Origin of the sequence: Paenibacillus sp. TAB_01 (genome assembly GCF_043945595.1) — a bacterium.
GTDB lineage: Bacteria > Bacillota > Bacilli > Paenibacillales > NBRC-103111 > Paenibacillus_S.
On sequence record NZ_JBIFNP010000001.1, the window covers coordinates 3,434,716 to 3,492,386 of the forward strand.

General features: G+C 53.4%; 49 protein-coding genes and 7 pseudogenes (1 of these 56 running past the window's edge). 14 read left to right on the top strand and 42 right to left on the bottom strand.

The features are described from left to right. Positions 1–76: 76 nt before the first annotated feature. The 5 genes from ACHHV8_RS16535 to ACHHV8_RS16555 form a co-directional block, all read right to left on the bottom strand. Positions 77–784 (bottom strand): DUF7002 family protein, encoded by a 708-nt coding sequence (locus ACHHV8_RS16535; RefSeq protein ID WP_395159728.1) that lies wholly within the window; start codon positions 782–784, stop codon positions 77–79. A 336-nt stretch (positions 785–1,120) separates the two neighbouring features. Beyond that, a complete protein-coding gene (locus ACHHV8_RS16540) occupies positions 1,121–2,509 on the bottom strand; it encodes a M23 family metallopeptidase (protein WP_395159730.1) in 1,389 nt (462 codons plus the stop codon). Between the two features lie 21 nt (positions 2,510–2,530). Next, positions 2,531–3,349, bottom strand: coding sequence for an AIM24 family protein (locus ACHHV8_RS16545; RefSeq protein ID WP_395159732.1), 819 nt, complete (start codon positions 3,347–3,349; stop codon positions 2,531–2,533). Positions 3,350–3,631: 282 nt separating this feature from the next. Then, entirely contained in the window at positions 3,632–4,168 is a 537-nt protein-coding gene (locus tag ACHHV8_RS16550) for a glycoside hydrolase 5 family protein (protein WP_395159734.1), read from the bottom strand. 212 nt (positions 4,169–4,380) lie between these two features. Beyond that, a complete protein-coding gene (locus tag ACHHV8_RS16555; protein ID WP_395159736.1) occupies positions 4,381–4,899 on the bottom strand; it encodes a CcdC protein domain-containing protein in 519 nt (172 codons plus the stop codon). 206 nt (positions 4,900–5,105) lie between these two features. On the opposite strand from ACHHV8_RS16555, the gene ACHHV8_RS16560 reads away from it, so the two are divergent. The 3 genes from ACHHV8_RS16560 to ACHHV8_RS16570 are packed head-to-tail and all read left to right on the top strand — an operon-like array spanning position 5,106 to position 6,955. Further along, positions 5,106–5,948: a sensor histidine kinase gene (locus ACHHV8_RS16560; RefSeq protein ID WP_395159738.1), complete on the top strand. Its 843-nt coding sequence runs from the start codon at positions 5,106–5,108 to the stop codon at positions 5,946–5,948. Then, complete coding sequence (locus tag ACHHV8_RS16565; RefSeq protein WP_395159740.1) at positions 5,878–6,306, top strand: sensor histidine kinase; 429 nt, start codon at positions 5,878–5,880, stop codon at positions 6,304–6,306. Before ACHHV8_RS16560 ends, ACHHV8_RS16565 begins: the two co-directional genes overlap by 71 nt. After that, positions 6,284–6,955: a response regulator gene (locus tag ACHHV8_RS16570; RefSeq protein ID WP_395159742.1), complete on the top strand. Its 672-nt coding sequence runs from the start codon at positions 6,284–6,286 to the stop codon at positions 6,953–6,955. The genes ACHHV8_RS16565 and ACHHV8_RS16570 overlap by 23 nt, the downstream gene beginning before the upstream one ends. Here ACHHV8_RS16570 and ACHHV8_RS16575 read toward each other — a convergent pair. The 9 genes from ACHHV8_RS16575 to ACHHV8_RS16615 all read right to left on the bottom strand — a co-directional run bounded on the left by ACHHV8_RS16575 (position 6,952) and on the right by ACHHV8_RS16615 (position 17,274). Then, positions 6,952–7,266 (bottom strand): metal-sulfur cluster assembly factor, encoded by a 315-nt coding sequence (locus tag ACHHV8_RS16575; RefSeq protein ID WP_395159744.1) that lies wholly within the window; start codon positions 7,264–7,266, stop codon positions 6,952–6,954. The genes ACHHV8_RS16570 and ACHHV8_RS16575 overlap by 4 nt on opposite strands. A 44-nt stretch (positions 7,267–7,310) precedes the next feature. Continuing rightward, positions 7,311–8,579 carry an erythromycin esterase family protein gene (locus ACHHV8_RS16580; RefSeq protein ID WP_395159746.1) on the bottom strand — a complete coding sequence of 423 codons (1,269 nt, stop codon included), beginning with the start codon at positions 8,577–8,579 and terminating at the stop codon, positions 7,311–7,313. 65 nt (positions 8,580–8,644) lie between these two features. Beyond that, a complete protein-coding gene (locus tag ACHHV8_RS16585; protein ID WP_395159748.1) occupies positions 8,645–10,318 on the bottom strand; it encodes a ribonuclease J in 1,674 nt (557 codons plus the stop codon). 599 nt (positions 10,319–10,917) lie between these two features. After that, on the bottom strand, positions 10,918–12,396 hold the full coding sequence (locus tag ACHHV8_RS16590) for a sulfatase family protein (protein WP_395159750.1): 1,479 nt from the start codon (positions 12,394–12,396) through the stop codon (positions 10,918–10,920). Positions 12,397–12,422: 26 nt separating this feature from the next. Continuing rightward, complete coding sequence (locus ACHHV8_RS16595; protein ID WP_395159752.1) at positions 12,423–13,253, bottom strand: carbohydrate ABC transporter permease; 831 nt, start codon at positions 13,251–13,253, stop codon at positions 12,423–12,425. 173 nt (positions 13,254–13,426) lie between these two features. Further along, complete coding sequence (locus tag ACHHV8_RS16600) at positions 13,427–14,242, bottom strand: carbohydrate ABC transporter permease (protein ID WP_395159754.1); 816 nt, start codon at positions 14,240–14,242, stop codon at positions 13,427–13,429. Between the two features lie 40 nt (positions 14,243–14,282). Further along, the gene (locus ACHHV8_RS16605; protein WP_395159756.1) at positions 14,283–15,782 is read right to left on the bottom strand and encodes an ABC transporter substrate-binding protein; all 1,500 of its coding nucleotides are present in this window, start codon (positions 15,780–15,782) and stop codon (positions 14,283–14,285) included. Positions 15,783–15,887: 105 nt separating this feature from the next. Beyond that, positions 15,888–16,196 (bottom strand): helix-turn-helix transcriptional regulator, encoded by a 309-nt coding sequence (locus ACHHV8_RS16610; RefSeq protein WP_395159758.1) that lies wholly within the window; start codon positions 16,194–16,196, stop codon positions 15,888–15,890. Next, entirely contained in the window at positions 16,084–17,274 is a 1,191-nt protein-coding gene (locus ACHHV8_RS16615; RefSeq protein WP_395159760.1) for a response regulator, read from the bottom strand. Before ACHHV8_RS16615 ends, ACHHV8_RS16610 begins: the two co-directional genes overlap by 113 nt. A 181-nt stretch (positions 17,275–17,455) precedes the next feature. On the opposite strand from ACHHV8_RS16615, the gene ACHHV8_RS16620 reads away from it, so the two are divergent. Further along, positions 17,456–18,268: a cache domain-containing protein gene (locus ACHHV8_RS16620; protein ID WP_395159762.1), complete on the top strand. Its 813-nt coding sequence runs from the start codon at positions 17,456–17,458 to the stop codon at positions 18,266–18,268. Positions 18,269–18,271: 3 nt separating this feature from the next. Further along, complete coding sequence (locus ACHHV8_RS16625; protein ID WP_395159764.1) at positions 18,272–19,228, top strand: sensor histidine kinase; 957 nt, start codon at positions 18,272–18,274, stop codon at positions 19,226–19,228. Positions 19,229–19,273: 45 nt separating this feature from the next. Here the strand turns inward: ACHHV8_RS16625 and ACHHV8_RS16630 are convergent, their stop codons facing one another. Continuing rightward, on the bottom strand, positions 19,274–19,750 hold the full coding sequence (locus ACHHV8_RS16630; protein WP_395159766.1) for an MOSC domain-containing protein: 477 nt from the start codon (positions 19,748–19,750) through the stop codon (positions 19,274–19,276). After that, a complete protein-coding gene (locus ACHHV8_RS16635; RefSeq protein WP_395159768.1) occupies positions 19,650–19,988 on the bottom strand; it encodes an MOSC N-terminal beta barrel domain-containing protein in 339 nt (112 codons plus the stop codon). The genes ACHHV8_RS16630 and ACHHV8_RS16635 overlap by 101 nt, the downstream gene beginning before the upstream one ends. Positions 19,989–20,211: 223 nt before the next feature. On the opposite strand from ACHHV8_RS16635, the gene ACHHV8_RS16640 reads away from it, so the two are divergent. From ACHHV8_RS16640 to ACHHV8_RS16650, 3 genes are read left to right on the top strand one after another with little or no spacing between them, the layout of a single operon-like run. Beyond that, positions 20,212–21,174, top strand: coding sequence for an ABC transporter ATP-binding protein (locus ACHHV8_RS16640; protein WP_395159770.1), 963 nt, complete (start codon positions 20,212–20,214; stop codon positions 21,172–21,174). A gap of 12 nt (positions 21,175–21,186) precedes the next feature. Then, positions 21,187–21,993 carry an ABC transporter permease gene (locus ACHHV8_RS16645; protein ID WP_395159772.1) on the top strand — a complete coding sequence of 269 codons (807 nt, stop codon included), beginning with the start codon at positions 21,187–21,189 and terminating at the stop codon, positions 21,991–21,993. A gap of 4 nt (positions 21,994–21,997) precedes the next feature. Further along, positions 21,998–22,780: an ABC transporter permease gene (locus tag ACHHV8_RS16650; protein ID WP_395159774.1), complete on the top strand. Its 783-nt coding sequence runs from the start codon at positions 21,998–22,000 to the stop codon at positions 22,778–22,780. A 59-nt stretch (positions 22,781–22,839) separates the two neighbouring features. Here the strand turns inward: ACHHV8_RS16650 and ACHHV8_RS16655 are convergent, their stop codons facing one another. Then, positions 22,840–23,613 carry a phytanoyl-CoA dioxygenase family protein gene (locus ACHHV8_RS16655; protein WP_395159776.1) on the bottom strand — a complete coding sequence of 258 codons (774 nt, stop codon included), beginning with the start codon at positions 23,611–23,613 and terminating at the stop codon, positions 22,840–22,842. Between the two features lie 159 nt (positions 23,614–23,772). Here ACHHV8_RS16655 and ACHHV8_RS16660 point away from each other — a divergent pair, with 159 nt between their 5' ends. Beyond that, entirely contained in the window at positions 23,773–24,684 is a 912-nt protein-coding gene (locus ACHHV8_RS16660) for an AraC family transcriptional regulator (RefSeq protein ID WP_395159778.1), read from the top strand. A 26-nt stretch (positions 24,685–24,710) separates the two neighbouring features. Here the strand turns inward: ACHHV8_RS16660 and ACHHV8_RS16665 are convergent, their stop codons facing one another. The 3 genes from ACHHV8_RS16665 to ACHHV8_RS16675 form a co-directional block, all read right to left on the bottom strand. Next, positions 24,711–25,214 carry a CBO0543 family protein gene (locus tag ACHHV8_RS16665; RefSeq protein ID WP_395159780.1) on the bottom strand — a complete coding sequence of 168 codons (504 nt, stop codon included), beginning with the start codon at positions 25,212–25,214 and terminating at the stop codon, positions 24,711–24,713. 265 nt (positions 25,215–25,479) lie between these two features. Then, positions 25,480–26,451: an aldo/keto reductase gene (locus ACHHV8_RS16670; protein ID WP_395159782.1), complete on the bottom strand. Its 972-nt coding sequence runs from the start codon at positions 26,449–26,451 to the stop codon at positions 25,480–25,482. A gap of 72 nt (positions 26,452–26,523) precedes the next feature. Further along, entirely contained in the window at positions 26,524–27,456 is a 933-nt protein-coding gene (locus ACHHV8_RS16675) for an aldo/keto reductase (protein WP_395159784.1), read from the bottom strand. Between the two features lie 257 nt (positions 27,457–27,713). Between ACHHV8_RS16675 and ACHHV8_RS16680 the strand changes: the two genes are divergently transcribed. Further along, positions 27,714–28,220: an SRPBCC domain-containing protein gene (locus ACHHV8_RS16680; RefSeq protein WP_395159786.1), complete on the top strand. Its 507-nt coding sequence runs from the start codon at positions 27,714–27,716 to the stop codon at positions 28,218–28,220. A 167-nt stretch (positions 28,221–28,387) separates the two neighbouring features. Here the strand turns inward: ACHHV8_RS16680 and ACHHV8_RS16685 are convergent, their stop codons facing one another. The 4 genes and pseudogenes from ACHHV8_RS16685 to aroA form a co-directional block, all read right to left on the bottom strand. Then, positions 28,388–29,140: a cupin domain-containing protein gene (locus tag ACHHV8_RS16685; protein ID WP_395159788.1), complete on the bottom strand. Its 753-nt coding sequence runs from the start codon at positions 29,138–29,140 to the stop codon at positions 28,388–28,390. A 136-nt stretch (positions 29,141–29,276) separates the two neighbouring features. After that, positions 29,277–29,663, bottom strand: a pseudogene (locus ACHHV8_RS16690) (CBO0543 family protein); the annotation flags it as partial. Positions 29,664–30,126: 463 nt separating this feature from the next. Continuing rightward, entirely contained in the window at positions 30,127–30,480 is a 354-nt protein-coding gene (locus ACHHV8_RS16695) for a VOC family protein (protein ID WP_395159790.1), read from the bottom strand. Positions 30,481–30,593: 113 nt separating this feature from the next. Then, positions 30,594–31,970 (bottom strand): 3-phosphoshikimate 1-carboxyvinyltransferase, encoded by a 1,377-nt coding sequence (aroA, locus tag ACHHV8_RS16700; RefSeq protein WP_395159792.1) that lies wholly within the window; start codon positions 31,968–31,970, stop codon positions 30,594–30,596. A 110-nt stretch (positions 31,971–32,080) separates the two neighbouring features. Here aroA and ACHHV8_RS16705 point away from each other — a divergent pair, with 110 nt between their 5' ends. Further along, positions 32,081–32,971, top strand: coding sequence for a LysR family transcriptional regulator (locus ACHHV8_RS16705; RefSeq protein WP_395159794.1), 891 nt, complete (start codon positions 32,081–32,083; stop codon positions 32,969–32,971). Between the two features lie 111 nt (positions 32,972–33,082). On the opposite strand, the pseudogene ACHHV8_RS16710 reads toward ACHHV8_RS16705, so the two are convergent. Further along, a pseudogene (locus ACHHV8_RS16710) lies at positions 33,083–34,776 on the bottom strand (M3 family oligoendopeptidase). Between the two features lie 187 nt (positions 34,777–34,963). Here ACHHV8_RS16710 and ACHHV8_RS16715 point away from each other — a divergent pair. Beyond that, positions 34,964–35,321: pseudogene (locus tag ACHHV8_RS16715) on the top strand (group I truncated hemoglobin). Positions 35,322–35,444: 123 nt separating this feature from the next. Here ACHHV8_RS16715 and ACHHV8_RS16720 read toward each other — a convergent pair. Then, a pseudogene (locus ACHHV8_RS16720) lies at positions 35,445–36,897 on the bottom strand (FAD/NAD(P)-binding protein). A 381-nt stretch (positions 36,898–37,278) separates the two neighbouring features. Beyond that, positions 37,279–38,725: pseudogene (locus tag ACHHV8_RS16725) on the bottom strand (aminotransferase-like domain-containing protein). 114 nt (positions 38,726–38,839) lie between these two features. Between ACHHV8_RS16725 and ACHHV8_RS16730 the strand changes: the two are divergent. Further along, positions 38,840–39,775: a DMT family transporter gene (locus ACHHV8_RS16730; RefSeq protein WP_395159796.1), complete on the top strand. Its 936-nt coding sequence runs from the start codon at positions 38,840–38,842 to the stop codon at positions 39,773–39,775. Positions 39,776–39,977: 202 nt separating this feature from the next. On the opposite strand, the pseudogene ACHHV8_RS16740 reads toward ACHHV8_RS16730, so the two are convergent. Both ACHHV8_RS16740 and ACHHV8_RS16745 read right to left on the bottom strand, forming a co-directional pair. Continuing rightward, positions 39,978–41,025 (bottom strand): annotated as a pseudogene (locus ACHHV8_RS16740) (Rieske 2Fe-2S domain-containing protein). 250 nt (positions 41,026–41,275) lie between these two features. Further along, on the bottom strand, positions 41,276–41,671 hold the full coding sequence (locus tag ACHHV8_RS16745) for a cupredoxin domain-containing protein (protein WP_395159802.1): 396 nt from the start codon (positions 41,669–41,671) through the stop codon (positions 41,276–41,278). 238 nt (positions 41,672–41,909) lie between these two features. Between ACHHV8_RS16745 and ACHHV8_RS16750 the strand changes: the two genes are divergently transcribed. Continuing rightward, positions 41,910–42,092 carry a hypothetical protein gene (locus tag ACHHV8_RS16750; RefSeq protein WP_395159804.1) on the top strand — a complete coding sequence of 61 codons (183 nt, stop codon included), beginning with the start codon at positions 41,910–41,912 and terminating at the stop codon, positions 42,090–42,092. Between the two features lie 151 nt (positions 42,093–42,243). On the opposite strand, the gene ACHHV8_RS16755 is transcribed toward ACHHV8_RS16750, so the two are convergent. The 13 genes and pseudogenes from ACHHV8_RS16755 to ACHHV8_RS16825 all read right to left on the bottom strand — a co-directional run. After that, entirely contained in the window at positions 42,244–42,777 is a 534-nt protein-coding gene (locus tag ACHHV8_RS16755; RefSeq protein ID WP_395159806.1) for a GNAT family N-acetyltransferase, read from the bottom strand. A gap of 186 nt (positions 42,778–42,963) precedes the next feature. Further along, a complete protein-coding gene (locus ACHHV8_RS16760) occupies positions 42,964–44,286 on the bottom strand; it encodes a glycoside hydrolase family 88/105 protein (protein ID WP_395159808.1) in 1,323 nt (440 codons plus the stop codon). Beyond that, positions 44,171–45,265 carry a hypothetical protein gene (locus ACHHV8_RS16765; protein WP_395159810.1) on the bottom strand — a complete coding sequence of 365 codons (1,095 nt, stop codon included), beginning with the start codon at positions 45,263–45,265 and terminating at the stop codon, positions 44,171–44,173. Before ACHHV8_RS16765 ends, ACHHV8_RS16760 begins: the two co-directional genes overlap by 116 nt. A gap of 39 nt (positions 45,266–45,304) precedes the next feature. Next, positions 45,305–47,164: a hypothetical protein gene (locus ACHHV8_RS16770; RefSeq protein ID WP_395159812.1), complete on the bottom strand. Its 1,860-nt coding sequence runs from the start codon at positions 47,162–47,164 to the stop codon at positions 45,305–45,307. Positions 47,165–47,185: 21 nt separating this feature from the next. After that, positions 47,186–47,857, bottom strand: coding sequence for a hypothetical protein (locus ACHHV8_RS16775; protein WP_395159814.1), 672 nt, complete (start codon positions 47,855–47,857; stop codon positions 47,186–47,188). Further along, positions 47,854–48,804, bottom strand: a complete 951-nt coding sequence (locus ACHHV8_RS16780; RefSeq protein WP_395159816.1) for a sugar phosphate isomerase/epimerase family protein — start codon at positions 48,802–48,804, stop codon at positions 47,854–47,856. The genes ACHHV8_RS16775 and ACHHV8_RS16780 overlap by 4 nt, the downstream gene beginning before the upstream one ends. Positions 48,805–48,852: 48 nt before the next feature. Then, positions 48,853–49,725, bottom strand: a complete 873-nt coding sequence (locus ACHHV8_RS16785) for a carbohydrate ABC transporter permease (RefSeq protein WP_395159818.1) — start codon at positions 49,723–49,725, stop codon at positions 48,853–48,855. Positions 49,726–49,987: 262 nt separating this feature from the next. Beyond that, positions 49,988–50,872, bottom strand: coding sequence for an ABC transporter permease (locus ACHHV8_RS16790; RefSeq protein WP_395163539.1), 885 nt, complete (start codon positions 50,870–50,872; stop codon positions 49,988–49,990). A gap of 122 nt (positions 50,873–50,994) precedes the next feature. After that, positions 50,995–52,593, bottom strand: coding sequence for an extracellular solute-binding protein (locus tag ACHHV8_RS16795; RefSeq protein ID WP_395159820.1), 1,599 nt, complete (start codon positions 52,591–52,593; stop codon positions 50,995–50,997). Between the two features lie 324 nt (positions 52,594–52,917). Then, positions 52,918–54,381: a helix-turn-helix domain-containing protein gene (locus ACHHV8_RS16800; protein ID WP_395159822.1), complete on the bottom strand. Its 1,464-nt coding sequence runs from the start codon at positions 54,379–54,381 to the stop codon at positions 52,918–52,920. 110 nt (positions 54,382–54,491) lie between these two features. Then, positions 54,492–55,166 (bottom strand): hypothetical protein, encoded by a 675-nt coding sequence (locus ACHHV8_RS16805; protein ID WP_395159824.1) that lies wholly within the window; start codon positions 55,164–55,166, stop codon positions 54,492–54,494. A 289-nt stretch (positions 55,167–55,455) separates the two neighbouring features. Continuing rightward, positions 55,456–57,440 (bottom strand): annotated as a pseudogene (locus ACHHV8_RS16815) (Na+/H+ antiporter). Positions 57,441–57,625: 185 nt separating this feature from the next. Next, positions 57,626–57,671: the 3' end of an NAD(P)H-dependent oxidoreductase gene (locus ACHHV8_RS16825; protein WP_395159833.1), read on the bottom strand. It continues 545 nt past the right edge of the window; 46 of the gene's 591 nt are visible here — the last part of the coding sequence; its start codon lies beyond the right edge, outside the window; it ends in the stop codon at positions 57,626–57,628.

Genomic DNA, 57,671 nt, shown 5'->3' on the forward strand with positions numbered 1-57,671 from the left:
TGAAATCCTTGGTCATTGGGTCCCGGTTCTGCAGATGCACTAATACGGGCCGTTGAATCCCTACCCTGCAGATACATTAATCCCGTCCGCCGGTTTCCAGATCCCGCAGCTCAGATAAAGCCCGAGCCTTGTCCCTCCAGCATAACGGGGCAGCCTCGCGGCGATCGATCCAAATGGTTTGCAGTAGCCGGGTGATGCCAGTTACCTGGTCTTCCACCAGCACCTCATGGATTTCCGATACCTTGGCGGGTACTGTATGGTTCGATACTTGCTTGAACCGGTCTAGGGGCAGGAACATATCCGGACTTTTTTTGTAAGTACAAGCTGCTGGGAAACGGGGCGAACTGCCCGAATCGTATTTGGACAGCTTCACTGCGGCGCGATGCCCGGACAACAGAGCGTACGCATTCATTTCCAGCACCGCGAAGCTTTCATCGGGCTCTCTGCGCGCATAGGTTTCCATCATTTTTCGGCAATCCCTTAAGGTCGGCCATAAAAACACGTGCCGGTTCAAATAAGCGCGAAATTGCTCCTGCGTGGTGGACATGTCGATGACGATATCCGCGATTTTCAAATGAGCGTTTAATGTAATCGGGTAAGCTTCGTATTGTACCTCCACAGCCTGGGGTCGGCGCTCGCCCGACGCGGCCTCCCGGTTGATCCGGTAGCTGGACAATAGAGCGTCAAGATGAGCCATCGCCGGTAAATTTCGAACCCTCGTAAAATGAAACAATGACTTTCTGCCCTTCGGTTTCGTTATGGCAGACACGATCTCGTCACTCATAATTCAACTCCTTAACCTAAATAAACAGAGAGTCAGGATGAACATCCGCTCTCTGTTTTTGCATTGTGGATATAAAATTAAGACGAGATCGCATTAAGACCTCCAGGTCGTCCGGCACTTTCGCCTCGCCTTTGTCCGCGCCAAGGCAGACAAAACTTTCGCTTCTATCATTATGGACCGGACGGTGCCAGCCTATCCTTTGTCTAATAAAATGTTTACCATTTATGTTATGCGCTCGCACCTGCGTATCCCTCATGGGCCATCTTAGAGCTCGTCCGATCGCTGCGTCCCAAGTCGTGCCTGGGATTCTCGTACGTCGCGGCGCTCGCAGTTTCTTTACTTATCCGTCCATTGGAACGGCGTCGTATTGAAAAACCGGTGCGGGTTGGCCGGCACATTATGCACCCAGAACGTAAAATGCAGATGCGGCCCCGTGGAAAATCCCGTCGTTCCGACCAGGCCGATAATATCGCCGCGCTTCACTGCATCACCCGTTTTCACGCGCAGCTCGGAAAGATGGGCATATTGTGAAAATAATCCCATACCATGGTCAATATAAATGGAATTGCCCGTCAAGTACAGGCTGTCCGCCAAAGCGACGACGCCGTCATTGGCGGCCTTGATCGGAGTTCCTTGTTTGGCTGCCAGATCCAGCGCCAAATGCGAGCCGCTCAGCTTGCCGTTGACGTACCGCATATGACCGTACGGCGTCGTCAGCGTTCCCTCAATCGGTTGCAGGAACGCAGCATTGTACAAAAATTCAGGCTGCGACCGGCTCCTAGCCTTATCAATCTTCGCTTGATCGGCATCGATACGCTTCGTATCCTGCCTCATACTATCCAGCTCCTCCGTGACTTGGAGGTACTGCTTAGGAAAATTTTGCGCCGTCACCTTAAGCACCTGGTCGCCGATCGGATAGTCTCCCGGCTTAACGCCGGTAGCTACGGGCAGATAGGTATAATAGCCGGTGCCGGCAGGCTGCAGCTGATACGTCTTCCCCTGCCACTCCACCGAGCCCGGCTGACTGCGGCGCACAAGCACCGCATCGCCTTGGCTTACGGTTTTCGGCATCAAATGCCATTCGGATCGGAACGCCTCCATCGCCTGTTCCGCTGAAGCGTACCGGGCCGCTTCCGCTCGTCTTTGCTGGATCAGCTGCTTCTCCTGCCGCACGGCCTCCTTCACCGTTTCGGCCGCCTCCGCCAGCCAAGTGACTCCCCCGTCAGTCGTCATCCAAAGCTGGCTGCCCGCCTCGCCATCATCCTGAACGAGCGCCCAGCCGAGCCGGTCGGTAATGAATTGGAACTGTTTAACGGGGTACGCCCGGGACTGGATTTGTATTTCGGAGATGACCTTCGCCTCCTGCAGCATTCGAAAGTCCGGTTCCTCCGTTACGGGCTGTTCCAATGCCGGAGGCGACTCGGCGGGCGACCAGGTCGCGCCTCCGTCTGCCGTTGTCATCAGACCGTCCTCGTAACGGATCCAGCCGCGCTCGAAATCCGTCATCGCAAATTCAAGCGCTTTTCTAAATTTCGGAGCCGGCGGCGGCTGCATTTCAGCCACAGACTGCGGGGCCGGATGCAAGGAAGCAGGCCAGCCTTTCCATAGGCCATACCCGGTCCCTACACAGAACGCTGCCGCAACAATACCGGACAGCACCCATTTGGAGCGTACGCCCGTTTTATTCGCCTTCCTCCCCGTACTACGCTTCCGTGATTGTATCATGCCCTTCCTCCGATAAGCTTGCTAAGTCGTTTTAGTATTGGACGAGCCGCCGGCTTTGATCAAGCTGCCCAATCGGTGCGCTTTTAGCTGCTCGTAGACCGATTGAGTCGGCGCCACCCATACCTCTCCGGTCCCGGTAAAGGTCTGCAAAAGCCCCTCACCGCTCGTTAAGGAGCCGAAGATCGACTTGCTGGATTTTTCCACGGTATATTGAATATTGCCTCTGCGCAGCAGCGCGAAATTCCCATCCACCTGCAGCTTTTCTTTGTTGAGCTGGATTTTGGTGATCTCATCGTCCGGAACCGGACTGGACAACACGCATAGGCCGCTGCCTGCAAGCTTGGTTTGAAATAAACCCTCGCCTCCGGCGATCGCCGAAGATAAGTTTTTCATCCGCTCCACACCGACCGAAATCGTGGATTCGCATGCGTAGAACATGCCTTTGTCGGCAACCAGCTGCTCATTCTTCAGGTCCAGCAGCAGATAGTGGCCGAAGCTAGGCTCCAGATAAATCTCTCCGCTGCCGCTGTAAACCGGCTTGAACATCGATTCCCCCGTCAAACTGCTGGAGATAAATTTTTTGAGCATGCCTCCGACGCCGCCGGCATTATTCTGTACATCGATATGCCCTTTCATAAAATGGAGCGCCCCCGACTCCAGAAGCACGCTGCTGTTGTTAAGCGTCACCTTCACTTGTTTCAAGCGGCTGCCGCTCTGCTGCAGAAAATAAAGAATTTCCGAGCTGCCGATATCGTCGCTGCCCGCCAGCTGCTCATAGCCCAGCACCTCGATTCGGGTGCGTTCGGTTTCCTTGCTCAACAGCACTTGAGTTTTACTCATCTGCCTTTCCCCTCTCCTGTTTCCTGTTCTATTGCCGCCCTTCATTCCTCCACGGCAAAAATCGAATCGATAATGATTGAAATTCCCCCTATGTATACAAAATGAAGAAATTGGTAAAAGTATACCCTTGCTCCTAAGAGCGGGTCAATACCTTTTTCCCCGCTCCGCCGAGCTTGCCGCCAAGCGCTTTTGCCACCGAATGCAAATGAGCAGACTGCCGAAGCAGTTCTGCTCAAAAGTATAACGTCTTCTTTTATCGCTTGCTGTCTGCCTGCGGCTTCTTCATTTCCTTGCAGTAAGTTCGGGAAGATCGGATCTCATCTGTTCAAAGAACGGAGCGATCGTATCGCTCGCCTTGTTCTCGCTGTCCGTCCACGCCCACGGCATATAGCCTGCATATCCGTGCTTATATACGCCTTCCGCCAAGGCTTTGTGATTCTTCGGCAGCGTTGAACCGCTGTACTGAACGGAAGGGTCCGACATGACCTCTCCTATAAAGACCGGCTTATCCAAACCGAGCGATGACACATCCGTCCGGGAAGGGTCGAAATGCGCCGTATACCAGTCATACCAATGCACATCGTAAAAATCGAGTCCGAGTCCCTTCCAGAAAGTATATTGATTCCCGCTCCATTTGGCGGAAGCGCTGCCTGTGCTCACCGGCTGCTTGGCTCCTAATGCATGAATCTGCGCAGCGTTATTTTGAACGAAGCTCCGCAATTGATCCAGAGAAAACACCCGGCGTGCATCATGCTTAGGATCTCCGCCGTCCTCCGCACGAATGATCCATTCCGGCTCGTTGATGATATCCCATCCCATGACCCCTTCATGGTCTTTTAGAGCTTCTATGATCGGTTTGACCGCATTCTCCATATAAGAAGCTTGAACGGCGGGGTTATCGATAATGTCGTCATTCGGAACCCCCTCAACCTCTGTAACCGGCTTTCATCAGCCATATGCTCCCAAATAGTTTACCATATTTAGGATATTTAGGATATTTAGGCCTAGATTTTGAAGGTGAGCGCAGTCCATCACGCTCTTAACTCTTGTCTGCGCAGTAAAATAACGTTATAGGAGACATAATAAGCAAACATAATGAGCATAAGCCCTGAAGTCCAGCCTCCTGTCATATCTTGAAGCCGATCCGACAGCGAAAGTCCCTGAGAAGTCGCCGGCAATTGAGTCTGGGCATAGACATCATAAACCCGGTAAATGAGCCGGCCGAGAAAAAGAACGGTCACGATGCCGCCTACCCATACATTAGAGCGATAAAACCAATGCCCGTTACGCTGCTCGAAGCGCGTCGTCGCTGCGCTGAAATAGGCGAGAACGCAGCCTGCCGCAATGCCGATCAGATTGGATAACAAGCTCGTTATATGGAACAAGCCTTCCGCGAAGAAGATCAAGCCCACTATGGATAAAATAACCGTATAGGTGCCGAGCTTTCCGGTATGCAGCTGCTGCCAGCCTATCGTACGGCGAACCCGCATCGAGATTCGGTAGACGATGAAGATACCTAATAAAACAAAGATGATGGCTTGTAAATGCATGATTGTTGACCTCCTTGAGATGAATAAGCTCATGCACCTATGGTACCTTGTTCGCACGGTTCGGACGACCAACGGCGGTTAGAACTTAACACCGGTGCGTCTCTATCTGCAGATAGAAATTGAGCGCTCGGGCAGCGAAACGGATTGTAATTTTTCCCTGGACAAGGCACAATGAAGTGGCGTACATGGATCGGGAGGGATCGGGAATGACTTACTCCTTGTATGGAAAGCCGGCTGCCGGCTCTGCGGCGCTGTTTTTTGTGATGAATTTCAATCATTTATTTCAAGGTCCGCCTCTGCAGGCTGGACTGAACCTGCTCCTGTGGGTCACCTTCACCGTATTTCTGTTTTTGCCGAGGCCGCGATGGACAAAAGTCCGGATCGTTCTGGCGCTATGCCTGCTCGGCATCGAAATCGCCGCCGGCGTTATTTTATACCACGAAATGAAGCTCTTATATTTCATGGCTATCTTCCTGTTTGCCGCGGCAATCCGCATGTATGTGTCCAAAATGCAAGCGCCGGCAATGGCAGTAGTGCTTATAACCGCAGCCTTGTATGCCCGTTTCGGCCGGCAGGATGTATTTACACTTCTTTCTTTCGTTGTTTTTGCGGCCGTCCTTTATTTCTATATAAGAAGCCGGATTCAAAGAAATGAAATATACGAGCAGAACAAAAGACATTTGGCGGAGCTGCAGGATGCTTACGACCAGCTGCAGCAGGCGTCGGCCACTGCCATGCAGTATGCGGTTCTGGAGGAAAGAACCCGGATAGCCAGAGACATTCACGACGCCGTCGGGCACAGCCTGACCTCGCTGATCGTTCAAATGCAGGCCTTGCGTTTTATGGTAAAAAAAGATCCTGAACCAGGCCGAGCAATCGTTAAAAGGAATGCTCGCCGTCGCCCGGCAGGGACTGCAGGATATTCGGACTTCTGTTCATGCGCTGGCCGATCAGCGCTCCGCTCCGGGAATGACCGTCTTGACATCGCTGCTGAACCGTATGAAGGATGCCTCCGGCATCGGATATACACTGAATGCGGACATCGATGACGACGAGTTGAGCGCGGAAGGATTCGAGCTGTTTTATCGGGTGCTGCAGGAAGCGGTCACCAATGTGATCCGGCATTCCGGCGCAACGCATGTGAAGGTGAGCCTGCATAAGGAAGAAGACCGTCTGGTGATGCGGATTCGGGATAACGGAGCTGCGAGCAGTATCGATGCAATCGAGGAAGGCTTCGGGTTACAAGTTATGAAGTCGAGATTGTCCGAGCGGGGCGGAAAGCTTTCGCTTGCCATTGCCCATCCTAGCGGGCTGGAAATCCAGGCGTTTATCCCTTGCACCGGACAGGATAAGAAGGAGCCTGAACAAGAGAAGGAGGATTGTTATGCAGAGACAGGAAGCCATTAAGGTCATGCTTGTGGATGACCAGACGATGATCAGGCAGGGCTTCGGCTATGTCATCGGCCTGCAGGACGACATGCAGCTTGTCGGCGAAGCCTCGGATGGGCAAGAAGCCGCAGCCTTGACCGCGGAGCTTCGCCCGGATGTCATTCTGATGGATATCCAGATGCCGCGTATGTCGGGAATCGAAGCCACGCAAGCGATCATGGAGCAATGGCCCGAAACGAAGATCGTCATTTTAACTACTTTTGACGATCAGGATTATATATATGAGGGCATCCGGGCCGGAGCGGTCGGCTATCTGCTGAAGGACGCAGAGGTAGAGTCCATGCTGGAAACGGTCCGCTCCGCCTTCCGGGGAGAAGCCGTGTACAAGTCAAAGCTGGCCGCGAATGCGCTCCTCAGGATGGCGTCCTCCGGTACGGCGCTGCCTGCAAGCGAGAAGAAATCTCCCCTGCCGGAGCCTCTGACCGAACGCGAGCAGCAAATTTTGCAGGAGATGGCCTACGGACTCCGTAATGAACAAATCGCGCAGAAGCTGTTCATTACGGAAGGGACGGTTAAATCCCATGTGCATCGCATTCTGCAGAAATTCGGCTGCGAGGATCGTACACAGGCAGTGGTCATCGCGCTCCGCAGCGGGATGGTGGATTAGACCAGCGTTTGATTCGCACGGATTTGCTCTCTGGCATGATCGTTCATTTTGGCCGGCGTCCATTTCGGCTCCCAGACCAGCTGAACTTCGACTTTCCGCACGCCGTGAACGGAAGCGGCGGCTTTTTTGACATCGGAAATGATGGTGTCGGCCAGAGGACATTCCGGGATCGTCAAGGTCATTTCTATGGTTGCCGTGTCCTCTTCACTTATGGTCACGTTATAAACGAGTCCCAGGTCAACTATATTGACACCGACCTCAGGGTCGATAACCTCTTCCAATGCCGATAAAATTTGATCTTCCTTCGTCATAAGGCATGCTCCCTTTCCGTATATAAAATAGCTTCATTAACAATTCACACAAACACACGTTCCTGTTTCAGCGGATGCAAGGCTTCAGTTCGGTCAATATAAATAAACGCATCGTACCGCTTGGTCAACGTGGTCGGGACGTAATTGCCTCTTTCCCACGCAGGATGATAGACCACCCCGATGGCCCTGTGACCTAATGACGCCTCATCCAAAATCGATGCCTCCTTATCGAACAGCAGCAGCTTATCCTCCGCACCCGCCTGATGCAGCAGATCCTCCCAGCTGCCCGGCATCGCCGCAGGCGCCTGCTTGATCTTCTGCGGAGCTCCCCATTCTTTTCCCGCAATCACGCTGCCTTGATAGGTACCAAAGCCGACGGCATACACTTTCTCTCCAAGCTTCTCGCGGAGCAGCTGGCCGATGTTCATCATTCCGTCCTCCACCATATCCGTATACCGGGCGTCACCGACATGTGTATTGTGGGCCCATACGATTCCGCGGGCACCCTCGCCGTGAAAGGCCGTAAGCTTCTCCAGCACATCGGCCATATGCCGGTCGCGCACATTCCAGGATTCCGCGTCATGGCGGATCATCGTCCGGTAGTAGGCCTCCGCTCCCTTTACCGCCATGGCGTTCAGCTCCGCACTGAACGCATCCTCACGCTCGTCGGCCGCAGGGCCGGCATCCTTCCACTGATCCCGCAGCCGGCTGAGCAGCGCGATAACCTCATTCTCGCAGCCTTCACCGTACAATGAAGCGGAAATGCCGTATGCCTGCTCATTGCGGTCATGAGGCTCGAAGCATTCAAAAGCTTTTTTAGCCGCCTGCAAGTCAGCCCCGTTCTTCTTGCTGAGATAAGCTAAAATATCACTCATCGATTCCCATAAGCTGTATACATCCATCCCGTAAAAGCCCGCCTTCGCCTCCGGCGGCTTGCCGGTATTATACTCGCGAAGCCACTCTGCAAAAGCCAGAATTTCCTCGTTCGCCCACATCCAGCTCGGCCACCGGTCGAAATCCTTCAACGCTTCCCTGGCGCTGGACGCCGCACCGGCGCAGCCTTTGACATAACGGTTTAGCGCATAGCAGGAAGGCCAGTCGCCTTCCACTGCTATAAACCGGAAGCCTTGTTCCTGGATCAGCCGTTGGGACAGCTCGGCGCGTATGGTATAAAATTCCGAGGTGCCGTGGGATGATTCGCCCAGCAGAACATAGGCCTTCCCCTCCATTTTTTCAATAAGCCGGTCTTTCGTTTCCTTCTTATGGAAAGGAAATGCCATTTTACGTATGGCTTGTACCATTTCACTGCTCATTTTGACCTCTGCCCCTAGTGAATTAAATTTTCATGGTGAATGAAATGTCCATAATGGATTAAATTTCAAATTTCCATAATAATCGGAAGGATTACCGGTTTTCTTCCCGTGCTCTCATACAGGAAACGCCCCAGCACGTCTTTTACACGGACTTTAATCGCGCTCCATTGATTGATATTTTCCGCCTGAATTTGGTTGATGGTTTGCGTTACGAGCTGGCCAGCCTTCTCCAGAAGAGCTTCGGATTCCCGTACATACACAAAACCGCGGGTAATAATATCCGGCCCCGAAATAATGGCCCCCTCCGTTCTGCTCAGCGTTACCACAATGACCAGAATCCCGTCTTCGGATAAATGCTTCCGGTCGCGGAGTACGATGTTGCCGACATCGCCGATGCCCCATCCGTCGACAAACGTATTGCCCGCGGGGACTTTCCGCGTTTTCTTAGCCTGCTGCTTGTAAATATCTACAACGTCGCCGTTGCCGATCAGAATGATGTTGGACGGATCGACGCCAACGGATTCGGCCAATGAACCGTGCTGGTACAGCATGCGGTACTCGCCGTGGATCGGAATGAAGTATTTGGGCTTCATCAGCGTAAGCATTAATTTGAGCTCCTCTTGGCTCGCATGTCCGGATACATGCATCCCCGTCACAGAGCCTGACCCATATATAACCTTCGCGCCGAGCCGGTACAGGTTATCCACGATTCGGGCTACGTTCCGTTCATTTCCGGGAATCGGCGTTGCCGATAAAATAACCGTGTCCCCCGGTAAAATTTTGACCTGCCGATGGATCGAGCTGGCTAAACGGGATAACGCCGACAACGGCTCTCCCTGGCTGCCGGTACACAAGATCGCCAGCCGCTCAGGCGCCAAGTGCTTGACTTCGTCCAGCTCCGCCAGCATCCCGTCCGGGATTTGCAAATAGCCGAGCTCTCCGGCAATTTTCACCACATTGATCATACTGCGGCCCAGCAGCACAAGCTTGCGTTCCGTCGCCATAGCGGCGTCGATCACCTGTTGAAGCCGGTTGACGTTCGAAGCAAAGGTCGAAATGATTACTTTCTGGCGCGCCTTGCTGAACGCTTCCTCGATATGCTCCCCTACGACGCGCTCCGAAGGCGTAAATCCCGGCCGTTCGGCGTTTGTGCTCTCTGAGAGCAGTGCCAGCACCCCTGCTTTGCCAATGTCCGACATCCGGTGAATGTCCGGGTATTGATCGTTTGCGGGAGTGAGATCGAATTTAAAATCGCCGGTATGAACGACCGTCCCTTCCGGAGTATGAAAAGCGACGCCGAGACAGTCCGGAATACTGTGATTCGTTTTGAAAAAAGTCGCCGACATCGTCCCCAGCTCAACCCGGGAATCGGATGTAATCTGCTTGAGCTCCACGCTGCCCAACAGCCCCGCTTCCTTCAGCTTCACCTCAATCAAGCCTATCGTAAGGCGGGTTGCATAAATAGGCATCCTGCACTGCTTTAAAACATACGGGATCCCGCCGATGTGATCCTCATGTCCGTGGGTAACGATCATCGCCCGGATTTTATGGCTGTTCTCAAGCAAATAGGTGATATCGGGGATGATCAAATCAATTCCGAGCAAGCTTTCATCGGGAAACTTCGAGCCGCAGTCGACGACCACGATATCATCGGCATATTGAATAACATACATATTTTTCCCAATTTCGTTGACACCGCCTAAAGCGAAAATGGATAGCTTATTTTCTGTGTGGCTCATATCTAACCCCTCCTTTGTCACATTACCTGATGCATATGACATGACATTACCGCAGCAGCCCGCCTTCTCCGGTTGAACGGCAAACAATCCACAGAAAGCAATAGCAGTCATGCGACATCCAAACCGGTCACTCACGGTACAATTAATGTATAGATTCATCCAAGAGATGCAGCGGTATGCTTGGTAATGAATTGAAGGCTGCGTTCAGAGAACTGCATGTTTTGGGGGCCTTTGGGCATAATGAACCTATCTATCTATGTATCCATAAAAAGAAAGCAGGATCGGGAGACGATTACCGCCTTCCCAACCCTGCCCGCAGACTGAATATATACTGCTCATCCATGCAATTGCTGTTCATTAGCTGCTCCGATTGGATGATATCCCGGCCAGCCGGTGCAATTGCTGTTCATTGGCCGCTCCCTCTGGATGCTCTTCTGGTCAACCCATGCACTTGCTGATTTGTCGATCCAACGCAATGATGTCCCTGTCATCTCATGCCATCCCGTTGACCTGTCGCTTGCCGGTGCTGGCTATGATCGGCTTTTCAGGCCGCATCTTCCGGAAAACCTGCCTGCAAGCTCCGTTTCGCATCTCTGACCTTACATACGCTTGTTCGGCTGATGCGGCACTACATCGCAGGTTTCCTGGTAGAACGTCAGCAGCCGGTCCTTTAACTCGGCCAGCACACCCGATAGAGCCGGATCGTCGATACGGTTCACCGTTTCGCCCGGATCGTTCACCATATCGTACAGCTCATCCTGCTCATAAAACCGCCGTACATATTTATATTGTTTGGTTCGGCACATGACCGCTTTCGTATGCTCAGGCCCCTCCTGCAGCTGCCATTGAATACGGGGCCAATACAAACCGGAGGCGCTGCCGACCGACGTGCTTTCCCGCTCCATACAATGCTCTTCGCCGTGAAGTCTGCCTCCCTCGCAGAAGACGGCGTCGCGGTGCTCCTCCGTCTCCCCGGCCAGCACCGGCAGGAGCGATTTGCCGAAATGGCTGTGCTCCGGCTTCATTCCAAGCAGCGCCTCCACCGTAGCGGAGAAATCGACCAGCTCCACCATCGCATCGCTGATTCGCGGTTGGACCGGAACGTGCTTCGGAGGCTTGATCACGAACGGAACGCGCGATAAGCAGTCCTCGAACGTATTCTGCGTCTTCTCAACCAACCCATAATCGCCGGTGAAATCGCCGTGGTCGGAGAAGAAGAAGACCGCCGTATCATCGTACATGCCCGTCTCGCGGAGGGCGTCCAGAATCATGCCGAACTGCTTATCGACACGGGCGCACATGCCGTAATACGTCGCACGCAGCTCATCCCACCGCTCCTCGCTCCATTCTTGCAGATGCTGCTTCTCATGAATGCCCCGCAGCAGGCTCGGTTTTCCCTTCCAGTCAGCAGGAGCCGGTATGCGCGGTGGCAGCTTGCTCCGGTCGATCATACTGAAGTAAGGCTCCTCTACGCCGTACGGCGGATGCGGATACAGCAGGGGCAGATAAATGCAGAGAGGCTTGTCGGCGGGAGCGTTACGGATCAGATCGATAGCCCCGAGCACATTCGCCCAGTCCCCATCGTAGTAGGTCTCCTCATCCTCCGCCTTCTCCAGCTTGCCTGCATAGAAGGAGAAATAATTGTCGCCGTCCGGCTCGCCCCGCCATACGTCATGCGCATGCAAATTCGTTTCCCTTCGCGGCTGTACGGGCGGCTTGTATTTCACATCGCAGTAAGCTTCGTAGCCGTTCTCCGCGGGAATGAGATCGTTTTTGCCGCCCCACCAGACGAAATAACCGGCATCCTTCAACGTCTTGAGCAGCACAGGCTCCTCCGGCCGCATCATATGGTACATGGTACGGTGACCCCGCACATGCGGATACCATCCGCTCATAAACGAGCATCGGCTCGGCGTGCATACCGTATTTTGGCAAAAAGCGTTGCGGAACGAGACCCCGTCCGTCTGTGTCATCCTGTCCAGGTAAGGCGTGACGGCAGCCGGATTGCCCATATGCCCCATGACGTCGCTGCGCCATTGGTCCGGATTGAAAATAATAATGTGCGGTTGTTTAGCCATTTTGCAGTATACCCCCTCAATTCAAATTATCCTTTGACGGAACCGGAAATGCCTTCAATGAAGAAACGCTGAAAAACAATAAACACGATAATGACCGGAATAAGCGAGATGGACGCCCCCGCAGCCATACCCGACCAGTCGACGGTATGCTCACCGACGAACGAATACATGCCGACCGCCAGCGTGCGAAGCTCCGGCTTGTTGATGCTGAAGATGAGCGGTACGAAGAACGAGTTCCAGGTCCAGATGAACTGCATAATCGTCGTGGTGGCGATAATCGGCTTGGAGAGCGGCAGCATCACCTGCACGAAAGTGCGGAGAAAACCGCAGCCGTCCATTTCTGATGCCTCCTCCAGCTCTTTGGGGAGATTGTGGAAATACGTCATGTACAGCAAGATGAACAGCACATGCGCCCCCGACGATTCGGCCAGGATGATGCCCGGAAGCGTATTCAGCAAGCCGAGGCTCTTGATGATTTGATAAATCGGAATAATCGTATATCCTTTCGGAATGAACATCGTTGCCGTAATGGCGACGACGAACAGCTTGCGTCCGGGAAAATTAACTCTCCCCAGCGCATAGCCTGTCAGCGCGCACATAACAATGACGATAACGACCGTGGTGCAAGTAATAATGACCGAATTGGCGAAATAGGTGGAGAAGTGCCCAACCTTCCAAGCTCTAGCGTAGTTCTCCCACTGCGCCGCCTCCGGCAGCAGCTTGAACCCCGCATTAATATACTCCGTATTCGTTTTGAGCGAGGAGAAGATCATCCAGACGAACGGATAAATCCATACAATCCCCAGTACAATCAGCAGAACATGCAGAACGCCGTTAAGCGTGCGTTGTCGGCTCATCGGTTTATAGACCTCCTTTGGCGCTCTGGGTATGCCGGGCGTCCTTGCCGTCCTTGGACAGCTTGGCCAGCCAGCCGAGCACAAGCGTAATCAGAAAGACCGTTAAGCCGAAGACGATCCCGGCAGCGGAGGCGTAGCCGATTTGCGGGAAGCCGCTCGTGCTGAAGGCGTAGTTATAAATGTACAGATCGACGGTTTCCGTCGCAAAGAACGGTCATTCCGTTGGTCAATGTTTTAACGAGGTCGAACACATGCATACTGTTGACAACGGTCAGCAGAAGAATGACGGCGGCGACCGGCATCAGCAAAGGGAGCGTAATGCTGCGCATCGTTTGCCAGTAGCTGGCCCCGTCCACCTTGGCCGCTTCGTATACATCGCCCGGAAGCGATTGCAGCCCGGCCAGCCAGTATACCATCATCATGCCGAAAAATTTCCAGGAGCCTACGAAGATAAGCACCAGCATCGCCGTACCCGCCTGCCCCAGCCAAGGAACCGGCTCCGACAGAATGCCGAGCGCCATCAGCAGCTCATTGACGAGTCCCTGGTCGTTGCCGAATATAAACTTCATAATAATCCCGACAATGGACGTCGTGGTCACCACCGGAAGGAAATAGACCGTCCTGTAAAATACTTTGCCTTTAAAAAACGCCTGATTCAGAATCAGCGCCATAATTAAAGTCGCCGGCATCAGGATGACGGTTTTCGCCGCCATATAAAGCAGGCTGTTGCGAAACGCATTCCAGAACTGCTCGTCGTGCAAAATCTTGATCAGGTTGTCGAAGCCGACGAAATTGGAGAGCGGGCCGAAACCGCTCCAGTCGTAGAAGGCATACACGTAGCTCATAAGGATCGGGTACATGGTGAATATGATGAAGAACAGCAGCTGAGGCAGTATAAACAGGTAAGCCCAGCGGTAGCGGATTCGCTCTCTTCTGACAAATGCGGCAGGCGCCTTCTGCCCTGCGACTACGGAAGTTTGCGCGCTCATTGCATCCAACTCCTTTGCGCTTTCGAAATGAGGAAATCCATTACTTTCCGAGCTCGTCGTATTTGTTTTTGGTATAAGGCTCGAACGGCGTCCAGTTCGGGAAAGTGAAATCCTTCAGGCTTACCTTGGCCCCGCCGCCGGATACTTTTTTGATCGAGTCCTGCAGTGCCGTGTTATAATCCGCGCTCAGCTTGTCGAGCGTTCCTTCCAGATCTTTAATCTGGCCTGCCATGTAGCCTTCAAGAATTTTGCCGAGATTTTCTTTCGGCTTCTTGCCGTTCAGCTCGGTGTTCACCTTGATCGCAGCCAAGTTCCGGACATATTGATGCGGCGACAAGACGAACGTTTGGTCATGAATTTTTTGCGCCTGCACGAACTGCGGATTGTCCACCTTCGTATTCTGGTTCTGAGCGATAATCGGCGAGCCTTCTACGCCCATTTCCAGCTCCAGCTGGTAAATCCGGTCCATGTAAAATTGCAGGAACAGCTTGACCTCTTCATAATGCTTCGTATTTTTGCTGACGTGAACCGATGCCTTCGTTTCCCCCTGGAATGCGTAATACTGCGGTTTTCCGTCTTTGGTCGGCAGCGGTGCGACTCCGAAATTGCTGAACTTGTTATTTTGCTGCAGCTCCGAGGTCAGGAACGTCCCGTCAATGACAAAGGCCGCCTTCCCGCCCGCGAATAATGCGGAGGCTTCACGGTAATCGATGACCAGACTGTTCGGATGAAGCAGCTTGTCGTCCTGCAGCTGTTTAATGAATTTCATCGTTTGAACGATCCCGGCGGAATTATGCTCGTATTCGCCTTTTTTATAATTAAAGCCCGCGTAAGCGCCGTCATTCGGCAGAATGTCCGGAGTGATGGCCGAAGCCATCTGGCCAATAAAGCCGCCCATGAGCCAATCGGTCTTGACGCCCAGAATAAGCGGATAGACGTCGCTGCTCTTCTCCCTGATCTTTTTGCCCACGGCAATCAGTTCGTCCCATGATTTCGGAACATCCTTCTCCGTTAATCCCGCTTTTTTGAGAACGTCCAGGTTGTAATACATCACATGGGCAAAGCGCCGTGGGGTAAAATGGGGCATCGCATACACTTTGCCGTCCATCGTAGTAAAGCCTTCCGTCCAGGTGCCCTCGTAAAATTCATCCTTCTTTTTCTGCGGAAACAAATCATCCAGATCGTGAATCAAGCCTAATTGATACAATTGATCTGTCGGTACTGCGCTTTGATTGGAGAAAATATCGGGCAAATCGTTGCTCGCCACGGCCGCCTGCAGCTGCGCCGCATACTGTGCCGATGCAATGGAAGGTATTTCTACTTTAATATTCGGATATTTCGCTTCAAACTCTTTGACCGCCTTCTCAAACACAGGCTGCGATTCCGGCCAACGGTGCCAAAAGGTGATGGTTACCGGCTTCTTATCACCGGATGAATCGGATCCTTCCTTTTGCTGTGCGTCTTGCGACCCGCTGCAGCCGGATAAGATGGAACCGATAGCAAGCACGGACAGCATGCCTATAGAAAACGCTTTCTTCATTCCGTATTCCCCCTTGATGAGATGTATTTATTTGCTTACATGCCAAGTATAAACAATGCCCTTCGGGGAAAACATGCGAATAAATTAACAGCAGGTAGGAACTTTTTAATCCAAAGAACCTTGCTGGCGTTTGCGGTATTCCGACGGGCTCATCCCGTACGCCTGTTTAAACAAATGGCTAAAATAACGAAAATCGGCATACCCGGCCTCCTCGGCAATTTCACCGATCTTCTTATCGCTCTCCCTGAGGAGGCGTTCGGCCTGCTTCATTTTTTGGCGGACCGCATAGCGGATAAAATTTTCACCCGTCTGCTGCTTGAAGATCCGGCTTAACGTAACGGCATGAACGCACAAAGCCGCTGCAACCGACTCCAGGTTGATATTCGCGCCTTTGTATTTGCTTACAAGCTGCATCGCTTTCTCCACCAGTACGGTCGGCTGATGGGCGGACTCCAGCTCGGCCAGCGCCCGGGTCCTCTCCGCCTACGAATTTATGTACGCTGCGCTTAAGCTCCTCCCAGCTCGCGTGCTGGGCAACCCAGGATGTCCAATAAGCAAGCTTGTCCTCCTCAACGATGTTGATATCATGCTTGGCCGTCATTGTTTCATCGAGGGTCGCCATTAAATAGGCGCATTCCTTGCGCAGCTGCTTCAGCTCCAGCTGTCCGATATGGTCCAGAAACTCATACAGCTGCGATTCCACAACGGCTGCCTGGAGATCTTTTACCGCTTGCAGAATAGCCTGCCGCATGACAGCCGAACGCCTCAGCTGGGACTCGCCGCCTCTGCGGCCCGCGCTGCCGGAGCCGCTGAAGAAGCGGTCCGACTCCCAGCTGTCCGCTGCCTGCAGGAGTGCGGCAACGAACTCATCTCCCCTGGAAAAGCAGTCCTTCTCGGACCAATCGGCTCGCACGACCGCACCGTAAATATGTCTTTTCAACCGGAAAGTGACAACCGCTTGCCCATACTCCGGCAGCACCTCCTTAGGATCAAGCGCAAGAAGAATCCGTTTCGGCAGCGCCTCGTCGTACCAAACGGAGGGCAGCCGCAGCTCCTCCGGCTCCATGTAGAGATGCCGCTCCTTCAGCAGGGCATGGTATCGCCGGAAATCGGACTCCAGCTTGCCCGCCCCCTCCTGCTCAACACCCTCAACGAGCTGCAGCAGCTCTTCTACCACAGCCGGCTTCAGCAAATAGCCCGAGGCTCCAAGCTGGATCGCTTTGCGGGCATATTCAAATTCACTGTAGCCGGTCAGAAGAAATACACGTGCCGTGGGCAGCTCCTCTTTCAGAATTCTTAGCATTTCAAGGCCGTCCAGACCGGGCATCATGATGTCCGTTATTACGATATCGGGCCGAATCTTCCTTACCTTGTCCAAGGCAGAAGCACCATAGCCCGCATCGAACACCTCGACCGGCTTATTCAAGCTGTTTAATTTAAAAATAACGCCCGACCTCACCGCAAATTCATCGTCAATCACACAAATTTTCAATCTGCTCAGCCTCCCGCAAGGAAATCGGTTACATAATATCGAATTCAACGTCGTACGAGCTTAGCTTTAGTTAACCACAATATCGACCCGGATGGCGAGATGAATCTTTCAGCCTATTATACAAAGGGGGTGCCTCGATTGGTTAAAGGCTTTACAGTGATGGACCGGCAAATTTCGCGCCATGTCGCTCAGAAGCAAGCTGTTTGTGCTGCTGATTCTGCTCTCCCTCGTGCCCACGCTGACGGTGAGCTTCATCTCCCAATATTTAATCGTCCGTTCCAGTACGGACTATACGGCTACCATATCGGCCCAATTAATTGAATATATGTCCAGCGAAATCAATAATTACTTGATCGGCATCAATGAGACGCTCAATCCGGTCGTCATTAATTCGGAGTTTCAGAAGTTTCTTACGGTTCCCAAAGACCGCGTGCCCGAGCAAGCCAATTATTCGATCGGCTTCCGGCCGCTGCTGCAGCTGCTGATTCAATCGAAGAAAGAAATTCTTAGCGTCGTGTACCTGGATAACCTGGGCAAGGTGTATTCCGAATCGCTCAAGGTTCATATTCAATTCGAATATCCGTTTCAGCAGGACCCTGTCCTCAGCAAGGTTTTTGGCATGGAGAAGGAAGGACTTCTCGCGCCCCATCCCATGAACTACGTCCTCTATCCTTCCGCCGAGCCGCAGGTCGTTACGTTCGTGAAGCCGGTGATTAACCTGAACAAGCAAACCATCGGCGGCTGGCTCCTGATCGAGATCGACGCGCAATGGCTGCAAAAGCTGATGGATCATACCAAGCTCGGGCATCACGGCCAAATGCTGCTGTTTAATCGGGATTCGGGGGAGCTGGTCAATTTCGGCGAGCCTTCCGCACTGCTGGGCGAATTGCGCGAGAAGTTAAAGCTTCATTCGCAGCCTTCCGGCCAGTTTCTGATGAGCCTGGAGGGAACGAAATACCAAATCATGTACAGTCCGATTCCGCTCGGAAACTGAACCTTGGTCGGTGTCGCACATCTGGATGAAGTCAGCCGGGGGATCCAGCAGGCTCAGACCTTAACCTACATTGTCGCAGCCATCAGCTTTCTGATCGCCCTGCTGATTGCCTTTCCTTTCATGGGGGTCGTCTTGAGACCGCTTTACCGGCTGAAAACGGGGATGCAAATGCTCGGGCGGGGCACCTCGGTACGCATTGAGCATGAGGTTCAGGATGAGATCGGGTTCTTGATTAAAACCTACAACAGGATGCTGGAGGACCTGGACATTTTGAGGCAGGAAGTCATTCAAACGAAGCTGAGCGAGAAGGAAAAAGAGCTTCTGCAGCTGCAGGCTCAGATCAACCCGCATTTTTTGTTCAATACGCTGGAAACGATTGAATCCTACTCCCTTCATAATCACGGGGAGGCGGTCAGCGATATGCTGCAGTGCGTTTCCCGGATGATGCGCTATAATGTGCGCCAAGACCGGGGCCATGCCCGTCTTGCTGAGGAAATCAAATACACCCGTGATTTTCTGCATATCCACTCCTACCGTTACGGAGAGCGGGCGCTGGCCGAGTTCGACATTGCCCCGGAGCTGCTCGATATATCGGTGATGAAGCTGAGCATTCAGCCGTTCGTGGAAAACTCGCTCAAATACGGCTGGAGTCCGCTCGAAGAAAGAGACGATTTCCGTCTCGTCATAGCCGTTCGAAGGGATGCGGATCAGTGGGTATTCACCGTAACGGATAACGGCCGTGGCATTCCGGACGATGTGCTGCAGCGGCTTAGTGAGCTTACGGCAGGCGACGGCCGGCAGGCAGATCCTTATTTCCGTCAGCATACAGGCATTCTGAACGTATACCGCAGGTATGCGCTGGCTTACGGCGAGCGGTTTGCCATGAAGATCGGCCGGAATGAACAAGAAGGACAGGGGACTGTGGTGGAAGTCCGTCTGCCCTATCTGAGCGATTCTTAAGCAAGGGATGATGCGAGTTTCGTTGCCTTGTCAACTTTAATCAAGTTAGACGAAATAGAGTTTATCCCCCGTCCGGACTTCGCCCGGCTGTATAACCGAAGCATACCATCCGAATTGTAATGCGAGCTCCTGATTTACGATCTTTAACAGCGAAGGATCTCGCTCTATGGTATCGGGATCGATAGTAATCATCGAGCAACGCTCACATATCGTGTCAATTTTCAACACAGCGCTCCCTACCGATAAACATCGGTCTGTCCAATCAGTTTCATTCCATGCCGTCTCATCTAGGGATACGACCAAATTGGCCCTAAACCGGCGCAGATCCAGCGGTTTGCCCCACAACCTTTCAAGCTTCCGTAAAGAAGCGTCTGTAATGATAAGAACGCTGGCGGCATCTACGGCCATCAGCTCCGGACTTTCAAAATTCGGGGCCTTGGGTCGGGTCCGTCGATACTTCTCGTTTGCTGAGCCTTTGAATTTCAGCCAATAAAGCTTCATCCCAGCTAAACCGGCGCCCATCGGGTGCAGTAACGTTCACTTCCCCCTGATTCAGCCTTGCTTTATAGGAAAGCAGCTCAGGCAGCTGTCTGGCGGTAATATAGCTCCCCCAGCCCTTCTTTGTCTCATCATAAAAAGCGCAGAAACGGTCGCCGTATAAACCATACGGTTCAAGCCGGCAGGCTTCCATACGCTCTCCTGCCAATGATTTCACGGGATAGCGATAGATATCGCTGACTTCACCAAGTAATCCTGTCAAAGCTCTTCACTCCCTCTTGTCCACGTCAGCCGAGACCGGGCGTCTCGCAGTGAACAACCATACTTCGGATTAAAACTTCTACATCCCTCCCCTTCTTTCCTCTAAAAGATAATATATATACCTATAAGCCAAGTATCCGTATTAAAATGACGGTTGACACTTACCGCGCTTAATGATAGGATTTGAATCCTGTCACTCTACAAGAAAATGGAGGTACATGTCATTGATAACAGTAAATGGGATCAGCAAGTCGTTCCTGGTGGCTAAGCGTCCATCAGGCTTGAGGCATGCCATGAAATCGTTATTTCATCGAGAGTACACCGTTGTGGAAGCGCTTCATAACATTTCGTTCTCCATCGCTCCGGGCGAAATTGTCGGGTACATCGGGCCTAACGGGGCGGGGAAGTCGACGACAATCAAAATTATGAGCGGCATTCTGGTGCCGGACTGCGGAACCTGCACGATTCATGGCTATACGCCCTGGCTGGATCGTGTCCGCTATGTAAAAAACATCGGCGTCGTGTTCGGACAGCGCACCCAGCTGTGGTGGGATGTGCCGGTGATGGACTCCTTCGATCTGCTCCGGGATATTTACGACATCCCCCCTAAAAAGTATAAGGATACTCTCGCTCTGCTTATCGAAGCCTTGGATCTCGGCGGCATCATTCATACCCCTGTTCGGCAGCTGAGTCTCGGCCAGCGGATGCGCTGTGAAATTGCGGCTTCTCTCCTCCACAGCCCCAGCATCCTGTTCCTGGATGAACCGACCATCGGGCTTGACGCCGTATCCAAGATCGCGGTCCGCCATTTTATCAAGACAATCAACAAAGAGAAGCAGGTCACCGTCATCCTGACTACCCACGACATGAACGATATCGAAGCGCTGGCCGACCGGATTTTATTGATCGGCAAAGGCACGCTCCTCTATGACGGCAGTGTCCAGGGGCTGCGCAGCCGATTCGGTACGCGGAGGACGATTACGGCCGACTACCGCGAGAACGCCAGCCCTATCGTCATTCCCGGCGCATCGCTGCTGTCCTGGACGCCGGACCGGGCGATACTCAGCGTGGATACGGACCAGGATCCGGATGTCCGATGCGCTGAACCAGCTCTCCTCGCAGGTCGAGCTGCTGGATGTCGCCATCGATACGCAGCCCATCGAGGATATCATCGTCCAAATGTATAAGGAGTATCAGCTATGAGGAAAGCGTACCTTTCCGTATTTCGGCTGCGGCTCAGCAACGGGCTTCAATACCGGGCGGCCGCACTCGCCGGCATCGGCACCCAATTTTTCTTCGGCTTCATGTTTATTATGATCTTCGAAGCCTTCTACGCTCATGCCAGTCAAGAACCGTCCATGACGCTGCAGCAGGTCATTACCTATACCTGGCTGAAGCAGGCGTTTCTGGTCTTGATCGTCTTATGGCTCCGGGACAATGAGCTGTTCCAGCTTATAACCAGCGGCAACATCGCCTACGAATTGTGCCGTCCAAGCGATCTGTACGGACTCTGGTATGCCAAGCTGCTTGCTCAGCGCTTATCCGGCGCACTGCTGCGCTGCTTCCCGATACTGATTGTCGTCTTCTTCCTGCCTGCTCCTTACGGACTTCAGCTGCCTCCGGATTTCGTCTCATTCCTGCTTTTTCTCGCCGTGCTTATCGCCGGACTGCTCATGATCATCGCTCTGTCCATGCTGATTTACATTTCCGTGTTTGTTACCATGTCCCCTGCCGGCTCCTTGCTGCTGTTCAGCGTATTCGGCGAATTCCTTGCCGGACTTGTCATTCCTGTTCCGCTTATGCCCGGCTGGATGCAGCAAATCGTCTATCTGCTCCCGTTTCATTGGACCGCCGATTTTCCGTTTCGCGTGTTTACAGGCAATCTCGGCAAAACTGAGGCCGTAACCGGGCTGGCTATTCAGGCCGTATGGCTCGCCGCACTTATTGCTCTCGGTAAATTCGCTATGAACAAAGCGCTCAAACGCGTGGTAGTTCAGGGAGGGTAGTGCTATGAGACTTTATTTCCGGTATATGCTCATTCTGTTCAAATCGCAATTGCAGTACCGCCTTTCGTTTCTGTTTCTTACACTCGGGCAATGTCTGACGCCGTTTACCGTGTTTGCAGGACTGTACTTTATGTTCGACCGTTTCGGGCAGGTCAAGGGGTGGACGTTCTACGAGGTCGTGTTGTGCTTCGGAGTCACGAATATGGCTTTTTCCATAGCCGAATGCTTTGCAAGGGGCTTCGACGTCTTCTCCAGCCTTGTCGTAAGCGGCGATTTCGACCGGCTGCTCGTCCGTCCCCGCAGTACGATCGTGCAGGTGTTCGGCTCCCGCTTCGAATTTGCGCGAGCAGGCCGTCTGCTGCTGAGTGCGATCGTCCTGATCTGGGCCGCCTGCCAGATTCCTATCGATTGGACGCCGCTCAAGCTTACCGCGCTTCTGCTGATGATAGCCGGCGGGGCTGCGGTTTTCACAGGCATTTTCATCCTTGCCGCCTCGATCAGCTTCTGGACGGTTCAGGGGCTTGAAATTGCCAATATTTTCACGGACGGCGGGCGTGAAATGACGCAGTATCCGCTGAGCATTTATCACAAATGGGTAAGCCGTTTCTTCACCTTCGTCATCCCCTTCGGCTGCGTCAACTATCTGCCTCTTCTGTACATCCTCGGCCGCGAGGGCGCCAGTCACCCTCTATATGCCCTTATCCCGCTGGCTGCCTTTCTATTCCTGCTGCCGTGTCTGTTCGTTTGGAGCATTGGCGTGCGTCATTACCGCTCCACCGGCTCCTAAGAGCTGTAAAAAAGGCAGCCCCTCCTGCGCGAGTCAAGTCCGCGGAGGGGCTGCTGTTTTTACAGCTTATTCAATTGATTCCTGAATTCGAAATAGTCCGCATTCTCTCCCGTCACCATCAGCCCCATTCCCCAGTCAAAATGAGTATTCACCGTCGGCGCATCCAGCGGATCACGGTACTGGAACAGCACATTTCGCCGCGGACGGCTGCTGCGGTTCGCATCGGAGCCGTGAATGGTCAAATAGTTGAAGAACAGCACATCTCCCTTTTGGGCCGGACAGAGAGTGGCTTTCGAGATCGGGTATTCGCGGTGATCGAGATAATATCTGCCGACATGAGGCAGCGGACCGAGCTTATGGGAGCCGGGAATGACGCAGATGGCCCCGTTCTCCTCATCGGCGTCGTCCAAATAGACGCTGGCAGCCAGCATCGTATGCTTGGCATGGGGAAAGTATGGATAGTCCTGGTGCAGCGGGAACGCGGCCCCCTTCTCCGGCGGCTTGACCAGCATCTTGGAATGATGCAGCATGACGTTGGGCCCTATGAGCCCGCGAAGAATCTCGGCCATCTTCGGGTGCAGCGCCGCCTGACTAAAAGCCGCATGATGGTAGTGGACGTCATGGAAGCCTTTGAGCACCAGCTTCCGTACGTCCTCATCCCCCAGGTAATCGCCCTCCCAAGTATGATTTTTGTCGTATTTGGTCTCAGCCGCTCTTCGAATTATAGCTTCAACCGCTCCGCGCATAGCTTCAACTTCGTCTGACGTGAATACCTGCTTGGCATGAAAATAGCCGTTTTCTTTGTAGAATTCAGCGTCTGTCTTCGAGAACATCGGATGATTCCTCCTTGAGTTTTGCAGCTTTTTACAACATAATTATAGCTGCAGAAAACCGGAGGCGTCTTTGCTGAAAAGCGTCATCGATTTGTCTTTTTCGGACCAGTCGGCAGAACTTCAAAGAAATGATATGAGAACAAGAACGGAGGAGCGAAAATGGAAGGGCTGGAAGTCTCCCAATGGAAGGACGCCGCTTCGGCGCTTAATGCCTATGTGCAGCGTTTGAACGGGCCCCAAGGCAAGTTCGAAATCAAATACTGGGGAGCCTCCCCCGGACTGCTCGCCAATCAGTATCATAAGCATTCCTTTTATGAGGTCTGCCTGTGCACAAGGGGAAGCGGAACGTACCGCGAGCGGGAGGAATGGCACCGGATCATGCCGGGAACCGCGTTCTGTTCCCGGCCGGAGATATATCATCAGATCGTACCCGATTCGGACACGGAGCTTTATTTGCTGTTTGTCGCTTTTCAGCCCGACCCGGATGCACAGCCGCAGGAAACGGCCGCTGCTTTCGGCTTATTGAGGGAGCCGGGCCCGGCCCTGATTCGGCATGCCTCCGGAGCGTCGGCCGCGCACTTATGGCTGGCGCTGCTGCAGCAGGCAGCCTCCGGCACCGCCTGGGAACGCTCGCCCGGCTTATTGCAAAGCACAGCCTATTCCCTGCTGCTTTCCTTCCCCGCCTTATTTGCCGGGGAGCGGCTGCAGCCAACCGCTGCCGTTCCCGCGGAACCGCGCAACGCCATCCTGGAGCAGGCGAAGCTCTACATCCGGGATAATTTGAGCGAGCTTTTGTTCATCGGCCATGTGGCTGATTATTTACATGTATCGGAACGGCATCTCTCCCGGATTTTTAGGCGGGAGCTGCAAATTTCAATTGGCGAATACATCCGCCGGGAGCGAATTCGCCGTGCTGCGCAGCTGTTAGCGGAAGGCACGCTGCCTATTAAGGAAATTGCAGAAGGGCTGGGATTCGGCACCGTGCATTATTTTTCCCGGGTGTTTCGCAGGGAAGCGGGATGGTCGCCGGCGGCTTACCGCAGAGCGTCCGCTCCTTTACATTCAGATTAGTCGGGCGAGGAGCAAGTGCCGCCAGCTTACTGTATGGGGATGGAATTTATAAAGAGAAAGCAGCAGGCCGTCGGAATAGATACGACGTACGTGAGCAGCGGCTTCTTGATATGCAGCCTCAGCATAAAGAACATGCCAATATTAAACAGGAACGAATCGAACAAATTCCATCCGTGCTGATAGGTGAACGTACCGGTCAGCAGCAGGACCCACTCATTCGCTGTATAAATGCCAATCCACAGCATAAACCAGAGAACCGAATACCTAAGTCCTTTGACCGGATACCTGCCGAGATAAATAAGCACTGTGCAGGCAAATACGATAAATTCGCCAAAAACGGCTTCAAGCTCATGCCGCAAAGGCCATGTCGGGGCCAATGACCAAAGGCGATGGTTATAGGTAACATAGTAGTAAAGGGCGTCGATAAGTATAAAATAAACAATGGTGGCATGATACGCACGCCAATTCTTCCAATCTCCCCATCGTACGGCCGCCAAGATCCAAGAGGAAACGCCAATGATTTCAGCCATCGCTGCCCCAATCGAATAAAAGTTTGTTTTCTACCTGTATTCCCATATGACGGTAAATTTATAAATCCCCATCCGATTTTTCGGGCAAATCATAGCATCCCCCCAATTGGAGAAGTAGGCGAAGGTTATTCCGGTTATTTTTCGCGGCGCTCCGGTTATCCGCAGAAAATAAGCTGCACCTTCTTTTCTCTTGCTTTGAATCAAAAAAAGCAAATGCAGAATTTCGCTGCATTTGCTTCGGTGAAACCAGACCGCGGCGGTGAAGCTATTCAATTAAAGCGGCCGCTTCCTTATAATCCAGTGCGACATCCGCCGCAAGCATGCTGTCTGCAAGATGCTCCTTGTTCTTGCAGCCGATGATCGGAAATACCGGGAACGGATGAGCCAGCAGATAGGCCAGAGCTATCTGGGTCGAGGTTGCATTGTGCTCGCGTGCAAGCCGCTCCGCCCGTTCCATCCGCTGGATGCTCGCCGCATTGTGATAAACGCGCGCGGCGCCGCTTCCCTCCGGTAAAGCGCCGGCATCAAGGCTGCGGTATTTGCCGCTGAAATAGCCGTTCGCCTGCGAGCTGTAAGGAATCGCGGCGATCTGCTCCTGCTCGTGCCATTGCACAAACTCCGAATCCGATACGACCATCGTCGGGTCCGACAACGAGCCTTCATTTACCTGTCCCAGGTTCCACAGGTTCTGTACGGCGACAAACCCGGTATAGCCCCGGCTTGACGCATATTGATTGGCCTGCTTAATGCGCTCAAGCTTCCAATTCGAGCAGCCGTAGTAGCGGATATTTCCTTTGCGCACATGGGCCTCCAACAGGTCCACTATCGTTTCAACCGGTATCCGCGGGTCGTCCCGGTGCAAATAGTATATATCGATATAGTCCGTTTGCAGTCTGCGCAGGCTTCCCTCCAGATCGGTACGGATATCCTCTTCCGTGATTCTCCGCCGCTCCGGCTTGTCCAGAAGGGGATGCCCGCCCTTGGTGGCAAGTACAATGCGGTTCCGGCTGCCGCGGGACTTTATCCATTGGCCCAAAAACCGTTCGCTGCTGCTCGGCTCGATCGGAAGCCAGTTCGCATACACTTCGGCCGTATCAATGAAGCTGCCGCCCATCTCGATATAGGTATCCAGCAGGTCATTCGACTCCGCATCCCCAATAGCGCTTCCAATATGGGATGTGCCCAGGCAGATGACGGATGCCCGCAGATCCGTACGGGGAATTTCCTTGTAGTTCATCCCTTCACCCCTCTCGCTCCGATAATTTGGATTTCAGCATTCGCTCGCTTCCGTACGCTCGCTTCGCAAGCGTCAGCCCTTCCAAGCCTGCGGATGGCTGTCGTTAACCCAATCAAACGATGCCGCACGCGCGTTTGACTCTACCTGTTCAGGACTTTTGCAGCCTGGAATGACGCAAGTTACTGCGGAATGCTTCAAGCACCAGGCCAGCGCCCATTCGGCCATGTCCACGCCCTGCGGAACTTCGTTCGCACGAATTTCCTCGACTGCGCGCAGTCTCGCTTGAGATTGCTCCTGATCGCGGTTCGAGCGGACATCGTTGGACGGAAACACCGTGCCCGGCTTGTATTTCCCGCTCAGAAAACCGCTTGCCAACGGTACGCGTGCCAATACGCCCAGATCCTGGCGCTCGCATGAAGGAAACACTTCTTGCTCGGGCGCCTGATCCAGACGGTTATACACGACCTGGAGCGCTTTGGCGTTCACCTGGGTCGCTTTATCCGTTTGGTAAATGTTATCGTTGCGGCTGATTGAAATGCCCAGATTCCGCACTTTACCTGCCTGCACCTGCTTGTCCAAAGCAGTCCACAGCGCATCATTATCAAAGTCTTCATCGGTGCCTGAATGGAATTGATATAAGTCAATATAATCGGTCTTTAAGGATAGCAAAGAGTCGTCAAGCTGCTTCAGCACTTCTTCGGCCGACCAATAATTTTTGGAAGGATTGTTCCGGTCGGCATGATTATGGCCGAACTTTGTCGCGATAACCCAATCGTTCCGGCTTTTTCTGCGGCTCACATAGTTTCCGATAAAGCTTTCAGACAAGTGATGGCCGTAGCATTCCGCGGTATCAAGCAGGTTAATGCCCAATTCATGAGCTTTATCGAGAATAAGATCGACTTCATCTTGTGTAAAATCTTTTCCCCAGGCCCCGCCAAACTGCCACGTGCCTACACCAACGACGGATACCTTCAGTTCCGTGCTTCCGAGTCTGCGATATTTCATGCGATCCTCTCCTCTATCCATAGTCTTCTTCTTGACAGCCCCATTATAAATACTAACTGCAGGTATAACAAGGACTGACTTGTAGTATCGTTACTTACCTTAACGTAAATTATGAGGCTTCAAATCGTCTCCATGTGAGATGAAGAGCGCTCACTTCCTTTAAATATTCCTTGACAGGAATATTCCCTGTTGGGTATATTATAAAAGGAGCCGGGAAGCCTTCCCGGTACATGAACCTTAATCGGGGAGGAATAACCATGTCGGATATGTTGGTTAAAGCTGAGGGAGAAGTTCTTATATTGGAGCGTGTATTTCATGCTCCGTGCGAGCTCGTATTTAAAGCGTTTTCAGAAGCGGAGCATCTGAAGCACTGGTGGGGGCCGCGCGGTTGGACGCTGACTGTGTGCAACATTGATTTCCGTCCCGGCGGCACTTGGCATTATTGCATGAAATGTGTCGATGAGAAGCAGGGCGACTTTTACGGTTATGAATCGTGGGGCAAGGCCATTTATGATGAAATTATTGAAGCGGAGAAGATCGTCTACGTCGATTACTTCTCGGATGCCGAAGGCACTGAAGCTCCGGGGATGCCTTCATCCCGGATTACGTTGATTTTCGAGGAGCAGGATGGCGTAACGAAGCTGATCAACCGGGCTGAATATGCATCCGCCGATGCCCTCAAAGCCGTACTGGATATGGGCATGGAGCAAGGGATCACCGAAACCTGGGACCGTCTCTCCGAGCATTTGCAGTCTCTCCTTTAAGCAGCTCGGCATGGATGCGAAGAAGCTATTCGTGCAGCGCATGCCGGCAGCAGCTGATCGCACCGTATACCTACTGCAGCTATTTGCAGCGCATAAAGCAACAGCAAAGCAAGCCGCCTCATTTTGGGGAGCAGCTTGCTTTTTCGTTTTTACTCATTTTAGGCTCCTCAGCGGGGCCGGTTTCCATAAGGATATGGCTGCTGCGGCGGGTAAGCGTAATTCGGCACAGCCCCCGGATATCGATTCATCGCAGGCGTCATGTAAGTATTCATGCGCGCATTTGGGTTGACGTTCGGATTGACATTCGGGTTAACATTCGGATTGGCATTCATACTGGCGTTGGATACGTTCGGCTGCGGTTTATGCTTGTGATGGGTCTGAGCTACGCATTCATCGGTAGGGCCGATAATAATCGTCTCGTTATTCAAAGGCTTAAGCGTTTTTTTCAGCAGCTCTGGATCCAGGCAGTACGTATGGGAAAGTACCTCGATTGGCGTTTTCGTAAGAATATCGGAGCCGAATATATATTCCGGATACGGCGCGTCGAAGATAGCCAACAGGTGAGTATTATCTTCTGAAGCAACCTCCCAATGCCACCAGCCCTGCGGGATATTCGCGACTTGACCCGGAATAATCGGTATGTTCGAGACCTGATTATTGAACGGATTGATCAGGGAAACGACCGCAGAGCCGGCAATGCAGTATACGAGCTCTGCTGCATTTTGGTGGTAATGAGGCTCTACAACGCGCCCTTTGCTCAAATAAATATCAAGCAGCGATACGTCTCCGAGCGTATTTAAATTATCCCGCCCCAACCGGTTAATAAAGTTGTGCGCGTTCCTTGTGGCCAACCGGTTTTTATTGATGTCAAAAAAATATTGAACATCCGGACCGGTGTAGTCCATATACGATGTTGCCATTCCTTTTACCACTCCGCTTCCTATGTGATTTCTACATAGGCATGATATGCGATGGGTGCGGATTCGTGACAAATGACCAGATATTGCCGCAGTCATGCCGCCACTCTATTCATTTTTTGAGACAGACGCCGGGAAGCTACTTGTGCCCGGCCGGCTTCGCAAGCCAGCGGGTAAACTTGTAATTAAGCAGCAGGATGACGAAAAACACGGGGGAAATTAATGCGGAATACCACAGCTTCCACGATACGTAGTAGAACCAGCCGGCTTGTACCGTACTCCACTCATAGACAATCGAGAATAGCGTCCACCCCGCAATATATACAACGTGCTGCAGAATCGGCTTATTAAACGGGTACAGGTTCAAATAAAGAATCGAAATCGCCGGGTAAACGAGAAAAATGGGAATCAAACCGATATACTCAAAGCCTTCGTTAAAATATCCGTATAAATGATAGTGCAGATTCAGAATCGAATCTACGGTATATTCCAAAATGTAGGCAAATAAAGTGGTGCTGTAGATATCTGACCAGCTTAATTTTTACGAATGCAGACAGCCAAAACATTAAATACCAGAATAGAGCCCCACAGATGCAGCCACATGAAACTCAAGCTCGTCATAGGTAACCTCACAGGATCAGCAGTATTTTCTTTTATTCAAACGTCCCTAGGCACAAAAAATCCGTATGGATCTCTCTACCGGGATATCCATTAGGAAGTCTTTTTAAAAGATCCGTATAAAAAATAAGGCAGCTGCGGCTGCTCTAGATCTTATTACAGGAAACTGTATGGATCCGCTCCTCATGCCGTTCGGCAGGATCTCATCTTCCCGAAAATTTTCCCGCCTGCGATGAGGCCGCTGAAAAAAGCATCGCTTCGAGTACGGAACATTCTTCCGATCGCTGTTGTCCCTGGAACGAACGCATTCGCTTCTACAGAACGATTCCGCACTCTCCGCTAGTTTTTCAGCGGCCTCCCTGCGCCGGAGCTTATTCTCCGTGAGATAAAATATTGACGAGCTTCCCGAACGGATCGCGGACATAGAACCGCCGAACTCCCCAAGGCTCATCCGCAGGCCCATATTCGATAGGAAAACCCGCCTGCTTCATCCGTTCAAAGGCCGTGTCGACATTGTCCACTTCAATTGACAGATCAGGAGTAGGGGTGCCCCCGCCTCCCTCCGAGGCGAAGCTGATCTGAATACTCATTTCCTCCACCGACCCGTAGGTCGCAATCCATCCGTGATCCATCATTAATTGAAGACCGAGAATATCCTCATAAAACTGTTTGGCTGCGGGGATACGATTTGTTTCAATATTGGCCACGATTCGTTTGACTTTCATGATGAGCCTCCTTTGAGGGGGGACTCCCCCTATTATTTTACTGCTGCGCTCAGATGAACAGCCGCCCGGCAGGATCATGCCGTTCTTTGCAGGAATCCCCCGCCGGGCAAGCGTTATGGCTGTGATAAAAACTCCACCTGGATTCCCAGACCGGCCAGGCGCTCGAAGTAGTCCGGGCACGTCTTCGAAACGCAGCCGGGATTTAGAATCCGGATGGGCCCGGCCTTCAGTCCGATCAAGGAAAGCGACATAGCCATTCGATGATCATCATGGGAATCCAGCAAAGCCGGGATCGGTTGGCCGGGATAGACGGTCAGCCCGTCCGGACGCTCTTCCACCCGAATGCCCAGCTTGCGCAGCTCTTGACTGACCGCTGCGATCCGGTCGCATTCATGATGCCGGATGTGAGCCGCATCGGTCAATGTTATCGGCCCGTCGGCGAAGGGCGCCATAGCAGCCAAGGTCAGCGTCTGATCGGACCAGGCGTTCATGTTGAGGCTGAAGCCTCCCTTCAGCTGCTGCGCGCCCCGAACCTCTACCCAGACGTTTCCCCGAAGAACGGTGCAGCCCATGCGTTCCAGCGCGTTCAAAAACTCCACATCCGGCTGGGACGTCTCGTACGGGTTAACGCCCGACACACGAATACGTCCGCCCGTCAGCGCAGCGATTGCCCAAAAGTAACAGCAGGTGGACAAATCCGGCTCCAGGCGGATCGCCTGCGCTTGGTACGTTCCTGGGGAAACCGTAATGGAACGCCCGTCATCCGAAATCTCTGGAGCTATGCCGAAGCTCTCCATCATTTGCAGGGTCATATCCACATATGCCCTCTGCACTGTCTCTCCGTCGAAATGCACGGTTAACGGCGTTTTGGCGTAGGGGGCCGCTAGCAGCAAGCCGCTGGCAAATTGACTCGAGACGGAACCGGGCAGCACACTCTCTCCTCCCTGCAGTCCTGAAGCTTCGAGGGTGAAAGGCAGGCCGCCATCGGCCGCCGTCTGCGTAATACGAGCGCCAAGCTGCGATAAGCTATTCAGCAGCGGGGCCATCGGCCTCTCGCTCATCCGCTTGCCGCCTGTGATGCTCCAGGTACCGGTTCCTGCGGCCAGTGCGCCGGGAAGAAAACGGGCGACCGTCCCGGCGGAGCCGACGTACAACTCTCCCTCCTGAACCGGCCAGACGCCGCCGCAGCCATCCAGAACGACGGTGTCGCCATCGATGGACAGCTGCACCCCAAGCTTGGTTAAGCAGTCCAGGCACCAGTAAGAATCGTCGCTCTTTAACACGCCTTCGATCTGCGATCTCCCCTGCGCTAAAGCGGCTATAAGGAAAGCCCGGTTTGTCGCGCTTTTGCTGCCCGAGATTCGAACGGTTCCTTCCACCGGAGCAGCAGGAGCATGAACCGTCACTTGCGCCTTATCGTTATGTCTTGACCAAGGGGAACGCGCCTCCAGGTCGGGGATCAACGGTATTGCCGGTTTAACAGACTTCATTGCATTCACCTCTCCATTAGAATCAGTTGACTTAACCTGATTATAAAGAGTAGGATGATATAAATGAAATCATATATTACACACATAGATATAGAGGTGCTCTATTTCATATGTTCAATCTGGAATGGTATCGTATTTTTCTGCAGACCGCCCGTTACGGCAATTTGACGAAGGCGGCCCAGGCGCTGCATATTACGCAGCCTTCGGTCAGCTATGCGATGAAGCAGATGGAAGAAGCCCTTGGAATCAAGCTGTTTAACCGTTTATCCAAGGGAGTCGAGCTGACGAAGGAAGGGCAGTCATTGCTGGAGTATGTGGAGCAGTCGTTCACTTTACTGGATGCGGCCGAGAAGCATGTCCTGAATCTCAAGCAGTTAACCGAAGGGGAAATACGTATCGGCTCGAGCGATTCGCTGATCAAGCATCTTTTGCTGCCCCAATTGAACGCTTTCCATAAGGAATACCCGGATATACGCATCCGGCTTTCGCATGGCAAAACGCCGGATATCGCCAAACGGTTAAAGGACGGCCTCATTGACTGCGCCCTGATCCATATGCCTGTCCACGATCCCCAGCTGGACATCCATCCGGTTGCGGCGCTGGAGGATTGCTTTGTTGCAGGAAGCGCTTACGCAGATCTCGCCCGCCGTTCCTTGACCGCAGCCGAGCTGGCGAAGCTCCCGCTGCTCCTGCTGTCGCCCGGCAGCAGCACGCGGTTGCATATCGATCAATGGTTTGCGGCCAAAGGACTCCGGGTCACGCCCGAAATTGAACTAGGAAGCGTGGATCTGCTTGCTGAATTTGCAGGATTAAATTACGGAGCCGCGTTCATTACCCGCTCCTTCGTAAAAGAAGCGTTGGATCAAGGGAAGCTTATTGAGCTGCCCCTGGCTGACAGGCTACCTGCTCGAAGCATCGGCTTCGCGGTTGTGCGCGACAGGAAGCTTTCGCTTGCGGCCGAGCGTTTTACTGAGATGCTGCTTAGCCGGATGCTGAGCTAGCAGCCCTTTTCATCCTGCATCGCTCCAAGAAAGCTATGCATTGTAGAGCAGGAGGATTTCACCCGCGGTCGATATTTCGGGATCTGTCCTCCTGTTCCTTTATTACCATGTTTAAAGCTGCTTATCGTCAATCCCGTTCAGCCAGCCGCGGATCTCTCCGATAACGGAAGAGACACAACCGTCCTCGAACGGCGACCGCAGGCCGGCAAGCTTCACAAGCCCGGTAAAGGAATCGCTGCCTCCGGCCCGGCACAGCTTCACATAGCTCGACCATGCCGAAGCCCGGTCAGTCGTTAGCCCGCTTCCAGTATTGCAGCGCGCAAATTTGCGCCAGCGTGTAGTCGATATAGTAGAACGGGCTTTTGAAAATGTGCTGCTGCTGATGCCAAAAGCCCCCTCTTTCCAAAAACGGCATATCGTCATAAACCCGGCTCGGAATATATTTGCGTTCAATTTCGCGCCATACGGCTTTACGTTCTGCAGGCGTCATCTCCGGCTCCTCGTACACCCGGTGCTGAAACTCATCTACCGCAACGCCATACGGTATAAAAGTAATCGCCCCGCTGAGGTGCGAAAATTTGTACTTGTCGGTATCCTCCTCGAAGAAGGAGCCGATCCACGGCCAAGCGAAAAATTCCATGCTCATCGAATGGATCTCGCATGCGTCCAGGGTCGGATGAATATACTCCGGAACGGAAAATCCGCGGCTCATATAGGCCTGGAACGCATGCCCGGCCTCATGGGTGAGCACATCGACATCGTGTGACGTTCCATTAAAATTGGAGAAGATAAACGGAGCCTTATATGCAGATATGTAAGAACAGTAGCCCCCTACCCGCTTGCCCGGCTTGCTCTCCAGATCCATCAAACCGTGGTCCAGCATGAACCGGAAAAATTCATCCGTCTCCGGCGACATTTCCGAATACATCGCCTTCGCCCTGTCGACAATCCAGCCGGGATCGCCTTTGGGCTTCGGATTGCCGCTCAAATAAGACAAGCCGTCATAATATCGCAGCTTATCCAGTCCGAGACGCACCCGCCGCCGCTCGCTCAGCTCTGAAGCGACCGGAACGATGTGTTCAATAACCTGCTTGCGGAACTCCGCAACCTGCTTGGGGCCGTAATCCGTCCGGTCCATCCGGTCGTAGGCCAGCTCGACAAAGCTGCGGTAACCCAGCTTGCGGGCGATACGGGTTAGGCAGATCGACCAGGTGATCGTATATCGAGTCGATCGCAGCTTCATTCGACTCATAGAACGAATAGCGTGCATCGGTCGCTCTTTTCCGGGTCTCCCGGTCGGTGGACTGCATATAAGGAGCCAGCTGCGAAAGCGTACGCTCCTGGCCGTCGAACTCGATTTTGGCGGAGGCTACGAGCTTGATATATTCGCTCGTCTTTTTGTTCTCTTCCTTCAGGTCATCCACAATCTCCGGCGCAAAGGTTTTGACCGAAAGCTCCGCGGCGGCAAACAGCTGCCGGCCCCATTTGGCCTCCAGTTCACTGCGGAACCGCGAACCGGCCAATGCCTTGTAATAATCCGTCATCAGTCCCTGATATACGGGCGACTGCTCATCCATATAGTCCTGCTCCGCCTTGTAAGCCGCATCGGCCGTGTTAATCGAATAACGGATTCTCGCAATGGCGAACATGGACGAAACCTTCGTCCGCGCCGCATGGATCGCTTCCATCGCGGCATCCTGCTCTTCAAATGTAGCGGCGCCTGTAAACCGCTCAAGCAGTACAGTAAATTCCGATTGGAACCTCTCCATATCGGGGCGTTCATATACATAATCTTGAAATTTCATCGGCAGCCTTCTTTCTATCGGGAATATGGGCGTTCGTGCTGTCTGAACAATAAGCGGAGCTTCTAAGGCTAGTATATCAGGAAAATGGCGGCAGAAGTCCAATCTCCCTCCAATTCCGCCCAACCCCTGAGAATGATTCGCCAATTTACGGGTAGTATAACATTGATTACATTATTGGAGGATGAATATGAGCACTTTATATGAAAAATTCGGCGGGGAAGGCACAATTGCAAAGGTCGTCGACTACTTTTACGATCTGGTGCTGGCCGATGAGACGGTCAACTATTTTTTCGAGCATACGGATATGGAAAAGCAGCGGCGGCATCAGACGAAATTCATCAGCTTCGCCTTGGGAGGGCACTAACCAATATACCGGGGACAGCATGGCGAAGGTGCATCAAAACATGAACTTGCAGCCGGTACACTTCGACGCTATCGTTAAGCATCTCCGTGCGGCGCTGACGCACTTTGGGGTAGGCGAGGCGGATATTAAGGAAGCTCTGGATAAGGTGGAGACATTACGTGAAGATATTATTTATAAGTAGGCCCTGTACCAGCTTTTGACAAAAATAAGTCTCCGCGCTTCGGCGCGGGGACTTATTTTCGATAAAGCCCTCTGGAGTTTTCGGCAGGATGTACATTAATCTTACATATTCATGTAAGTAAATTCAGGAGCTTTTTAAGCAAAGGCCTTGTCCCTCATCCGTCTTCCTCGGCCATTTCCCCACAAACTCCGTCTCTTTATAGTCGAAGAAGCTTCGCAGGATTTGTTCCCGATCGTCCAAAAACAGCTGATCCGCTATCGCCGTGACAATCTTGGGAACGCCGTATCTCATGCCGGATAACGCGGAAGCCGAGATGCCGCAGCTGACCAGTGCCGAATAATTAAAGGAGAACAAACCGTGCAGAGCCTCTTTGCCCTGCTCGTCTCTGCTCTGAAAGGCGAAGCCCGGCGTCAGGTAAGGGTGCGCGTCGAGCACAGGCGCAGCTATCGGCTCAGGAGCTTGATACCGGTCGCCCCACCGGGCGATATGGCCCTCCACAAGGCGAAGCTCCGGCCGCAGAGCCGGATCCGTCAGCAAGCCGGTGCTGATGATGAGGAAATCGAAATTCGATTTCTCCTGCGGCGTGGTCACTATGGCGCCATCCCCGGCCGCCTTGACATCCAGCCACGGAGCGCCCAAATGCAGCTGGAAGCCCGGCCATGAAGCCGCCCTTTCGAAGGTGTCGTTGGTCGGCGGCTGGTTATGCTTAAAGAAATGGGCGATCACGGCATATTTCTCCGCATCGGTCAAAACCGGGAACCGCTCAATCATGCCGGAGCCTTCCATTTGGCGGATCGGATTGATCCGCGGCAGCTCTTTGCGGCGGACGAACACGTGCGCCTCTGCAACCCCTTGCGATAAAGCGAAGTTGGCATTATCGAATGCCGATGCCCCGCCGCCCAGAACGGCAACCTTTTTCCCCTTGAGCGGTTCAAAATCAATGGTTTCCGAGGTATGCGCGTAAAGTCGCTTCGGCAAATGGTCGGAAATCATTGGAGGGACGTGCCATTCCCCGCCGCCCTGGATGCCTGTAGCCAGCACGACTTTGCGAGCCAGCAAAGTATTCGACGGCGCTCCCGCTCCCTCAATATGCAAACGGTGGAGTCCCGCTGCGGCAGGCTCAACCAGCTTCAGCTTCACTTCGTTGACGACAGGCAGCTTAAGCACCTCGCGGTACCAGCGCAGGTAGTTCATCCAATCGCCTCTCGGAATCTTTACGATCTCCTCCCAGCCCTGCGGTTCCGAACTGCGCCTCCCACCAGGAACGGAAGGTTAATGAAGGAACCCCCAGGTCTACAGAAGTTAAATGCTTCGGCGTACGAAGAGTAACCATTCGGGCATAGGTGTCCCACGGCCCCTCCAAGCCTTCTGCGTTTTCATCAATGATAAGGATATTGGACACCCGCTCGCGCAGTAAACCGAAGGCAATGCTCAGACCGCTTTGGCCTCCGCCCACAATGACGACGTCGTATACATGTCCTTCCGGATGACTCAAGGGACGTACCCAATCGGGTCCCCCGAAGGCCAGGTAGGAAAGATCGGTTTGGACGCGTTCGTTTAATGTTTGTAAGCTCATGAATGATCATACCTTTCGTCGGGGTCTTTTGTTCCGCGATAAACGTAATATTAAATAACATAATATGATATATATTTTGCGAAATCATTAAAAACTGGATTGGAAGTCCATCTATAGGAGTTATGAATTTATATTATCTTCTTATTTCTAACAATTGAAGTCGGTTTTATGTTAATTGTGCTGGAAGCTGAATTTTCATTGGCAATTTGTTCGGTATCACTAGGAAAGCTCTAGCTCCGTACAAAAAAAGCAGAGGAATTAAAGCCTCCTCCGCTCTTCTTGCTCTTCTGTCCGTATTTATATGACCGGCTCCTGTACGTTTGTCCGCCGCCATTCAACAAGAACCTCGCCGGAACAGCTTTTGCCGTTGCCGTTTCCATCTCATGAGTTCCGTACCGAGCCGGCAGCGGTAATTAATCGACTCACGCCCTCTGTGATTTGCGATTCATTCAGAAATGAATAGCTTAAGCGGATCCATGAATCCAGCTGCCCCAGCGGATCGCAAATGCTTCCCGGCACGAATGCGGCCGACACATCCAAACAACGGGCAAGCAGCGCATCGACAGGGAAGCCGTCCTCCAGCTGAACCCATAGATTAAGGCCGCCGTCCGGGCCTGGTCCAGTGCCAGCCGGTGTGTGCAAGCAGCGCCTCCATTCGCTCCTTTCGCAGCTGCAGCGCAGTTCTCAGCTTCGCTACATGCTCCTGAAGCCGGCTTGAGAAAAAGTAATGCTGGAATATTTTCTGATTCAGCAGCGGCGTCCCGTTATCCGCCAAAGCTTTTACCGGGACAATCCCGCTCATGACCGGCTGTCGTGCCGCCAGAAAGGAGATCCGCAATCCGGGAGCAACATACTTGCTAAAGCTGCGGATATAGACTACGTACCCTTCCGTATCGTAGATAAATAACGGCGGTGGCGGTGGCGAGCTGAAGTATATATCATGATAAACATCGTCTTCTACCAACACGCATTGATAGCGCTCGGCCAGCTCTACCAAAGCTTTGCGCTGAGCCGCGGGTACCGTGAAGCCGGTCGGGTTGTGGAAGGTCGGGTTCATATAGAACAGCCGCGGCCGTTCACGCTTCATCGCCTGCTCCACAGCTTCCAGATCGTAACCCGACGGGGTGATGCCGATCGGGACAAGCCGAATATTTTGCTGTACAAAAGCATCAATGGCCGGACTGTACGTAGGCCTTTCGATCAGTATCGTATCTCCCGGTTTAACCAATGCCCGGGATACCAGATCTATAGCCTGCTGAGAGCCCGTAGTCACCATCAACTCCGCCGGATGGACCGGGATCCCATGCCGCTTCATGAAATATAGGGCCATGGCTTCTCTTAATTCCGCGTCTCCCATGACGGTGGAATACGTACTCAGTACCTTAGGGTACAGATCAAACACCTGCTTCACATGCTGGGAAAGAAACAGATTCGGCAGCAGGTTCGGGTCGATCAGCGCCTCCGACATCTGAAAGTCGACCGGCACACGGTGAATGTCCGCTAATCGGCTCCGGTTCACATAGAGCTGCTGTGCCTGATAATCCCATGGAGCCTCGCTCCTAGAAGAGGCTTCCTTCTTCCCCCTCATGTGTTCTGCGGTGTAATAACCCGATTTGTATCTGGATTCGATGAACCCATCTTCCTTAAGCTTCCGGTATGCCTTCAATACGGTTAACCGGTGCACGCCCAAACGTTCGGCCATTGTCCTGACGGACGGCAGCCGGCCGGTTTCATCCCACTCTCCTTCCCTCAATCCCGCCATTACGGCATCATACACCTGCTGAAAGCGAGCGCCTGCAGAATCGTGCCCCTTCCGACCAGCTGTCATAGTCTCCTCCTTATACACCGGCTTATTTTCGATAACCTGTAGCCCCATCTGTTCTATAATCCGAATTCTGTTCTATTCATCCTCGATTATAGTATACAAAAAGGAGGAAGCGCCATGATCGTCTTTAATTATTTACTGATGTGCGTTATTTTCGGCACGACATTTCTGTCAATCAAAATCGGAGTCGAAGCAGGAATGCCGCCGTTTTTCTCGGCAGGGCTGAGGTTTTTCATCGCAGGCACGCTTCTCTGTCTCTGGATGGCGGGAAGGAATAAAAGGAAGCTTTCGCTGCTGCTGCGCAAAGAGCTTGTGCTTATAGGATTAGGAAGCACATTCTGCACGTTCGCCGCCCTGTATTGGGCGGAGCAGCACATCGATTCGGGGACTGCCGCTATTTTATCGGCAACCGGGCCTATGATGATCTTGATGCTGCAGACGCTTGTTCTGCGCAAGAAAGCCGGAACCGCGGATTTGATCGGCTGCCTTATCGGGTTTACAGGCGTCTTCCTTATTATGCTTCCTCATCTCGGCATCGCTGCGCATGGCCAGTGGATCGGGAGCTGCCTGCTTGTCCTGCTCGGCGAAATCGGTTATGCCGCAGGCAGCTTGTACACCCGCAAGGTCATGCTCGAGATGACTAACGCCTCGCCGATCGCTGTCAACTCCATCCAAATGATATATGGCGGCGCCGCCCTGCTTTTGTTGTCGGCGGGTACCGAGCAGGGCTGTTTTACGCTTATGCTTGACCTCTCTGCCGCAAGCTCACTGCTGTATCTCACCGTTGTCGGCTCCATGCTGGGACACAGCCTGTACGCATGGCTCTTGAAGAAGACGAACGCTTTATTCCCGTCTACCTGGCTGTATGTCTCGCCTGTGATCGCTATGACTCTCGGAGCCCTTTTATATGGGGAACCGGTATCGTTAGCTTCTATATTGGGCAGCATGCTGGTGCTGTCGGGCATTATAGCGCCTCATGTTCGGGAGCTGAGGATCTTCATCCTCATGCTTCAGAACCGCAGCAGAGCTTCGAGCAGGAAGCCCGGCCGGTGATGTACCGCCTCATCCGATGGCCGCCCCGACGTCAAGACACATCGACCTTGCGGACGGACAAAAACTGAAAGCCTGAAGCAGCTTCAGGCTCCGTGCAGGTCCAGCTGCTTGTCCAAACTCCATAGAGCATAACAAAAAACAACCGGCAGCGATCCGCATGCCGGTTGTCGTAAGGAAACCGAATTCATCGGTTTCTCCTTTTTTATGCCGTATAATTTCTTCCGAGCCCAATTTCGGTGAGCAGCTGACGGTAAGCGATAGAGGTACGGTCGGCCGGAATGTGCGCTTCCGCCTGCAGATCGAGCGGCAAATCCTCCGGCGTCTGCGCTTCAACCATCTCCCGGCTCTTCCTGGAATACCTGCAGGTTAAACTTGATCGTATCTTCCACAGGAGCATCCTTATCGAAGTTTCTCGCGATCGGACAGAACAGCCTAGTGTAGCGGGCGGAGATCGGAGAAGCGCAGTTCAGAATCCTGAGCTTGCCTTCGTTCGGAAAATGCACGGTAAGCGAAGCGGCAAACGGAGGGAACACGCGGAATTCGCGCAGCCACTCGAATCCTTCGGGAGCGGCATTATCTTGTCCCTTGCCGTAATTGCTGACGGTGCTCACATACTCGGCCAGCAGACCGCCGCCCTCCCGCTTGACGGTATACTGCGGAACCACCGTGTTATTCCGGTCTCCGAACGTTTCCGTATGCACATAAGCGAAGTGCGATACATCCAGGAAGCCTTCCATCTGACGGCCTGCAGAGCCCGCAATATCAAAGCTCGGGGGCAGCACATTCAAATAGTCGGGATCGTCCCAGCCCGGGAAATCCGGGATTTGTTCCTCCGTAGACGCAAGCGAGGTCCAAATCAGTCCGTAACGTTCTACGGCCGGGTAGACGATCAATTTGAGCTTCGGCGAAATTTTCATGTCGGGGTGTGCCGGAACGGATGTGCATTTGCCTTCGCAGCTATATTTAAATCCATGGTACGGACATACGATTTCTCCGTTTTCAACCCAGCCCTTGCTGAGCGGCGCGCCGCGGTGAAAGCACAAATCGCGTGCAACGACCACTTTGCCGTTGCTGCGGTAGCATACAAGACGTACGTCCAGCAGCTTCACGGCAACGGGCTTATCCGTTACCTCACCCGCCTGGGCCACAGGATACCAGTATTGGGCCAGCACCTGCCAATCCTGAGGAGTGAACGTGCAGTCCCGGGGAAGCTGATTTTCAACCGTTGATTTCTTATCCTCAGTAATCATTGTCGTAGTCTCCTCACTGTTCCAGTTATCGTTAAGCTCGCAATTAAGTTTCGATATAGCTATTTTAGTTTAATGTTATATTTTCTATCAACTGTTGGCAAGTTATTTTGTTTTCCTGCACCAAATTTCACAGCGTTCCTTGTATGGAATACTAGAAAACTATGCTGAAAACAAAAAAAAGGAACAACTTGCAGTCATTTTTACATGACTATAAGCTGTTCCTTATTCCATCCCTAGCGGTCTTCCTGATTTAAATGACCGTTATTTTACCGTAATACATGTACATACCGCAATGAAACTCATACGTACCCGGTTTCAAGTCATCTAATGTAACATAGTTATTCCCTTTATTGAAATACACATCGAATCCCAGCTCCTGGGACTCCGCACTTTTGATGCAGGTAAAGCTCGTATCCTTTATAAAATTAATTTTCGCCGGCTTTCCCGCATGCAGTTCAATGGGTTCCGATACAAAGCCGTCTCCCGTCACATGGACGGTAACGACCTGGTATCCTGCCGTTTCTTGAGAATTCGATGGACTGGCGGAAATGACGCTGCGCTCGGAAATAAAAAAGATCAAAGCTCCCGCGATCATTAAACCGAGGGCAACGGCGGACAGGATCCATTTGCTTTTGTTTTTGTTCATTTGACTCTTCCTTTCCGTGCTGCTTATTACATGATAAGAAGCCTCCAAGGGACAGATGCCTTGCTTGGCTTTATTCAAGTATAAAGCAATTCGCTGCCCCGTGAACCCGAAAGCAGCTGCATTTTATGAACAATCTATAAACCTTTCGAAGCATGATCTTCGAACGTCAGCATCCTTTTCCAGCTTTCTGGTCATACTATCTTTGTTCTTTTCATTTCATTGTCAGGAGGTGAAGCAAATGGCTACAAGCAGAGGACATCAGGGAGCTCACGGGATCGGTCAAACGGAGGAACAGCTGAACAACCAGGCACAAGCCGCAGAAGAAATACAAGGCGCCAGCAAAGTGGATCAAGAGGTTTTGGCTGCCGCTAACCAGCAGGATAGCGAGCTCGACGAAATCATTCCCTCCGACCAGGAATAGTCCGATGTAAAATAAAATCCCATTCTCTTCCATCATGGTGAGGCTGGGATTTTTATAAATAAAGGTTTTAGCGGCCGAAAGCCCGGCACAAACGAGAGGCTTCGGCTTCGGCAGAAGGTTTCCTTTCCGAATCCGCATCTTATGTAAGCTGTTAGTCTCCCTGCCCCTCGGGCCGGCTCTTCGTAAAATAAAGGTTTAAATCGTCATCCACCCGAGCCAGCTCCCCTGGAGCAGCCGGCTGCTGACGGTACATGATTCCCCTGCCGTCCGGAATAAATCCCCTTCTCGCATAGAGACGCTGCGCGCTGCCATAGCTTGCATAAAGTCCGACCCCAATACCAACGATACGACGGCTCTTAAAAGCGAGACGCTCCGCCGCCTCCATCAGCTCGCTGCCGATGCCAAGCCTGCGCAGCGGGGAAATGACGTTGAAATCGTTAATTTCCGGGATGCCATTGTCCGCGAAATACGGATAGCCCGAATGGGCGAGCAGATGCAGGCTGCCTGCAAACTGTTCCTTGTAGAAAGCAAGCAGCGTCGTTCTTACTCCCGTCGCGTTCTCTTCCCAGCACCGGATGAGATAGCTCAAGGGCTTATTGATCTCGTGCTCGTAGAATACACGGTAAATCATCTCTGTGTCTTCTTCCGCCAGTCGGCGAATTTGAATCAGGTTTCCAGCGTCCATGCCTCGATCCCGCCTTTCCTTTCAAATGAAAAGAATACCTCCATTTTATCATGAAAGCATTCTTTTATGAGACCAACTTCCGGTTAAGTTAAAGTTTCCACGCAAAAAAAGAGGTTCCCTCCGGCATATTCTTCCGGCAGCAACCTCGGGTAAAACCGATGCAAACCAATGAGATAAGGAAGAGCTTTAGTACGATAACACTCCCTGCTCCGCAATGCGCTTCAGCTTGGCGATTTCGGTGCCGGCCAGCATCATGATGCCGATGCCATGATTGTCGTTGATCACCGTCAGCAGATCGTACTTGTAATAATCTGCGTTAAAAGCATAGCGGGAGCCGCTGCACACACCATGCACGCTGCCCTGACGGTCGATGGCGAAACGGGTCAAGCCTGTCCACGCCTTGAGCGCCGCTGCGCGAAAACGCTGCGGATCGCGCAGCCAGCCGAACCGTACTCCCCGCGCAAAACCGTAGGCAAACATCGCCGTGCAGGAGGCTTCCTCATAGGCATCCGGATCGTTCAACACCTGATGCCAGAGCCCGCTCTCCGCTTGCAGCGCAATGTATCCCTCGCACAGCTCATTATACAATGCAAGCAGCGCGGGCCGTTCCGCATGGTCCACCGGCAGCGCTTCGAGCACCTCCGTCAGCGAGAACAGCGTCCAGCCGTTGCCGCGTCCCCACGGAATGCCCGTTGCCTTCCCGTATTTGAAGTCATAGACATGCGACATCACCCGCTCCTCCGCCATGAACAAATAGCTGCAGACCAGCAAAAACTGCCGGGCCGCCTCGTCCAGCGCATCCGGTCTGCCCTTGACGGCGGCGTATCTGCACAGAAACGGCGCGCTCATATACAAATCATCGGCCCACATCGTATTCTCGGAATATTCGCCCGCACATACCCGATAAAAAGCCCCGTCTTCCCTGCGTTCCAGACGGTTCAGCATAAAATCGGCAATCCGGTCCGCTATGGGGAGGAAGCCCGTATCCCCGCAATCCCGGTACGCCTCCAGCATGGCGGAGCCGAAGGAGCCGCAGTTATCCAGCATCTTCATCATGACGAGCTGCTGATTTACTGCAGGGAAGCCGTACTGCTCGCGGTCCCACAACGAATACTCGTACAGCTCGGTGCACGCCTGCACATGCTCCACCGCATAACGCACCAAATCCGGCCGGTTCAGCCAGCGGCCCGTCTGCAGCAGTCCGTAGACCGTAACACCAAGCGGATAGTCCCAACGGGCATAGTTGGTTACGGTGCCTGCCGTCCATTTATTGCTGAGCATAGAGTTCTCATAATAGGGGCGTATCCTCGCATCCGGCAGATCGAGCTGCCAGTAAGTAAAGCGGGACGCATTCTTCCCGCGTTCGGTCGAAACCTTAGTGTCAGTGTCAGCCTCATCCGCTTCGTTCCTCAAAGGATACAAGCGGTCGGTGCGGACCCATTCGGCGTACGGCAGCTCCACGCCGGGATCGAACGGAACCGGCGTACAGCCACGCCTGATCGCTGCCATGCACCGGCAGAGGCGCTGCCAGCTCCAGAGCCTGAGGGCTCTCGCTTCTGAAAGTCAGCGTCACATCCCACGCTCCCTCGCCGCAGACGCTTCGCACCAGCAGATCATGCTTCCCTGGCGGCAGCTTTATTCGGGCGTACAGCGGGCCGCCCTTCGGGCCTTCGGCCGCCGCCGTCAGGCTGCCGTTCACCCACACCTCAGCCGGCCCGGATGCGGCGCCTTCCAGAACCAGCCATGCTTCGCCTGATCCGCTGCAGCACAGCTTCGTCCACGCGTAAGCCTGCCGCCCGGGCTGCAGGCCGAACAGCCGCTCCAGCGGCGGCTTGCGGCTCGCAGCCCCGTCCCACTCGACTTCCGGCAGCCATCGCAGACCTGCCGCCTCACCGGTGCCGAGCAGCTCATCACATCCCCAGCCATCGCGAATCGGGTCACCGTCCGCCGGCTCGGAGTATGCCCAGCCTGCTTGGCCCGCTCTCCCCGTGAACGGAGACAGCACGTTCAGAATACGCACCTTGGCCTCGTCGGCTCCGAGCAGGCAGCCGAAGCCGGCCGCTGTGCAGCGAAGCGCCAAGAACAATGCGTTCCAGCCTTTGACGAAATGCAGGCTCAGCTTGACGCTGGCCCCAGGCTTGATCTCGTCGATTACATTCGAGCGGTAAGCCAGCTCTCCGTTGAAGTAAAGCCTTACGGGACCCATGAAGCGAAGCACGAGATCGAGGCTGCGCTCCCCATCGCTCCAGACGAGAGCGCACGCATAAGACGTCTGTCCGGGCTTCGCTTCCGGGAAACGGCGTCCGAGGTCAAGCTCGTACAGCCCCTCTTCATTCTGCAAAATCCCGGAAGCATAAAATGTACGGTAAATAAAGCCGGCCTGCGGGTTAGCCCCGACATAGCGGTCGGCCAAAAGCTTCAAGACGGCTGACTCGTCTTCGCCGAATCGGGAATGAGCGCTTTCCAGCTCATGAAAATAGTGCGGCATAAGCACCCTCCTTCTCACTCTTTTAGGTAGTTGTTGATCTTACCTCAACCGCACCGCGACGGTTTTATCGAACGGGGTCACCCAGTTCAGATGCACATATTGGCAGCCCGCGGGATGGCTGTCGTCGCGCAGCTCCGCTACGAAATGCTCATAGGCTCCCGGCGATATCTCGAGCGCATCGCCGCCGGCAGTATAGCGGGCCGTGCCGCTTTGCAGCATATAGCGTCCCTCGCCGGCAGCAGCCAAGCCCTCGCCCTGCAGCTCGCCTTCGGCCCCGAGAATAAAGGTCAGCTGGGTCAGCACATCCTCCCGTTCATCGGATACGATCCGCATGCGCCAGCCCGAATCCTCCGGCATCAGCTCAGCGGTCAGACGGTGTGTCTGGACATGGGTCAGCGGACGGTGCTGATGCGGCAGCAAATACCAGGGGCTCGGTTCGCCTTGCGCTCCCGCCGCACCGGAGCTTAACTGCCGCTCATGCGACGCATCCGGCGGCATCCGGCTTTCCCCGCTTGCCTCCGGCATGCTCTGCGCCCCGGAAGCCGCCGCTGCCTGTTCTCCAAAGCTTTCCTGCGGCAGCAGCTTTTCCTTGGGAATCGGGCCGTTATAGCCTTTCTCCATCGTCACACCCAGCTTATAGCCGTTCCCCTCGCATATCAGCTCCTCAAACTTGACGATCCCTGGCGAAAAAGATGTGGAGAGCTTGACTCCAAGCAGCCGAACCTTTCCGTGCCGGAGGGAGAAGAAGGAAGGCGTCCTCGTCATAACCGTCACGCTGGTCTCCCCGTCCCGGATGCGGACGATCGGCGCGCCGAAAGCAAGATGCATGCTGCTGTGCTGTATTTTCATGTGGTGCCCAACCGATTCGATCCGCTTCAGATGCTCTTCCGCCGTGTGTGAGCCGTTGATGAGCTTGACATAACGGTCCGGCAGCGATGCGCGCTCCAGCCCGCTGATATCGGTTTCCTTCGGATACAGAAGCAATTGCAGCAGCGCGTTATTGTTGACCCCCTCCGTTCCTTGAATGAACGAGCCTGCATAATCGGCCATCGCGGCGAACAGCGGATCCCGGTCGTGTGCCGCCATCAGGCGGTACGAGAGGAAATAGGTAGCCGGGCGATACGTATGACCGAAGTCCTGACGGCCCGAATAATCCGTTACGATCTCTCCGGACGGATGCACGAGATAGACCATCATCCGCAGATTGCGGCGGACGGCCTCCAGCAGCTCGGGCCGGTGAAGTACCCGGCCGGTGTGATAGAGCGCAATGTCGCTGACGGCGTTGTAGATGCCGTTGCTGCGTTCGGTCCACTCGCCGTCCACGGTGATGTCCAGCCCCTCCGCAAGCCATTCCTCGGCTCTTGCGGCAAGCTCCGGCAGCGGGAAGATCTCATAGAGCAGCGACAGCGCAGCGGTAAGCACCCAGCGGTGATTCGGCGTATGGCAGCCGCCCGTCAGCATCGCGGGCAGAGTCCGCTCCAGGAACAGCTTCAGCTTCGCTGCGGACGGCTGGATGTCCGGCCAGCCGTGCCGCGACAGCAGCTGGTACATCTGCGCCACTCCGCCGACGACGAAGCCCGTGTCGGGCGGCGAGTTGAAATTCGTCGAGCCGAGCGATACCGTGCCGTCCGCATGCTGGCGGTTCAGCATGAAATCGGCCGCCAGATCGAAGGCGGCGAGCAGCTCGGCATCGTGATAATACCGCGACTCGGGATTGACCAAGGCGCAAGCCCAGCAAGCCATTACGCTGGGCGTACCGCCGTGGTTCGGGCGGGGAATGCCCGACGCATCCATGATGCCGCCGGCATATTTGGACGATACGTCCCGAACCTGCTTGCTTAAAGCTGACTGCACAGACTCATCATACAGGCGAACCAGTTTGATATAGGTTGAATCCATGTGTATCCGTCTCCTTTATCTTTATGCTTGGTATCTGGCCCTCAACTTGGCCAGCTCGCTCTCGATACGTCCCGGTATTTCCTCATATAATTGATTCCAGATGGTATACAGCTCCTCCGGAATACGATACGCTTCAAACTGCATCGACGGCTCGAACGCTAGCGACTGCAGATGCTCTCTGACAAGCCGGTTCACAGCTGCATCCGATGAGAGTCGGCCGCGGAGCATATCCGGGACGGTCAACCCGTCCGCTCCCGCCTCATCGCCCGCAGCCGTCCGCAGGTTCGGGACAAGCTCGAACAATTCCTTCATCGGCGAGAACGCATGCTTGCCGGGCTGCGAATACAGCCGTACATGCGTGCCGTCCAGATTGCTCTTTTGCGGCAGCAGCGACTTCAAATATTTACCGTGAAAGCTCGCCTCCGCGTCGAGTACCTCTCCGGAACGCCCCACATAGACCCAAACATGCTCCAGCTCATACAAATGCTGAATATCGTAATCCCAATAAATCGCATATTCGATGACGAACGAAATGTCCGGAACGTCAAATTTTATTTTCCTGCGAAACGACGGCGACGGCCCCGGCTCCGTGAAAACGGTAATCCCCACCCTGACGGGATAAAAAGGCTCTCTTCGGTCAAAGTACAAGACAGGCGCATACTTAACGGCCAGGCTCCGTTCCAGCCCGCTCATCTGCTTCCCCTGCCTTCGAGCTTACCGGTAATGAACCGGTGACTCTCATCGATTTCTTCCGGCCGGCAGGCGGCCTTCAGCTCGTATACTTTTACTTTCGCCTGCCCGATCGCGTCCAGAAAACGGTCGAACCCCGTCAAATCCTTGCTGTGCACATAAGGGCACCAGTGGTCGGAGAGCTCCAGCGTTTCATGAATATGAACGCCATAGATATACCGCTTAACCTGCTCCAGCTCTACAGTGTTATCGTACAAGCCCATCCGCTCCATCATCGTCGCGTGGCCGATATCGTACCACAAATAGACAGGCGCCCCCTGCAAATGATCGCAGATCGCCTTCGCTTCCATCAGCGTCGGCATCTGGTAGCAGCGTGAGCGCGTCTCTATGCCGATGGCAATGCTCCAGCCCCGTTTGGCGGCATGCTCGCACGCCTTCTCCAGACTCTCCTGCATGTGCTTCGTATAGATCGGGCTCAACCGTTCGCGCCGCTCCAGCATCTCCGCCCACAGCGATTGATAGGCTTCCGATGTCTTGCCCTGCTCGCGATAGCGCTTCTTCAGCTCCGCATCGATGTTGTACTCGAAGGGCACCTCGCCCGGATGGACGACGACCGCCTGGGCTCCGTACCGGTCGGCATATTCCATCGAGCCGATCAGCAGTTCTACGGAGCGCTGCCGCTTCGCTTCGTCGTCAAATCCCAGCATAACGGAGTCCGTGTCATAATCTTTATCATCGATATAGGGAAACACGTTATGCACACTGGAAATACCGATCTCTCCCTGTTCAATCATCGGTTCGATCGTGTGCAGATGCTCCCGGGTAACGTTATAATTCAGCTCCACCCTGCGAAAGCCGAGCCCGCGGATTTCTTCGATCATTGCCCTGCCGTCCGTGTGGCGTTTGATGTTCCAGCAGGTTGAGAATGCATATTCTCCCTTGTCTTGCATCGTTTCTCCTCCTTCAGCCGTTAACAAGAGCCTATTAACCGTTGAGCGCTAACCTTTTACCGAGCCAAGCATAATACCGGATACAAAATACCGCTGCAGCCACGGATAGACGATCAGAATCGGGAGGGTCGCGACAACGATGCTCGCCGCCTTCAAGCTCTCCGGCAGCACCTGCACGATCTGCGCGCCTTCCATCTGCATCTGATCCGTCATCATGCTGTTCATGATCATCTGGTACAGCTTCAATTGCAGCGGGTACAGATTCGGATCGGTAATGTAGAACAGCGAATCCATAAATCCGTTCCAGCGGTTTACCGCATAGAACAGGCTCAGCGTGGCGATCGCGGGCATCGACAGCGGCAGAATGATCCGCACCAGCGTCCCGAAGTGCGAGCTTCCGTCAAGCTCCGCCGACTCCTCCAGACTTTTCGGAATATTATTGAAAAACGTAATTAATATGATCAGATAAAAAGGATTGACCAGCATCGGCAAAATCAGCGACCAGATCGTATTGACCAGATGGAGCTCCTTTACAAGGATATACTCGGGAATAATCCCTCCGCTGAAAAACATCGTAAACACGATCAAATACATAAACACTTTACGGCCCTTCAGCTCCGTCTTGGTCAGCGGATACGCTGCGCAGATCGTCATCAGCATGCACATTACAGTGAAGAGCGCGGTAAGCCCGACCGATAAACCGAGCGAACGGAGCATGGCCGCATCGGCCAATACCCGATTGTACGCCTCCCAGTTCAGCTCAACCGGAAAAATCGTCACCACACCCGACATAATCGGCTTGTTGGAACTCAGAGAAATCGACACAATATGAAGAAACGGAGCCAGACACAGGAGCAGAGCTATAAGCAGCAGCGCTGCATTGACTCCATCGAACAACCGGCTGCCGGCCTTTACGTTCATAAGAAGACTCCTTTCCTAATAAAGAGGATCGAATAGCTGGCGACAAAAACGTCGTAAAAAGAAGGCTTCCGCTAAAAAAGTCATCGCTGCGAGTACGGAACATTCTTCCGATCGCTGTTGTCCCTGGATTTCTTTGATTACATTCCGCTATTAGCGGTTGAAATCCAGGGACAAAGGCGAACGCTTTCGCTTCTCCAGAACGATTCCGTATTTCTCCGCTAGTTGCAGCGGCCTCAAAGAGAAACGAGCGGCTTTCGAACTGTTAAAGAATGCTCTCATCCGTCGTTTTCTTGGAAATGTAATTGGAGCTCAGAATGAAGACCAGGCCTACGACAGCCTGAAAAAAGCCGACGGCCGTAGCTACGGAATATTCGCCTGTCTGCATCCCCATTTTGTAGACGAACGTGCTTAATACCTGTGAAAATTCCGCGACCGTCACATTGCCGATCACAAAAGGGCGGTCGAAGCCGATCTGGACCATTTCGCCCAGCTTTAGAATAAGCAGCACGATAATCGTGGAACGGATTCCGGGCAGCGTGATATTCCATATTTTTGCAAAACGCCCCGCTCCATCCACATCCGCGGCCTCGTACAGCTCTTTGTTAATAGCGGTCAGCGCCGCCAAATAGATGATAGTACCCCAGCCGGCGCTCTGCCATATCCCCGTGCCCAAATAGGTAATGAGCCAATAATATTTATCCGACAGGAACGGAACCGGACCGATTCCGATATTTCCGAGCAAATGGTTCACTACGCCGGAGTTCGTCGAGAACGCCTGATAGACAATGCCGCCGATAATAACCCAGGATATAAAATGCGGCAAATACAGAATCGTCTGGGACAGCTTCTTGAACCAGACCCTGCCCAGCTCGTTAAGCATTAAAGCCAGCACGATCGGTGCGGGAAAGGAGAAAATCAGATCCAGAAAATTAAGCATAAAGGTGTTGCGCAGCGCCACATAGAACGCATCCATTTTAAAAATTTCGCGGAAGGTGGCTAAGCCGATCCAGGGGCTTTTGTTAATTCCTTGAAACAAATTGAACTCTTTGAACGCAATCGTCACACCGTACATCGGTCCGTACTTGAATACGACGAAGTATACCAAAGGCAGTAGCAGCATGGCGTACAGCTGCCAATAACGGATCATATAGGCTCCTGTGCCTCTCACTTCACATCAGCTCCTCCTATCTCGTCTTACCCCGGGCCCCCCCGGAGAAAGCCCCCGCTTCCTCCGGTTTCAGAACCCGGTTCCCGGTGTTTCGTGAAAGCTTACTTTTTCATATTTTTGTAAGCCTCTGTCCGTTCCTTCTTGATTTCCTCGCCGCCGCTCGTCATATAATCCTTGAGCATGGCGTCGTACACCTTGTCGAACTCATCCGGTTTGGCCATCATGCACTTGACGAGCATTTCTTCATACTTGTCGAGCAGCACCTTGCCGTACTTCACCTCTGCCTGGATCGGACGGTCGAAGCGGAGCGGAGGAATGCCGTCGGCCAGTCCGTTCTGGTATGAAACGGCGGCATCGGCGCGGAAGGCTTCCGGAACGGCGAGCGACATCGCCTTCAGATTCTTCGCATTGTCGCCAAGGTCTAGACCGTTGGACACCAGTCTCATGTCTCCTGCGTTATAGAGGAGATTCTTCGTTGCCTCGTCATCCTTTACAATCGGAATGCCGTCCTGCAGCGTATAGTTTTTGCCTTCCTCGCCGTTGGTCAGGCGGTTCAGCACATCCTTCTGGGCCATCCAGTTCAAATATTTCATGGCAGCTTCGCCTTTTTTGCTTGTTTTCGGAATCATAATGTACATCCCGGCCGGCTGATAGCCCGGCTTCGTATGCTTGCCTTCTTCATTGGTGTAAGGATCGATCGGGGTAATTTTGGCGCCTTGTACGTTTTTCTGCAGAATGCCTGCCACTTCGGGCGCCGTACCGTAGCTTTGCCCCGCATCCTCGGCATACATGCCTACCTTGCCGGTCATCACGTCCTGCTGAAGCTTCTTCTTGTCTTTATCCAGCGCGAAATCCGGCGAAAGGAGCCCTTCATTGTAAAGCTTGTTCAGGAATTTAACGCCTTCTTTATGGCCGGGCATCAAGGTCGGCTTATCGCCGGACCCGAGCAGCTGCATCAGCGTGTATCTCTCCTCGTCCGAGGTTTTCTTAATGAAAGGCCAAATGATCGGCTCATAGGAAGCTGGGGCCAGGGAGAAGCCCAGCGGAATCGTGCCGCTGCCGCCCGGATTTTTTTCCTTGAACGCTTTCAGCGTCGCATATACTTCATCGGTCGTTTTCGGAACCGGCAGCCCGAGCTTGTCGAGCCAATCCTGACGGATCATCGAGGAATACTTGCCTAAGTAAACGCGCTTCGCCGGGATTGCATACTGCTTGCCGTCGAACTTGCCGTATTCCAGCGTGTCGCTGCCCAGATAGCTTTTGAGGTTGGCCCCGTTCGCCTCCAGCAGCTGCCCCAAGTCCATCAGGCCGCCCTGCTGAACATATTTGTAAACCAGGTTCGGGTCATAGGTGAAGACAATATCCGGCGAGTCGCCGCTTGCCATCAGCACATTCAGCTTATCCACTTCCTGCGCCCGGGGAACCGGCACAAATTCCAGCTTAATATGGTTCGGCGTGCCGAACGTATCCTGCACCCACTTCGTTACCTGATTGTTCGTGACGGTCATCCCGGCCGGCGAGTTGCCCCGATCGAACACCTCCACCTTCAAGGTCACCTGCTGGTCGTCGGAGCCGCTGCCGCCCGTCACTGGGGCCGCCCCTGGCTGTTCTTCTTTGCTGGTGCAGCCGATCAGCAGGCCGAAGGCCGTCGCTGCCGCAAGAACGGAAGCCGCATTTCGTTTAAGCGCTTTCTTTTTCAATGCGATGCATCTCCTTTGTTTTCGCTTATTCGCTTATTTCTGTACCGTATGCTTCGTTGACTTTCGCCCCCTGGCGCTTCCACGTCCCGACTCTTTATTGAACCAGTGCCGGATGGAGTGAACCGCGGGGATGTATCTCCGTTATACAGGGTCGCCCGTCGGAGGGTCAACCAACATGATTCTCACAGGCAAACCGATTCGCGCAGGGCTTATACCCCTGCCGACCAACCGGAATCCGATGACAAACCATTTGTCGGATGAGCGCCCGGAGGCGTAACAAAAGGCTCCGCATGCCGCTGACAGCACACCGGAGCCTTCCGTCCGCTACTCATTCGGCGTATATTTGCGGTAATCCCCGGGTGTGACGCCGACGACTTTCTTGAACGTCCGCCCGAACGAAATCGAGTGAGTGTAGCCGACCTTCTCGGAAATATCCTGCAGCGGCAGGTCGGTTTGCAGCAGCAGCTTTTTGGCATGCTCCATTCTTAAATTCATCAGAAAGTCGACGAACTTCATGCCATAGGCTTCCTTGAACAGATGACTGGAATATTTGGCGTTCACATGAAACTGATCGGCAATTAAATTAAGCGATAAGTCCGGATTAGCATAATTGTCCTCAATATATTGGCGGATCTCGTTGACCAGCTGGTGATGGCTTTTGGCATCTCTGAGCGAAATATACTTTCCGTGCAGCTGCTTGAGCGAGGAGACGAAGACGGGCAGCAGTTCTTCCGACGTTTCGGAGGTGTCAAGCGCCTGGGTCAGCTGCGGATGAATGACCTCCCGCCAGTATTGGCCGATTTCGGGAGACAGCCCTTCGATCGTCCGCTCCAGCAGCCGGAGGAAATACTGCAGCAGATGGTTGATCTCGGCTTCCTTGAGCACATCCTGTCCCAGAAATTCGGCATATTGATCGACCTGAAGCTGCCAGCTGGCATCGGCCATCCGAAATTCCTGAATCATCGCATCCATCAGCTGAAAATATTTATGCGTATCCCCCGGCTTGGCCGCTGCAATTTCTTCGTAGCGGATCACCTGATTGCTCCCAAGCGACATCTTGTATTCCAGCGCGGCAGCCGCTTCCCCGAAGGAAGCGTTCACGCCCGAAAGCCGTTCCGTGCTCCGCCCTACGCCCAGCGTTAACGAAAACTTCAAATTAACCGCCACCCATGTACGGAAACGGTCCAGCAAATCGTTTACGGCTTCGGCGCTCGCCTCTTCTTCCCGGTGCAGCATCAGGAGGATGGCCAGACGCTTATCGGAAATCCACTCCGCCCATATCGTCAGCCACGACGGATCGGACAGCTCATGTACTACGTTGGTAAGAGCAAATTTCAGCAAATGCTGGTCCGTCGCAGTATAGCTCCGTTGGAACGATGCGAACGCATCGATTTCGGCTACGCCGACCGCCAGCTGCGTAAACCGGCTCGGCAGGCTGTAGCGGCCCATGTGCAAAGCCCATTCCTTTGCCTCCATCGGGGTCTGCCCGCCCAGCCAATCCAGGAAAAACTGCTTGCGCCGGACAATCAGATCCTCCCGGTACCGCTTCTCGTAACGGCTGGTTTGATCCATTAAATTTTCCAATACCCTGCCGATGAAGGAAAATTCGTCGCCGCTCTTGCCCTTCAACGGGCTGCGGCTCTGATATTTATTGATCTGCTCCATAATGCCTTCGATCGGCTTATAATTTCTGCGCGTGACGTAGAACGTATACAGAATGCTGAACAGCACGGTCAGCACGCCAATACCCAGCCACAGATGAGAGATCGCCGATACCCAGCCGAACATCCGGCCTCCCTTGATGCCGCTGACAAAATTCCAGCCGACGACATCGGAATGAATGTCCGTAATGACGCTGCCTTCGTCGGATACCTCCCCGGTGTGTTCCGCGGCTCCTGTCAGCTCGACAGGATAAACGCGCTGTCCCCCTCATCCCTGATATCCATGAAGGTGATTTCCAGGTTAATCATCTCCTCTACGATGCGCAGAAGCGAGCTGACCCGGACGTTGACGACGATGATTCCTTGGTTACCGAAAGGAAGCAGCGCCTTTTTGCTGATGGAAATGACCTTTTCCTTCGGCTGCAGGCTTAAATCCGAATACATTCGGACTGCAGACCAGCCCGTGTTATTCGGCTTCTCGAGCGACTGCTCCACGAAAGCCTTGTCTTCGAACGTATCGAGCGCCTGGATCGCATTGGTCGTCAGCACCTGTTGATCTTTGGCCCGGTACAAATAGATCGATTGAATGGAAGGGTTGTCGTCGATGATTTTATGCAGCTCAATCGAAGCCTGGTAGTTGACCATCCCCGCCTGCCCTTCATTCCTCATCTCGAAAAATTCATACAGCGCGTCGCTGTTCCCGGCCTCTTCCAAAATGACGCGTTCCATTCCCTTCAACGAGGTTTCCATGGAATCAATCACGTATTTGGCAAAAATCCGATTCGCCTTTTCCGTTTCTTTAATGGAAATTTCGCTCATCATGGAAACGGATACAAATATGATCATGCTGACGGTTATAAACAAAATCGGAAAATAAGATAGCAGCAATCGGTTATACCAGGTCTTCTCCATAGCCCACTAGCTCCTCAACGATTGGTATGCGCAGCTGAAATAAAGCAACCCGTTTTCAGTTCTAGGAACCGAAACGGGTTGTCCGGATTGCTCAGCCCTGTCAGTGTAGTCATTATACAAAGAAACGATGTCCAGCGACAAGCCGGAGCCTGGCTCCATTTTCCATACAGAAAGGCTCAATCGCTGCACTTAAGGCCTCGCCGATAGGGCCCCGATTCCTTTGTAACTCAAAAGTATCGCTCATGACAACCAACTTTTTTCGGCAGACCAACCGTTTTCCATCCGCCGCTCATTCCGAATGGACGGTTTGTGCTTCCATAACACTGGCTTCGCGGTAATTAATATGAATTCTCAGCGCTCCGGCCAAATTGCGGTCAATATCGCCGTTCTCGTACATGCTTTGAATTTCGTTGCGTTCCGCCTGAAAAGCTTTCAGCTCCAGGTCTCTCCGAACCGATTTCTTCGGACTGCCGACAGGCTGACCGCTCATCCTGTGCTCCAGCTGCTCGGCCATGCTGCGGTAATCGGCCAGAATGCTGCGGAGCATATCGCGGTTATCCTCCGTTTCCAGCTGCTCCATGCGTTCGATTGCCGCGTAAATAGCTTCCAGCTTCATCGCTTTTACCCCGCTCCAGGTCGGATCGGCTTGCAGCTGCATACGATGCCTCCGGCTCTTCAAGGCGGTCGCATGTGAGATACAGCAGCAGCCTGATTTTTAACCGGTTCGTCAAAATAAGCTCGACCTGGCTTAAAGACGATTGAAAATGAGCGGCAAGCTGCGGAGAAATCCGATGCTCCTTCTGCCACCGCTCGATAACCTCCCGTTCCGCCTTCAGCCCTTCCAGACGCAGCTTGACAGCGGTCTTCCAGGAGCTTCCATAGTCCAGCCTGCCCTGCAGCCTGGTCATTTGCAGCAAGCGATTGTACTCCGAGATCAGCTTGACGGCTTCCGCACGGTTCTCATCATCCGTTTCCTCGCGGATCGCATGCAGCCCCGCCTCGATAACCCGGATTCTTGCCCTGCGTTCGATTTCCGCTGCATTTTGGTTCCCTTTCACTTCCTTCTCTGGGCTGCATGTCAGCAGCGGAAGCACAATACTCGCCGTGACGAGAGTCAGCAGAATGACCCCTGCGCTGATAAAAAGAATCAGGCTCCGCTGCGGGAACAAGCTGCCGTTCTCAAGCAGCATCGGAATGGAAAAGGAAGCGGCTAAGGTGAGCGCACCGCGCACACCGGACAGCGTCGTAAGGAGCGCTGAATGAAATTGCCGGTCGGCAGCCAGAACCCACAGAAAACGGATCAGCATCAGCACCGCCGTAATCAGGAGAATATACCCTAAGACTAGTCCGTTTCGATAGGACGGATCTTCCCATATGGTGGCTATAACGCCCGGAATTTCAAGCCCCAGCAGCAGAAAAACAAGGCCGTTCAAGGAGAACAGAATCACCGACCAGGTGCTGTCGGATACGATTCGCAGCCGCACCGACGCAAGCTCCATCCGGTCTCTTTCAATCGAATGCACGATTCCGGCCGCGACGACGGACAGGATGCCCGACACATGACATTCCTCGGCGATAAGATAAATGACAAAGGGAGTCAGAATAATAATTAACATATGTAAAGTGACGTCTTCGATGCCGAGCCGGCGGAGAAATACCCGCAGCCAAATCACGGCGAAGCCGAGGAAGGTCCCGATCACCAGGCCTCCCGTCGCGATAATAACGAAGCTTCCCACCGCTTTGGACAGCGAGAATTGCCCTGTCACCGTCGCGGCGATCGCGAAGTTAAACGCAACGAGACCGGAAGCGTCATTCATCAGCGCTTCGCCCTCCAGCAGCCGCATCATTGAGGCCGGCAGCTTGACGCGGCCCGATAAGGAGCCGACCGCTACCGCATCGGTAGGCGACAATATAGCCGCCAGCGCAAAAGCCGCGGATAACGGAATCGCCGGAATCAGCCAATGGATGAACGGAACCGGCAATCAGAACCGTTAAGAAAACAAGGCCGAGCGCCATCAGCAGGATGTATTTACGCAGATTCCACAGCTCGTTCCTTGGAATGACCATCCCGTCATTAAACAACAGCGGAGCAATGAACAAGACGAGGAACAGCTCCGGATTAAGCGGCACATGATGCAGCTTGGGCATGAACGCAGCCGTGACGCCAAGCGTAATCTGGATCAGCGGCACCGGAATAAACGGCAGAAACCGATGGATGACATTCGAAATCCCGATCAGCATCAGCAGAATAAGAACCATTAATAATAATTCCATCAGACCGCGTACCTCCATGTATTAGGTTCTGGTATTGTTTAACCATATTTTCCATGGATGACGTTTTTATATGCATAAGAAAAGGAAATAATCGATATTTACGCAAAAAAAGACCTTCGCGTCTGCCCTTCATTCGGAACTGCTGCGAAAGTCTTCTATAAAAAGAAGCGCCAAACGGACCGCGCTTAACGTCCTGCGGTTTGTTGGAAATAGCGGTAGACCCGGTTCAGC

Coding starts and splice junctions, on each gene's coding strand:
- ACHHV8_RS16605 (WP_395159756.1), bottom strand. CDS start 15,782: ATGAAGAAAGCGTTTTCTATAGGCATGCTGTCCGTGCTTGCTATCGGT.
- ACHHV8_RS16560 (WP_395159738.1), top strand. CDS start 5,106: ATGACTTACTCCTTGTATGGAAAGCCGGCTGCCGGCTCTGCGGCGCTG.
- ACHHV8_RS16680 (WP_395159786.1), top strand. CDS start 27,714: ATGTCGGATATGTTGGTTAAAGCTGAGGGAGAAGTTCTTATATTGGAG.
- ACHHV8_RS16750 (WP_395159804.1), top strand. CDS start 41,910: ATGGCTACAAGCAGAGGACATCAGGGAGCTCACGGGATCGGTCAAACG.
- ACHHV8_RS16545 (WP_395159732.1), bottom strand. CDS start 3,349: ATGAGTAAAACTCAAGTGCTGTTGAGCAAGGAAACCGAACGCACCCGA.
- ACHHV8_RS16575 (WP_395159744.1), bottom strand. CDS start 7,266: ATGACGAAGGAAGATCAAATTTTATCGGCATTGGAAGAGGTTATCGAC.
- ACHHV8_RS16800 (WP_395159822.1), bottom strand. CDS start 54,381: ATGTTCGGCTGGGTATCGGCGATCTCTCATCTGTGGCTGGGTATTGGC.
- ACHHV8_RS16535 (WP_395159728.1), bottom strand. CDS start 784: ATGAGTGACGAGATCGTGTCTGCCATAACGAAACCGAAGGGCAGAAAG.
- ACHHV8_RS16645 (WP_395159772.1), top strand. CDS start 21,187: ATGAGGAAAGCGTACCTTTCCGTATTTCGGCTGCGGCTCAGCAACGGG.
- ACHHV8_RS16805 (WP_395159824.1), bottom strand. CDS start 55,166: ATGGAGAAGACCTGGTATAACCGATTGCTGCTATCTTATTTTCCGATT.
- ACHHV8_RS16745 (WP_395159802.1), bottom strand. CDS start 41,671: ATGAACAAAAACAAAAGCAAATGGATCCTGTCCGCCGTTGCCCTCGGT.
- ACHHV8_RS16595 (WP_395159752.1), bottom strand. CDS start 13,253: ATGAGCCGACAACGCACGCTTAACGGCGTTCTGCATGTTCTGCTGATT.
- ACHHV8_RS16705 (WP_395159794.1), top strand. CDS start 32,081: ATGTTCAATCTGGAATGGTATCGTATTTTTCTGCAGACCGCCCGTTAC.
- aroA (WP_395159792.1), bottom strand. CDS start 31,970: ATGAAGTCTGTTAAACCGGCAATACCGTTGATCCCCGACCTGGAGGCG.
- ACHHV8_RS16695 (WP_395159790.1), bottom strand. CDS start 30,480: ATGAAAGTCAAACGAATCGTGGCCAATATTGAAACAAATCGTATCCCC.
- ACHHV8_RS16555 (WP_395159736.1), bottom strand. CDS start 4,899: ATGCATTTACAAGCCATCATCTTTGTTTTATTAGGTATCTTCATCGTC.
- ACHHV8_RS16790 (WP_395163539.1), bottom strand. CDS start 50,872: ATGATCCGTTATTGGCAGCTGTACGCCATGCTGCTACTGCCTTTGGTA.
- ACHHV8_RS16550 (WP_395159734.1), bottom strand. CDS start 4,168: ATGGGATGGGATATCATCAACGAGCCGGAATGGATCATTCGTGCGGAG.
- ACHHV8_RS16650 (WP_395159774.1), top strand. CDS start 21,998: ATGAGACTTTATTTCCGGTATATGCTCATTCTGTTCAAATCGCAATTG.
- ACHHV8_RS16765 (WP_395159810.1), bottom strand. CDS start 45,265: ATGCCGCACTATTTTCATGAGCTGGAAAGCGCTCATTCCCGATTCGGC.
- ACHHV8_RS16630 (WP_395159766.1), bottom strand. CDS start 19,750: ATGGGCGCCGGTTTAGCTGGGATGAAGCTTTATTGGCTGAAATTCAAA.
- ACHHV8_RS16665 (WP_395159780.1), bottom strand. CDS start 25,214: ATGGCTGAAATCATTGGCGTTTCCTCTTGGATCTTGGCGGCCGTACGA.
- ACHHV8_RS16620 (WP_395159762.1), top strand. CDS start 17,456: ATGTCGCTCAGAAGCAAGCTGTTTGTGCTGCTGATTCTGCTCTCCCTC.
- ACHHV8_RS16780 (WP_395159816.1), bottom strand. CDS start 48,804: ATGCAAGACAAGGGAGAATATGCATTCTCAACCTGCTGGAACATCAAA.
- ACHHV8_RS16655 (WP_395159776.1), bottom strand. CDS start 23,613: ATGTTCTCGAAGACAGACGCTGAATTCTACAAAGAAAACGGCTATTTT.
- ACHHV8_RS16600 (WP_395159754.1), bottom strand. CDS start 14,242: ATGAGCGCGCAAACTTCCGTAGTCGCAGGGCAGAAGGCGCCTGCCGCA.
- ACHHV8_RS16585 (WP_395159748.1), bottom strand. CDS start 10,318: ATGAGCCACACAGAAAATAAGCTATCCATTTTCGCTTTAGGCGGTGTC.
- ACHHV8_RS16590 (WP_395159750.1), bottom strand. CDS start 12,396: ATGGCTAAACAACCGCACATTATTATTTTCAATCCGGACCAATGGCGC.
- ACHHV8_RS16675 (WP_395159784.1), bottom strand. CDS start 27,456: ATGAAATATCGCAGACTCGGAAGCACGGAACTGAAGGTATCCGTCGTT.
- ACHHV8_RS16685 (WP_395159788.1), bottom strand. CDS start 29,140: ATGGCAACATCGTATATGGACTACACCGGTCCGGATGTTCAATATTTT.
- ACHHV8_RS16760 (WP_395159808.1), bottom strand. CDS start 44,286: ATGGCAGCGATCAGGCGTGGCTGTACGCCGGTTCCGTTCGATCCCGGC.
- ACHHV8_RS16770 (WP_395159812.1), bottom strand. CDS start 47,164: ATGGATTCAACCTATATCAAACTGGTTCGCCTGTATGATGAGTCTGTG.
- ACHHV8_RS16580 (WP_395159746.1), bottom strand. CDS start 8,579: ATGAGCAGTGAAATGGTACAAGCCATACGTAAAATGGCATTTCCTTTC.
- ACHHV8_RS16610 (WP_395159758.1), bottom strand. CDS start 16,196: ATGCAGCTTGTAAGCAAATACAAAGGCGCGAATATCAACCTGGAGTCG.
- ACHHV8_RS16775 (WP_395159814.1), bottom strand. CDS start 47,857: ATGAGCGGGCTGGAACGGAGCCTGGCCGTTAAGTATGCGCCTGTCTTG.
- ACHHV8_RS16540 (WP_395159730.1), bottom strand. CDS start 2,509: ATGATACAATCACGGAAGCGTAGTACGGGGAGGAAGGCGAATAAAACG.
- ACHHV8_RS16730 (WP_395159796.1), top strand. CDS start 38,840: ATGATCGTCTTTAATTATTTACTGATGTGCGTTATTTTCGGCACGACA.
- ACHHV8_RS16660 (WP_395159778.1), top strand. CDS start 23,773: ATGGAAGGGCTGGAAGTCTCCCAATGGAAGGACGCCGCTTCGGCGCTT.
- ACHHV8_RS16785 (WP_395159818.1), bottom strand. CDS start 49,725: ATGAACGTAAAGGCCGGCAGCCGGTTGTTCGATGGAGTCAATGCAGCG.
- ACHHV8_RS16670 (WP_395159782.1), bottom strand. CDS start 26,451: ATGAACTACAAGGAAATTCCCCGTACGGATCTGCGGGCATCCGTCATC.
- ACHHV8_RS16755 (WP_395159806.1), bottom strand. CDS start 42,777: ATGGACGCTGGAAACCTGATTCAAATTCGCCGACTGGCGGAAGAAGAC.
- ACHHV8_RS16570 (WP_395159742.1), top strand. CDS start 6,284: ATGCAGAGACAGGAAGCCATTAAGGTCATGCTTGTGGATGACCAGACG.